The 41,954-nt window shown below is 68.3% G+C and carries 37 protein-coding genes and 1 pseudogene (1 of these 38 only partly in view); 25 read left to right on the forward strand and 13 right to left on the reverse strand.

Going from position 1 to position 41,954, the window contains the following annotated elements; translation table 11 throughout:
• Together GL279_RS11755 and GL279_RS11760 are read right to left on the reverse strand one after the other, a co-directional pair.
• A protein-coding gene (locus GL279_RS11755) for an alpha-ketoacid dehydrogenase subunit beta (RefSeq protein ID WP_155064834.1) crosses the window boundary here: on the reverse strand, positions 1-570 show its 5' portion. It extends 447 nt beyond the left edge of the window; the window shows 570 of its 1,017 coding nt (coding positions 1-570); it begins with the start codon at positions 568-570; its stop codon lies beyond the left edge, outside the window.
• Between the two features lies 1 nt (position 571).
• Positions 572-1,828 carry a 3-methyl-2-oxobutanoate dehydrogenase (2-methylpropanoyl-transferring) subunit alpha gene (locus tag GL279_RS11760; protein ID WP_155064835.1) on the reverse strand — a complete coding sequence of 419 codons (1,257 nt, stop codon included), beginning with the start codon at positions 1,826-1,828 and terminating at the stop codon, positions 572-574.
• 242 nt (positions 1,829-2,070) lie between these two features.
• Here GL279_RS11760 and GL279_RS11765 point away from each other — a divergent pair, with 242 nt between their 5' ends.
• Entirely contained in the window at positions 2,071-2,553 is a 483-nt protein-coding gene (locus GL279_RS11765) for an Lrp/AsnC family transcriptional regulator (RefSeq protein ID WP_155064836.1), read from the forward strand.
• Here the strand turns inward: GL279_RS11765 and GL279_RS11770 are convergent.
• On the reverse strand, positions 2,550-3,431 hold the full coding sequence (locus tag GL279_RS11770) for a LysR family transcriptional regulator (RefSeq protein WP_343039791.1): 882 nt from the start codon (positions 3,429-3,431) through the stop codon (positions 2,550-2,552). The genes GL279_RS11765 and GL279_RS11770 overlap by 4 nt on opposite strands.
• A 94-nt stretch (positions 3,432-3,525) precedes the next feature.
• On the opposite strand from GL279_RS11770, the gene GL279_RS11775 reads away from it, so the two are divergent.
• On the forward strand, positions 3,526-3,972 hold the full coding sequence (locus tag GL279_RS11775; RefSeq protein WP_155064837.1) for a PACE efflux transporter: 447 nt from the start codon (positions 3,526-3,528) through the stop codon (positions 3,970-3,972).
• Positions 3,973-4,071: 99 nt separating this feature from the next.
• On the opposite strand, the gene GL279_RS11780 is transcribed toward GL279_RS11775, so the two are convergent.
• Positions 4,072-4,983 carry a nucleoside hydrolase gene (locus GL279_RS11780; protein ID WP_155064838.1) on the reverse strand — a complete coding sequence of 304 codons (912 nt, stop codon included), beginning with the start codon at positions 4,981-4,983 and terminating at the stop codon, positions 4,072-4,074.
• 161 nt (positions 4,984-5,144) lie between these two features.
• On the opposite strand from GL279_RS11780, the gene GL279_RS11785 reads away from it, so the two are divergent.
• From GL279_RS11785 to GL279_RS11855, 15 genes are all read left to right on the forward strand, one after another.
• Positions 5,145-6,119 carry an ROK family protein gene (locus GL279_RS11785; RefSeq protein WP_155064839.1) on the forward strand — a complete coding sequence of 325 codons (975 nt, stop codon included), beginning with the start codon at positions 5,145-5,147 and terminating at the stop codon, positions 6,117-6,119.
• Positions 6,116-7,321, forward strand: coding sequence for a class II D-tagatose-bisphosphate aldolase non-catalytic subunit (locus GL279_RS11790; protein WP_155064840.1), 1,206 nt, complete (start codon positions 6,116-6,118; stop codon positions 7,319-7,321). The genes GL279_RS11785 and GL279_RS11790 overlap by 4 nt, the downstream gene beginning before the upstream one ends.
• On the forward strand, positions 7,315-8,418 hold the full coding sequence (locus GL279_RS11795) for an N-acetylglucosamine-6-phosphate deacetylase (RefSeq protein WP_155064841.1): 1,104 nt from the start codon (positions 7,315-7,317) through the stop codon (positions 8,416-8,418). Before GL279_RS11790 ends, GL279_RS11795 begins: the two co-directional genes overlap by 7 nt.
• Positions 8,415-9,437, forward strand: coding sequence for a CobW family GTP-binding protein (locus GL279_RS11800; RefSeq protein WP_155064842.1), 1,023 nt, complete (start codon positions 8,415-8,417; stop codon positions 9,435-9,437). Before GL279_RS11795 ends, GL279_RS11800 begins: the two co-directional genes overlap by 4 nt.
• 86 nt (positions 9,438-9,523) lie before the next feature.
• Positions 9,524-10,507, forward strand: a complete 984-nt coding sequence (locus GL279_RS11805) for an AAA family ATPase (RefSeq protein ID WP_155064843.1) — start codon at positions 9,524-9,526, stop codon at positions 10,505-10,507.
• Positions 10,501-11,382, forward strand: coding sequence for a DUF58 domain-containing protein (locus GL279_RS11810; protein ID WP_343039792.1), 882 nt, complete (start codon positions 10,501-10,503; stop codon positions 11,380-11,382). Before GL279_RS11805 ends, GL279_RS11810 begins: the two co-directional genes overlap by 7 nt.
• Entirely contained in the window at positions 11,369-11,698 is a 330-nt protein-coding gene (locus tag GL279_RS11815) for a hypothetical protein (protein WP_155064844.1), read from the forward strand. Before GL279_RS11810 ends, GL279_RS11815 begins: the two co-directional genes overlap by 14 nt.
• Before the next feature lie 13 nt (positions 11,699-11,711).
• Positions 11,712-12,638: a VWA domain-containing protein gene (locus GL279_RS11820; RefSeq protein ID WP_155064845.1), complete on the forward strand. Its 927-nt coding sequence runs from the start codon at positions 11,712-11,714 to the stop codon at positions 12,636-12,638.
• The gene (locus GL279_RS11825) at positions 12,635-13,501 is read left to right on the forward strand and encodes a vWA domain-containing protein (RefSeq protein ID WP_155064846.1); all 867 of its coding nucleotides are present in this window, start codon (positions 12,635-12,637) and stop codon (positions 13,499-13,501) included. Before GL279_RS11820 ends, GL279_RS11825 begins: the two co-directional genes overlap by 4 nt.
• On the forward strand, positions 13,501-14,127 hold the full coding sequence (locus GL279_RS11830; RefSeq protein ID WP_155064847.1) for a hypothetical protein: 627 nt from the start codon (positions 13,501-13,503) through the stop codon (positions 14,125-14,127). The genes GL279_RS11825 and GL279_RS11830 overlap by 1 nt, the downstream gene beginning before the upstream one ends.
• The gene (locus GL279_RS11835) at positions 14,121-15,284 is read left to right on the forward strand and encodes a BatD family protein (RefSeq protein WP_155064848.1); all 1,164 of its coding nucleotides are present in this window, start codon (positions 14,121-14,123) and stop codon (positions 15,282-15,284) included. The genes GL279_RS11830 and GL279_RS11835 overlap by 7 nt, the downstream gene beginning before the upstream one ends.
• 138 nt (positions 15,285-15,422) lie before the next feature.
• Positions 15,423-16,475 carry a quinolinate synthase NadA gene (gene nadA, locus GL279_RS11840; RefSeq protein ID WP_155064849.1) on the forward strand — a complete coding sequence of 351 codons (1,053 nt, stop codon included), beginning with the start codon at positions 15,423-15,425 and terminating at the stop codon, positions 16,473-16,475.
• Complete coding sequence (locus tag GL279_RS11845) at positions 16,472-18,034, forward strand: L-aspartate oxidase (RefSeq protein WP_155064850.1); 1,563 nt, start codon at positions 16,472-16,474, stop codon at positions 18,032-18,034. The genes nadA and GL279_RS11845 overlap by 4 nt, the downstream gene beginning before the upstream one ends.
• 23 nt (positions 18,035-18,057) lie before the next feature.
• Positions 18,058-18,909 (forward strand): carboxylating nicotinate-nucleotide diphosphorylase, encoded by an 852-nt coding sequence (gene nadC, locus GL279_RS11850; RefSeq protein ID WP_155064870.1) that lies wholly within the window; start codon positions 18,058-18,060, stop codon positions 18,907-18,909.
• A gap of 56 nt (positions 18,910-18,965) precedes the next feature.
• A complete protein-coding gene (locus GL279_RS11855) occupies positions 18,966-20,249 on the forward strand; it encodes a lytic murein transglycosylase (RefSeq protein WP_155064851.1) in 1,284 nt (427 codons plus the stop codon).
• Positions 20,250-20,294: 45 nt separating this feature from the next.
• On the opposite strand, the gene GL279_RS11860 is transcribed toward GL279_RS11855, so the two are convergent.
• From GL279_RS11860 to GL279_RS11870, 3 genes are all read right to left on the reverse strand, one after another.
• On the reverse strand, positions 20,295-20,681 hold the full coding sequence (locus GL279_RS11860; RefSeq protein ID WP_155064852.1) for an acyl-CoA thioesterase: 387 nt from the start codon (positions 20,679-20,681) through the stop codon (positions 20,295-20,297).
• 105 nt (positions 20,682-20,786) lie between these two features.
• Positions 20,787-22,175: an L-cystine transporter gene (locus GL279_RS11865; protein WP_155064853.1), complete on the reverse strand. Its 1,389-nt coding sequence runs from the start codon at positions 22,173-22,175 to the stop codon at positions 20,787-20,789.
• A gap of 250 nt (positions 22,176-22,425) precedes the next feature.
• A complete protein-coding gene (locus GL279_RS11870) occupies positions 22,426-23,730 on the reverse strand; it encodes an MFS transporter (protein ID WP_155064854.1) in 1,305 nt (434 codons plus the stop codon).
• A gap of 203 nt (positions 23,731-23,933) precedes the next feature.
• Between GL279_RS11870 and cyoA the strand changes: the two genes are divergently transcribed.
• From cyoA to GL279_RS11895, 5 genes are read left to right on the forward strand one after another with little or no spacing between them, the layout of a single operon-like run.
• Entirely contained in the window at positions 23,934-25,142 is a 1,209-nt protein-coding gene (gene cyoA, locus GL279_RS11875) for a ubiquinol oxidase subunit II (RefSeq protein WP_211371303.1), read from the forward strand.
• A 13-nt stretch (positions 25,143-25,155) separates the two neighbouring features.
• Positions 25,156-27,165 (forward strand): cytochrome o ubiquinol oxidase subunit I, encoded by a 2,010-nt coding sequence (gene cyoB / locus GL279_RS11880; RefSeq protein ID WP_155064856.1) that lies wholly within the window; start codon positions 25,156-25,158, stop codon positions 27,163-27,165.
• A 4-nt stretch (positions 27,166-27,169) separates the two neighbouring features.
• Positions 27,170-27,790 (forward strand): cytochrome o ubiquinol oxidase subunit III, encoded by a 621-nt coding sequence (gene cyoC / locus GL279_RS11885; RefSeq protein ID WP_155064857.1) that lies wholly within the window; start codon positions 27,170-27,172, stop codon positions 27,788-27,790.
• Between the two features lies 1 nt (position 27,791).
• Positions 27,792-28,187 (forward strand): cytochrome o ubiquinol oxidase subunit IV, encoded by a 396-nt coding sequence (gene cyoD / locus GL279_RS11890; RefSeq protein WP_155064858.1) that lies wholly within the window; start codon positions 27,792-27,794, stop codon positions 28,185-28,187.
• Positions 28,184-28,912 (forward strand): SURF1 family protein, encoded by a 729-nt coding sequence (locus GL279_RS11895; RefSeq protein ID WP_343039793.1) that lies wholly within the window; start codon positions 28,184-28,186, stop codon positions 28,910-28,912. The genes cyoD and GL279_RS11895 overlap by 4 nt, the downstream gene beginning before the upstream one ends.
• Here GL279_RS11895 and GL279_RS11900 read toward each other — a convergent pair.
• From GL279_RS11900 to otsB, 3 genes are read right to left on the reverse strand one after another with little or no spacing between them, the layout of a single operon-like run.
• A complete protein-coding gene (locus GL279_RS11900) occupies positions 28,909-30,276 on the reverse strand; it encodes an alpha,alpha-trehalose-phosphate synthase (UDP-forming) (RefSeq protein WP_155064859.1) in 1,368 nt (455 codons plus the stop codon). The genes GL279_RS11895 and GL279_RS11900 overlap by 4 nt on opposite strands.
• Positions 30,273-32,072, reverse strand: a complete 1,800-nt coding sequence (locus GL279_RS11905; RefSeq protein ID WP_155064860.1) for a glycoside hydrolase family 15 protein — start codon at positions 32,070-32,072, stop codon at positions 30,273-30,275. Before GL279_RS11905 ends, GL279_RS11900 begins: the two co-directional genes overlap by 4 nt.
• On the reverse strand, positions 32,069-32,803 hold the full coding sequence (otsB, locus tag GL279_RS11910; RefSeq protein ID WP_155064861.1) for a trehalose-phosphatase: 735 nt from the start codon (positions 32,801-32,803) through the stop codon (positions 32,069-32,071). The genes GL279_RS11905 and otsB overlap by 4 nt, the downstream gene beginning before the upstream one ends.
• 210 nt (positions 32,804-33,013) lie before the next feature.
• Between otsB and ada the strand changes: the two genes are divergently transcribed.
• From ada to GL279_RS11925, 3 genes are all read left to right on the forward strand, one after another.
• Positions 33,014-34,087 (forward strand): bifunctional DNA-binding transcriptional regulator/O6-methylguanine-DNA methyltransferase Ada, encoded by a 1,074-nt coding sequence (ada, locus tag GL279_RS11915; protein ID WP_155064862.1) that lies wholly within the window; start codon positions 33,014-33,016, stop codon positions 34,085-34,087.
• A gap of 137 nt (positions 34,088-34,224) precedes the next feature.
• A complete protein-coding gene (locus GL279_RS11920) occupies positions 34,225-36,105 on the forward strand; it encodes a bifunctional sugar phosphate isomerase/epimerase/4-hydroxyphenylpyruvate dioxygenase family protein (RefSeq protein ID WP_155064863.1) in 1,881 nt (626 codons plus the stop codon).
• A gap of 238 nt (positions 36,106-36,343) precedes the next feature.
• On the forward strand, positions 36,344-38,152 hold the full coding sequence (locus tag GL279_RS11925) for an ABC transporter ATP-binding protein/permease (RefSeq protein ID WP_155064864.1): 1,809 nt from the start codon (positions 36,344-36,346) through the stop codon (positions 38,150-38,152).
• On the opposite strand, the gene GL279_RS11930 is transcribed toward GL279_RS11925, so the two are convergent.
• The 3 genes and pseudogenes from GL279_RS11930 to GL279_RS11940 form a co-directional block, all read right to left on the reverse strand.
• Positions 38,070-39,359: a glucoamylase family protein gene (locus tag GL279_RS11930; RefSeq protein WP_155064865.1), complete on the reverse strand. Its 1,290-nt coding sequence runs from the start codon at positions 39,357-39,359 to the stop codon at positions 38,070-38,072. The genes GL279_RS11925 and GL279_RS11930 overlap by 83 nt on opposite strands.
• Complete coding sequence (locus tag GL279_RS11935) at positions 39,356-41,725, reverse strand: glycoside hydrolase family 3 N-terminal domain-containing protein (RefSeq protein WP_170293959.1); 2,370 nt, start codon at positions 41,723-41,725, stop codon at positions 39,356-39,358. The genes GL279_RS11930 and GL279_RS11935 overlap by 4 nt, the downstream gene beginning before the upstream one ends.
• A 107-nt stretch (positions 41,726-41,832) precedes the next feature.
• Positions 41,833-41,954: pseudogene (locus GL279_RS11940) on the reverse strand (IS5/IS1182 family transposase); the annotation flags it as partial.

Below are 41,954 nucleotides of genomic sequence, written 5' to 3' on the forward strand. Positions count from 1 at the left end.
CGCGACCGGCCGGTCGTGATGGCCGTCGAAGGGGCCGTTATAAAGCCGCTTCGGCTCCAGAAAGATCACCGGATCGGGGTCGGCGATGGCCGACAGCAGCAAGCCCTTGGCGTCCTGCGGGTTCGAGGGCACCACGGTCTTCAGCCCGGTGACATGGGTGAACAGCGCCTCGGGCGACTGGCTGTGGGTCTGGCCGCCAAAGATGCCACCGCCGGTGGGCATGCGGATCACCATCGGGCAGGTGAACTGCCCGGCCGAGCGATAGCGCAGCCGCGCCGCCTCGGACACGATCTGGTCATAGGCGGGATAGACGTAATCGGCGAACTGGATTTCCACCACCGGCTTCAACCCGTAAGCCGCCATGCCGATGCCGGCACCGACGATGCCGGATTCGTTGATCGGCGTGTCGAAACAGCGGGTCTTGCCGTATTTCGCCTGCAGGCCGGCGGTGCAGCGGAACACGCCACCGAAATAGCCCACATCCTCGCCAAAGACGACCACGCCGGGGTCTTGTCCCATGGCCACGTCCAGCGCGTCGCGGATCGCCTCGATCATCGTCATGCGTGCCATGTCAGAACCCCGCCTCGTGACGTTGCTTCAGCAGATGCGGCGGCATTTCGGCATAGACATCGCGGAACATGTCGGCGTGGCTGGGGTGCTGGCCGTGATGCAGGGTGCCGATGGCCTCGGCGCGCTTTTGCTCGGCGGTGATGGTGGCAAGGATCTCGGCCTCGGTCTGGGCGTGGCGTTCGTCCGACCAGACGCCAAGCGCGATCAGGTGGTTTTTCAGCCGCAGGATCGGATCGCCGAGCGGCCAGGCGTTGCTTTCCTCGGCCGGGCGATAGGCCGAAGGGTCGTCCGAGGTGGAATGGCCGCCGGCGCGATAGGTGACATATTCGATCATCGTCGGGCCAAGGTTGCGCCGGGCGCGTTCCGCCGCCCACCGTGCCACCGCCATCACCGCCAGATAGTCGTTGCCATCCACCCGCAGCGAGGGGATGCCAAAGCCCAGCCCCCGCGCCGCGAACGTCCCCGAGCCGCCGCGCGCAATGCCCTGAAAGGTCGAGATGGCCCATTGGTTGTTCACCACGTTCAGCACCACCGGCGCCTTGTAGGTCGAGGCAAAGACCAGCGCGGCGTGAAAATCGCTTTCCGCCGTCGAGCCGTCGCCGATCCAGGCTGCCGCGATCCTGCGGTCGCCCGAAATGGCCGAGGCCATGGCCCAGCCCACCGCCTGAATATATTGCGTGGCCAGATTGCCCGAGATGGTAAAGAAACCATGCTCTTTCGAGGAATACATCACCGGCAGCTGGCGGCCGCGCATCGGGTCCTCGGCGTTGCCGAAGACCTGATTCATCATCAGGCTGACCGGATAACCCGCCGCGATCAGCAGCCCCGCCTGACGATAGGTCGGAAAGTTCATGTCGCCCGGCGCCAGTGCGCGCTGAAAGCCGCAGGAAATCGCCTCTTCGCCCAGATGCTGCATATAGAAGCTGGTCTTTTGCTGGCGCTGTGCGTTCAGCATCCGCGCGTCGTAGATGCGCAGGGTCATCATGTGGCGCAGGCCGGTCAGCAGATCCTCGGGCGTCTGGTCCAGCGCCTCGGCCCAGGGGCCCACGGCCTCGCCCTCGCGGTTCAGGACGCGGATGATGGTGAAGGCCAGATCGCGGATCGCCTCGGGATCGGCATCGACCTCGGGGCGGCGCACGGTGCCGGCGCGCGGGATCACCACATGCGAGAAATCGGGCTGACCGCCGGGCCGCACCTCTGGTTCTGGCACGGTCAGGCTAAGGGGTGGCAGCGGGGCGTCGGGATCGGTCGCGGGCATGGCGGCTCCGTCTGGATGACTGGGGGCGGCGGATGGGTCCGGTCTGTGCGCCATCATCCCACCCCCGGCGCCTTGCGTCCAAGCATTCCTTGCCCGGCCGTGCCGGCCGCGACTTCGGTGGTCATGCGCTCCTCCCCTGGCATCCCCAAGGATCAGGCTAGATCCGCCTGCCGAGGACAGGTGTTGCAATCTGGGCGGTTCGGGGGCTGGAAAGCAAAACGCTTGTCCGCCATACTGACCCAATGGCAGACAAGCGTCACGAAATTCCCGTACTCGACGAAACGGACCGCCGCATCTTGCGGGTGATCCAATCCGCCGACGACCTTTCCATCCGCGAGATCGCCGACCGCGCCGGCATCAGCCATACGCCTTGCTGGCGGCGGATGCAGGCGATGGAGGCGGCAGGGGTGATCGCGGGCCGCCGCCACCGTCTGGACCGGCAGGCGATGGGGTTGCAGGTGCGGGCATGGTGCATGGTCACGCTGAAGATTCACGACAGCGCCACGCTGCCCGATTTCGAACGCGCCGTGGCCCGCATCCCCGAGGTGATCGGCTGCGCCCTGCTGACCGGGCAAGAGGATTACATGCTGGAAATCGTCACCGTCGACCTGCGCAGCTTCGAGGCGCTGCTCAAGGACCGGCTGCTGCCACTGCCGGGCGTGCAGCACCTGTCCAGCCGCATCGCCCTGCGCGATATTCTGGCGGATCGGCCGCTGCCGGCCTAGTCGATCTTCTGGGCCGCCAGCCTTTCGCGCAGCCAGCGCGCGGCGGGGCCGCAGGGGCGCTGCTTGTGCCAGACCATCTCCAGCGCGACGGGGTGATTGCCGCGATCAAAGCTCAGCTTCGGCATCGCCAGTTCAGGCGCCACCGGCGATTCGCGCATGATGTGATTGGGGATCAGCGCCCAGCCCAGACCCTGCCGCAGCATCTGCAGGATCACCCAATGGCTTTCGACCCACCAGACCTCGGCGGCCACGCGCAGCCGCTGCTTTTCCGGCCCCTCGGTGCGACCCGAGACCATGATCTGGCGAAAGCGCTTCAGATCCTCCCAGCCGACCGGACCTTCGGCCAGCGGATGATCGCGGCCGCAGACCAGCCGCAACGGCACCCAGCCCAGCGTCAGAAAGCCCAGTTCGGGCGGCAGCTGTTCCTGCCGCCACATCACGCCTAGATCGGCCTTGCCATCCAGCACCAAGCGGCTGGTGTCCTCCATGGTGGGAAACAGCAATTCCAGCTCGACATGCGGGAAATCGCGGGCGAAATCGGCGAACAGCTCGCCCACCGCCGGCTCGGGGTAAAGCTCGTCAAAGGCCACGGCCAGCCGGTGCTCGACATGGCTTTCCAGCCCCGCCGCGACCCCGATCAGATGCTGGCGCCGGTCAAGGATCAGCCGCGCCTCGGGCAAGAGCCGCACCCCCGCCACCGTCAACACCGGGTTGCGCCCCGAGCGGTCGAAGAGCTCCAACCCCAGATCGATCTCCAGATTGGCGATCTGGGTGCTGATCGCCGACTGCGCCTTGCCAAGCGCCCGCCCCGCCGCAGAAAACGAGCCATGCTCGGCCGCCGCAGCAAAGGCCGCCAGCTGTTCGATCGAAACACTCACCTATCTCATTTCCAGATGGCAGCCAACTTTCCTTTCGCAGGATGCCAGATAGAACCCCCCTCGCACAACCACATGAACCGATGACGAGCCTGATATGACCACCCGCAGCCTGCCCGACCGCCTTCGCCACGCCCTCAGCTTCGAGTTGATTGGGCTTGCGATTTTCACCCCGCTTGCTGCACTGGTCTTTGACCAGCCGGCCCAGCACATGGGTGTGGTGGGGCTGGTCGCCGCGACCGTGGCGACGCTGTGGAATCTGGTGTTCAACATGGGCTTCGACCGGGCCATGGTTGCGCTGACCGGCAGTGCGGTCAAGTCGATCCGGGTGCGGATCCTGCACACGCTGCTGTTCGAGGCCGGTCTGGTGCTGGCTCTGGTGCCGATGCTGGCATGGTATCTGGGCATCGGGCTCTGGCAGGCACTGGCGATGGATCTGGCGATCGTGGTCTTTTACCTCGTCTATACCTTCTTCTTCAATCTGGCCTATGACCGGATCTTCCCGCTGCCCCAACCTAGGCGGCAACCAATCCCCGCCGCCTGAGGACCCAGCGCCCGGCTTCTTTCGTGCCCAAATATCCCCGCCGGAGGCCCCGGCCGCGCCAATCGCACTGCCGCCTGCCACCGGCGCGCGGCCATTGCCTCAGGCGCCGTGCCGGGCCAGCGTGTCCATGAACAGGCCCTTGATCGCCGCCGCATCGCAATCCAGCGCCGCCCGGCTCTGTGCCGCGCCCGCCCGGCGCACGGTGCGGCCCGATTGCGCCGCCGAGGTGATGGCGGCCAGCCCGGTCTCTTCGCAGGTGAACAGATCGGGCCTGATGCAGGCGATCACCGCCATCGGGTCATGCAGCGCGCAGCCCGGCTGGCCCAGCGAGGCATAAAAATCCAGATAAAGCCCGGCCATGTCGCGCAACAGCCCGCCGTCCTGTGGCGCGGCGCCGGCCAGCGCCTCGAAATCGCCTGCGACCATCTGGGCGCGCATGGTCACATCCAGCCCGATCATCGTCACATCCGCACCCGAGCGCAGCACGATGTCCATGGCATCGGGGTCGTGATAGGCATTGGCCTCGGCATGGGCCGAGATATTGCCCGGCGCGTCCAAAGCCCCGCCCATCAGCACGATCCGGCGGATATTGCCGGCGAATTCCGGGTCCAGCCGGATCGCCTGCGCGACATTGGTGATCGGCCCGACCGGGCATAGCGTGATCTCGCCCGGCATCTCGCGCGCCAGCCGGGTCATGAAGCGCGCCGCATCCTCGGTGATGGCGCGGCCCTGCGGCGCGGGGGCAGGGCGGTGGCCAAAGCCCTCGGCGCCATGGATATGTGCTGGCGGCACAAACGGCGGCAGGACCAGCGGCCGGCCCGCGCCTTGCGCCACCGGGATCTGCAGCCCGCAATGCTCGACCAGCGCCAGCGCGTTGCGGGTGGCGGTCTCGACAGAGACATTGCCAAAGACGGTGGTCAGGCCGATCAGCTCGATCCCGGGGTGGCGGGCGGCGAACAGGATGGCCATGGCATCGTCAATGCCGGGGTCGGTGTCGATCAGCAGCTTCATCGCGGGCGGTCCTTGCGGTTTTCGGCGCAGGCTAGCGGTGGCGGCGGGCGGGCGCAATCTGGCCCGCTCTCTCGCGCCGAAGGACGCAATCTGACACTCGCGCCGGGGCCGCGCCCATGCGATAAGCCATGGCAAAGCGATCAGGATCAGGGGCTTTCCTTATGCCAGCCACGCCAAGCGGCGCCATCGACCTGGGCGGAACCAAGATCGAAGCCCGGCTTTTCGATGCGGCGATGCAGACGCTGGAGCTGCGCCGGGTGCCGACGCCGACCGGGGATTTCGACAGCTTTCTGGCGGCGCTGGTTGGCCAGATCCGCTGGCTGGAAGGGCGGGCCGGCGATCCCGCCCTGCCGGTGGCGCTGTCGGTCGCGGGCGTGGTCGCGCCGGACACCGGCCTGTGCACAGCGGCCAATATCCCGATCACCGGCCGGCCGCTGGGCCAGGCGCTGCAGGCGGCGCTGGGGCGGGCGCTGCCGCTGATCAACGATTGCATGGCCTTTGCCTATTCCGAGGCGCATGGCGGCGCGGGCGATGACGCGGGCGATGACGCGGGCGAGGGCGCGGGCGAGGGCGCGGTGCTGGGGCTGGTCCTGGGCACCGGGGTCGGCGCCGGGCTGGTCATCGGCGGCCGCATCCCGCCGCGCCACGCCGGGCTTGCGGTCGAGATCGGCCATGTCGGCATCCCCGCGCGGGCGCTGGCACGCCATGGGCTGCCGCTCTGGCGCTGCGGCTGCGGGCGCGAGGGCTGTTTTGAAAATTACGTCTCGGGCACCGGCCTGCGCCGCATCGCCGCCTGGGCGGGCATCGAGGATGCCGACCCCGCCCGGCTTGCCGCGCGCATCCCGCGCGATCCGCTTGCGGCGCGGGTCATGGCGATCTGGACCGACCTTGCCGGCGAGATGCTGGATACGCTGCAACTGCTTCTGGACCCGCAGGTGATCGTGCTGGGCGGCGGGCTGTCGAACCTGCCCGACCTGCCGGCGCGGCTGCAGGGGGCGCTTGCGGCCTTGCGGCTGGGGCAGGCGCGGGCGCCGCTGATCCGGGTGGCGCGCCATGGCGACAGTTCCGGCGCGCGCGGCGCGGCGCTGATGGCGCGCGCGGGGCTGGCGGATTCCGGCCTGCGGGCGGCACGATGACCGATCTGCTGACCCCGATCGTGCGCGCCGTGCGCCAGCAGATCGGACAGGCGATCCCGGCGGTGGCCTCGGTGCTGCCCGATGTGATCGCCGCCGCGCTGCGGCAGGCGCGTGACCATGACATGCCGGCGCTGATCGAGGCGCCCGCCGATGAGGTCAACCGATTTGGCGGCAGCTCGGGCCTGACGCCGGACGGGTTCGCGGCGCTGGTGCGCGGCATCGCGGCGAGCCAGAACCTTGACCGGGTGCCGCTGATCCTTGGGGCGGCGGGTCTTGGCCCCCTGCCCACGGCGGGGCTGGGGCGCGAGGCCGCCCTGCTGCGCGCCGAACGCGAGGTGATGGATTTCGCGGCGGCGGGCTTTACCCGCCTGCAATTCCACGGCCCCGACGCCGAAAGCGTGGCGCGGCTGGTTGCCGCGGCCGAGGCCAGCGCCCCCGCGCCCGCCGCGCTGTGCCATGCCCTGCCGGCCGATTTCGTGCCCGATGGCGACGTGACCACGCCCGAGACGCTGGCCCGCGCGCTGGATCTGCACGAGGCGGCCTTTGCCGGCGCCGGCCTGGGGCCGGCGGTCTGGCGGCGCGTGCGCACGGTCGTGGTGCGGCTGGGCCTTGGCTATGGCCCGACCTATGTCGAGCGTTTCGACATGGAACAGCCCGACCTGCTGAGCGCGGTCTTGCAGGACCGCGACCGCATCGCACTGGAGGTGCGCGGCGCGGATTACCAGACGGCCAGCGCCTGTGCCGACCTGACGCGGCGCAATGTGGCGGTGCTGGGCCTGGGCCCGGCGCTGAGCTTTGCCTGGCGCGAGGCGCTTTATGCGCTGTCGCATGTGCATGGCTGGACCAGCGGCAGCGCGCATGTCTCGGAGCGGATGGAGGCGCTGATGCTGGCCGATCCCGCCGCATGGGGGGCCGATGATCCGGCCACCGCGCATCTGGCGACCGATGCGCAACAGCGCATGTTGCGCCATTTCGGCTTTCTCGACCGCATCCGGCATTACTGGCCCAGGGCGCGCCCCGAACTGGAGGCGATGGCCGATGACCTGCAGGCCAGCGGCATGCCCTATCCGCTGCTGCTGCAATACCTGCCGCCCGAGACGCTGGGCCGGGCCGCCCGGCTGGACCTGCCGCCGGCGCAGGCCATCCTGCAGGCGCAGGTCGAACAGGCGCTCGCCCCCTGCTATCCCGAGGAAATATGCTGATCTCTGCCGATCTTGTCTGGAGCCGCGGCGCGTTGCGGCCGGGGCTGGCCGTCGAAACCCGCGCCGGGCGGGTGGCGGCGCTACGACCGCTGGGCGCGGATACGCCCGACCTGCACCTGCCGCTGCTGATGCCGGGGCTGACCGATCTGCAGGTGAATGGCGGCGGCGGGGTGCTGTTCAACGCCGAGCCCTCGGTCGCGGGCATCACAGCCATCGCTGCCGCGCATCGCAGGCTTGGCACGGCGCGGATCCTGCCCACGGTCATCACCGACACCCCCGAGGTGATCGAGGCCGCCGCCGCGGCCGTGATCGCCGCCCGCGCCGAGGGGCTGGCCCAGATCGACGGCATCCATATCGAGGGGCCGCATATCGCGCCCGAGCGGCGCGGCACGCATGATGCGCGTTTCATCCGGCCGCTGGACACCCGCACGCTGGCGGTGCTGGCGCGGCTGCGCGCCGCCGATGTGCCGGTGCTACTGACGCTGGCGCCGGAATGCTGCGACCCGGCGCTGCTGGCGCAGGCGGTGGGTCTGGGCGTCGTGGTCTCGGCCGGGCACAGCCGCGCCGATGCCGGCCAGACCCGCGCGGCGCTTGCTGCGGGTGTGGGCATGTTCACCCATCTTTACAATGCCATGCCGCAGATGCAGTCGCGCGATCCCGGCATCATCGCGGCGGCGCTGCTGTCGGATGCGTGGTGCGGGCTGATCGCCGACGGCATCCATGTCGCGCCCGAGATGCTGGCTTTGGCCATGGCCGCCCGGCCGCGCCGCGACCGCTGCTTCCTCGTCTCGGATGCCATGCCGACGGTGGGCGGGCCGGATCGGTTCCGGCTTTATGGCATGGATATCGCGGTGCGTGACGGCGCGCTCGTCAACCCCGAGGGCGCACTGGCGGGCGCGCATGTCAGCCTGCTTGATTGCGTGCAGCGGCTGGTGGCGCTGACCGGCACCGCGCCGGGCCGCGCCATCGCCATGGCGGGCGATCTGCCGCGCCGGGCCATGCGCCTGCCACCCCTGCGGATTGCACGTGGCATGGCCGTGGCCGATCTGATCGCGCTTGACGCCGATCTGCGCCTGCTGCCGGATCCGGTGCCATGATCCCGGTCTATCTGCTGACCGGATTTCTGGGCGCGGGCAAGACGACCCTGGTCAACCGCATGGTCGCCGGGCGGCGCGACACCGCGCTGGTGGTGAACGAATTCGGCGCGGTCGCCGTCGATCACCACCTTGTCCTGCGCGGGCGCGAGATGCCGGTGGTGACCTCGACCGGCTGCATCTGCTGCACGCGTGGCAGCGATCTGCGCGCTTCGCTGGGCGAGCTGTTGCACGGCCGCCAGCAGGGCGCCTTGCCCGAATTTTCGCGCGTCATCGTCGAGACGACGGGGCTGGCCGATCCCGCCCCGATCATCAACAGCCTGATCCCCGGTGGCCTGCCGGCCATGGCGCTGCGCGACCATGCGGTGGCGCGCGCCTTTCAGCTGGCCCGCGTCATCACCGTGCTGGACGTGACCATGTCGCCCGACCTGCTGGCCGCGCATCCCGAGATGCTGCGCCAGCTGGCCTTTGCCGATGACATCGTGCTGACCCATGCCGGGCCGGATGCCGCAGCGGACTGGCCGGCGCGGCTGCGCGGGATCAACCCGGCGGCGCGGTTGCATGATGCGGGGGACCCGGGCTTTGATCCGCAGGCGCTGCTGGCGCCGGGCAGCTATTCTGGTCTTGGCCGCCCCGAGGCCATGGCCGGCTGGCTGGCCGAGGCCATGGCGCCCGAGGCGGGGGCCGAACGGCATGGCGGGTTGGGCTCGCTGGTGCTGACCGGCGGGCCGGCGCGCGATGCCAGCGGCTGGCAGGGCTGGCTGCAAGGGCTGGCGGCTCTGCCGGGGATGCTGCGGGCCAAGGGGTTTTTGGCCGTGCCGGGCGCGCCGGGGCCGCTGCTGGCGCATGTGGTCGGCCATCGCGCCTATCCGCTGCAGGCGCTGGCGGACTGGCCCGCGGGGGTGCTACCCGAAACCCGGCTGGTGGTCATCGGCACCGGGCTTGACGCGGGCGCGCTGCGCCGCCGCTTTCTTGCCGCGACCACCAGTGCGCCCGGGGCGCTGCCAGGGCTGGGCGGCTAGGGCCATGCAACCTTGGTCGCAAAAGCGGTCATAGCACTTGGCGGATGCCCGGCTTCGGGCAAATCTCCCGGTCAGGGAGAAGGAAAATGTCACATCTTGAAAAGGGCGACGCGGCGCAGGCCGCTGCGGTGGCCGAGCTTGTCAGCACCGTGGCGGCGGGGCTGGTCGGGCATCAGCGGCTGGCCGAGCGGCTGGTCATCGCGCTGTTGGCGGGCGGCCACGTCCTGCTGGAAGGTCCGCCGGGCATCGCCAAGACCCGCGCGGTCAAGCGGCTGGCGCAGGCGCTGGAATGCAGCCATGCGCGCATCCAGTGCACCCCGGACCTGCTGCCGTCGGATCTGACCGGCACGCAGGTGTTCCGGCCCGAAACCGGCGGCTTTGATTTCCTGCCCGGCCCGATCTTTCACGCGCTGGTGCTGGTCGATGAGATCAACCGCGCGCCGCCCAAGGTGCAATCGGCGCTGCTTGAGGCCATGGCCGAGGCGCAGGTGACCACCGCCGGCACCAGCCGCGCGCTTTCCGATCCTTTCATGGTCGTCGCCACCCAGAACCCGATCGAGCACGAGGGCACCTTCCCGCTGCCCGAGGCGCAGATGGACCGCTTCATGCTGCATCTCAGCCTTGACCTGCCCGATGCCGAGACCGAGCGTGGCATTCTGGATCTGGTCGAGGCCGAGGCGCTGGCCGCAGCCACCCCGCAGGCCGCCGGGGCGGCGCCCGCCGTGGGCGAGGCGCAGATCCGCGCCGCGCGTCAGGCGGTGGCACGGGTGCATCTGGCCCCGGCGCTCAAGGATTTCATCGTGCGGCTGGTCATGGCCACGCGCAGCGGCGGCGTGGTCGCGGGCGATGTCGAACATGCGGTGTCGCCGCGCGGCACGCTGGCGCTGGCGGCGGCGGTGCGGGCGCGGGCATGGCTGGCCGGGCGCGATCACGGCCTGCCCGAAGATGTCGAGGAACTGGCCGAGGATGCGCTGGCCCACCGCCTGATCCCGAACTGGCAGGCCATGGGCGAGGGGCGCGATGGCCGCGCCCTGATCGCCGAGGTGCTGCGGCAGGTGCGGCCGTGGTAGCGGCAAGTGCGGGGATGGGCGGCCTGCCGGCGGCGCTGGACGCGCCCGGCCTGCGCCTGACCCTGACCGAGCTGATGGCGCTGCGCCCGCCGCCGCGCAGCCCGCGCCAACGCCCCGCCAGCCGCCGGCCCGGCGCCATTGCCGCCCGTGTCGCGGGGCAAGGCATGGACCTGCGCGAAATCCGCGCCTTTGCCGAAGGCGACGACCTGCGCCGCGTCGATCCTTCGGCCACGGCGCGCACCGGGCAATTGCATGTGCGCAGCTTTCACGAGGACCGCGACGACAGCACGCTGCTGATCGCCGATTTCCGCGGACCGCTGCTGTGGGGGACGCAGGGCGCGCTGCGCTCGGTTCGGGCGGGGCGGTTGCTGGCGCGGCTGGGCTGGCGGGCGCTGGCGCGCGGCGGCTCGGTCGGGCTGATGCTTTTGGGGCGCGAGGCGCCGCTGGTGCTGGCGCCGGGCGGTGGCTCGGGGCAGATGCATTCGGTCTGCACCGCGCTGGCGCGGGGCCATGATCTGGCGCTTTTGGCGCAGGCGCGGGCGCAGGGCGCGGCCCATCCGGCCGATCTGGCCCCGGCGCTGCTGCGCGCCGCGCGGGTTGCGCCGATGGGCGCGCGGGTGCATCTGGCCACGGGGATCGAGGCGTTGACCGGCGCCGATGCCGCGCTGTCGCGGCTGGCGCAGGGGCGGCGGTTGCAGATCCATCTGCTGATGGACCGGGCCGAGGCCGATCCCGCGCCGGTGGCGCTGGCGGTCAGCGATGGCACGCACAGCCGCTTTGGCCGGCTGTCGCCGGTCGCGGTCCAGCCGCTGCTGGCGCATCTGCGCGGCCTTGGCGCCCATCCCGAACTGGTGGCCCCCGATGACGCAGGCTGAGCTGATCGCTGCGCTGGCCCCCAGCCGCCTGCCGGCCTCGGCACTGGATCCCGGTTGGCGCGAGGCGCTGGCGCTGTTCGGTCTGGGCCTGCTGGCGGGGCTGGTGCTGGCGCTGCTGCTGCGGCCCTTGCTGCGGCCTCGGGTGTCGCTGGTGCAGCGCATCCGCGCCACCCGTGGCCAGCCGGCGCAGGAACGGCTGCTGTCGATTGCCCGCATTCTGGGCCATCTGCCGCCCGCCCTGCGCGATGCCGCTTATGGCGCCGCCCCGCCGCCCGAGGATCCGCTGATCGAGCGGATCGCCCGGCGCGGGCGCTGATCGGGGAAACCGCATGAGCCTTGCCTTTCCACTGGCCCTGCTGCTGCTGCCGCTACCACTGCTGATGCGGCTTTTGCCGCCGGGCACGGCGCGGGGCGGGCTGCGCGTGCCGCCGCAGGTCTTTGCCGGCGCGGTCGAGGGTGCCGCCCTGCCGCGCGGCTTGGTGCCGGCGACGCTGGCATGGGGGCTTTTGGTGCTGGCGCTGGCCGGGCCGCAGATGGACCGGCAATCGGGGCTGATGCAGGCCTCGGGGCGCGATATCCTTTTGGCGCTGGACCTGTCGGGCAGCATGGAAAAGCGCGATTTCAGTCTGGACGGGCAGCCGATCTCGCGGCTGGAGGCGGTGAAATCCGTGGCCTCGCGCTTTGTCGCGGCGCGGCGCGGGGATCGCATCGGGCTGGTGGTGTTCGGCGACCGCGCCTATGTCGCGCAGCCGCCGACCTTTGACGTGGACGCGGTCGCCCGCGCCATCACCGAGGCGCAGATCGGCATTTCCGGCCGCGCCACCGCGATTTCGGATGGCTTGGGGCTGGCGATCCGGCGCTTTGCCAGCAGCGATGCGCCGACGCGGATCGTGGTGCTGCTGTCGGATGGCGTCGATACCAAGGGCAAGGTCGGCGCCGCCGATGCCGCAAGGCTGGCGGCGGAACATGGCATTCGCGTGCATACGATCGCGCTTGGCCCCGACGATCTGGAAACCCGGCCCAAGGCGCGCGACGCGGTCGATGCCGCCACCCTGAGGGCGGTGGCGCAGGCCTCGGGCGGGACCAGTTTCCGCGTGCGCGGCATGGCCGATCTGGAAGCCATGGCCGCGACGCTTGACCGGCTGGAGCCAAGCCCGGCCGAGCGTCCGCCGCTGCGCTTCTGGCAATCGCTGTGGGTCTGGCCCGCGGCGGCGGCGGGGCTGCTGATGCTGTGGCTGGGGTGGAGGCGCGCATGATCCTGTTGCGGCCATGGTGGCTGGCGGCGCTGCTGCCGGTCGTGGGGCTGGCGGTTCTGGTCTGGCGGCGCGGTCCCGAGGCGGGCGGCTGGCAGGCGGTGCTGTCGCCGGCGATGCTGGCGGGGTTGGCCGCGCTGGGTCAGCTGCAACCGGCGCCGCGTTGGCAGCGGCTGCTGCCTTGGGCCGGGGCGGGGGCCTTGGCGCTTGGCCTGTCGGGGCCGGCGCTGCCGCGCGGCGATGCGCCGGTTTTCGCGCAAGAGGACGCGGTGGTGATCGCGATGGACCTGTCGGCCTCGGTGGTGCGCGCGGGGCTGGAAGATGCCAAGGCCGGCGCGGCCCAGCTGATGGCGGCGCTGCCGGGCCGCCCGGTCGGGCTGGTGCTTTACGCGGGCGAGGCCTATGTCGCCGCCGCCCCCACCGCCGATCCGCGCGTGCTGGAAAGCCTGATCGCGGTTCTGGACGCCGACACCATGCCCGACAAGGCCAGCCGTCCCGCCGATGCGCTGGCGCAATCGGGCAAGCTGCTGGCCGGGCTGAAACGCGCCGATCTGGTGCTGGTTTCAGACGGGGGCGGCGTCGATGCCGCAGCCGAGGCCGAGGCGCAGCGGCTGGAGCGCGCGGGCGTGCGCATCCATGCGCTGAGCGTGGCGGGCGATCCGCCGGCCGATGCGGCGGCTCTGGCGCGCATCGCGGCGCAGGGCGTGGTGCCGGCGGCCGAGGCCGGGCGGGTCGCTGCGGCGCTGCGGCGCTCGTCGATGGGCGATGATCCGGCGCTGCGGGCGCTGCGCTATCGCGACCTTGGCCCGTGGATCGCGGCGCTGGCGCTGCTGCCACTGCTGATCCGGTTTCGGAGGCAGGCGTGATGCGCCCCGGCACCCGTTTGACCTGTGCGCTGGCGCTGGCCGGGGCGGCACTGTTGCTGGCCGGGCCGCAGGCGCTGGGGCGGGTGGCGCTGTGGGCGGGGCTGCCGGGGCTGGCCGCGCCCCTGCTGCCCGATCCGGCCGAGCGGGGGGTCGCGCTCTATCGGGCTGGCCGCTATGCCGAGGCGGACGCCGCGCTGGCCGCCTCGGGGCGGGGGCAGACCTATGATCGCGGGCTGAGCCTTGCCGCGACCGGGCAATATGCGCTGTCCAGCGCCTATTTCGACGCGGTGCTGTTTGCCCGGCCCAGCGATGCCGAGGCGCGCCACAACCGGCAGCTGGTCAATCAGATGATCCCGCCCGAGCGCGGCGACAGCGTCGTGCCCGGCCGCATCGCCGGTGCGGGCGGGCTGCCTCCGGGCGGGGCGGCGACGGCCAGCACAACCTCGGGTGAGCTGATGATCCATTGGAAACGCGATGTCGAGGCGCGCGGTCTGGCCGCCAGCGACGCCTGGCTGGAAACCCTGGCCGATGATCCGGGCGAGTTCCTGCGCCTGCGGCTGAAGGCGGAACACGACCGCCGCGCCGGACTGGGCCTGATCCGCCCGGCCGAGGGCGAGCCATGGTGATGCGCTGGCTGGTCCTGTTCCTGCTGATGGCGCTGCCGGTGCGGGCCGACAGCCTGCGCCTGATCCTGCCCGACAGCGGCCCGATCGTGGGCGAGATGATCGCGCTGACCATCCGCGGCGAATATGACGGCGTCATCAACCGCGAGACGCTCAGCTTTCCCGACAGCGCCGCCTATGACTGGATCCAGCTTGAACCCGACAGCTGGCGCGACGAGCGCGTGAACGGCGTCCAGCGCCGGGTGTTCGAGCGCCGTCTGGCGCTGTTCGCGCTGCGTCCGGGCAGCCTGACCATCGGGCCGCTGACGCATCGGCTGACCAAGACGCAGGGCGGCGTCTGGGTCGAGGCGCCGGTGACCGCGCCCGCCGCCACCATCACCGTCGCGCCCTATCCGGCGCCGGGCCGGCCGCTGGCCGCGCGCAATCTGAAGGTCACCGACGATCTGTCGGGCGATCCCTCGCGCATTGGCGACAACCAGACCATCCAGCGCCGCATCACCATCACCGCCGAGGGCACCATGGGCCATCTGCTGCCGCCCCGGCCCGACCTGCGCGAGAAATGGCTGATCAGCTTTACCGCCCCCGAAAAGCGCGAAACCCGGCTGACCGCCAATGGCCCGGTCGGCTATGTCGAATGGCAATGGAGCCTGCGCCCGATCACCGGCGAACAGGGCACGCTGCCGCCGATCCGGGTCTCATGGTTCGATCTGGCCAAGCGCGAGCTGCGTGGCGCCATCACCCAGCCCATCGTCTTTGGCTATGGCCGCGTGGGCGGCGTCCCCGAAGGCGCCGCGGGGCTTTCGCAGGGGCTGCGGCTGATGGCGGTCGGGGGGCTGGCGCTGGGGCTTCTGGCCGGGCTGGGGCTGATGCTGCCGGGGCAGGCGCTGGCCGGGCGGGGCGCGCTGCTGCGGGGCTGGCGCTGGCTTTGGCCGAACCCGCATCGCCGGGCGCTGCGCATGGCTGCCGCCTCGGGCGATCTGACGCGGCTGCGGCAGGTGGCGGCGCTTTATGCCGGGCATGAGCGGGCCTTGGGCCGCAGCGTCGATCCGGCGCCGCTGGCCCGCCTTGACCGGGCGCTGTTTGCCGCCGATGCGCCGCCGGTCGATCCGGCGCAGATCGCCGCGGCGCTGCTGTCGCGACGGGCGGCCCGGCGTGGCTGACTGCCATACCAATTCCCTGCATTTGCGGCAAATTGCGGCAATGGCGCCAAAGCTGTTGCTCTGACGTTACGTCACCGATAAGAGCGCGGGTCAGGCAGGGCGCCGCTGGCGCCCGACCCGGGACCGGAGGGGGGAACCATGCTGGATCTGACCGATATTCGCGCCGAGTTGCGCACGCATTACGACCTTGCGCCGTCGATGGAGCTGGCCGAGGCGATGTCGGACATCCACGCCCGCATGGGCCGGGTGATGCCGATGATCGACTGGGCCATCCACGCCCCCTATGTCCGCGCGATCAACGAGTTGAAGAAACAGCGCAATGCCGTCATCCTGGCGCATAACTACATGACGCCGCAGATCTATCACGGCATTTCCGACGTGGTGGGCGACAGCCTGCATCTGGCGATCAAGGCCACCGAGGTCGAGGCCGAGGTGATCGTGCAATGCGGCGTGCATTTCATGGCCGAGACCTCGAAGATCCTCAATCCGGCCAAGACCGTGCTGATGCCGGATATGGAGGCCGGCTGCTCGCTGGCTGAAAGCATCACCGCCGAAGGCATCGCCGAAATGCGCGCGCGCTATCCGGGCGCGCCGGTGGTCAGCTATGTCAACACCACCGCCGAGGTGAAGGCCGCCTCGGACATCTGCTGCACCAGCGCCAATGCCGCGCAGATCGTTGCTGCGATGGACGGCGACACGGTCATCATGACGCCGGACAAATGGCTGGCGCAGAACGTCGCGAAACAGGTCCCGCACAAACGCGTGGTCTGGTGGGACGGCGCCTGTATCGTGCATGAACAGTTCACCGCACAGGACTTGCGCGATTTCCGCGACTGGAACCCGGGGCTGAAGATCATCGCCCATCCCGAATGTCCGCCCGATGTCGTGGCCGAGGCCGATTATGCCGGCTCGACCGCGAATATTCAGGATTGGGTGACGGCCCAACAGCCCAGGCAGGTGATGCTGGTCACCGAATGCTCGATGGCCTCGAATATCTCGGACGCCAACCCGGATGTCGAGTTTCTGGGCCCCTGCAACATGTGCCCCTATATGCAAAAGATCACGCTGGAAAAGGTGCTGTGGTCGCTGCATTCGATGAGTGGCGTGGTCGAGGTGGACCCGGCCGTGGCCGAACCCGCCCGCCGCGCGGTGCAGCGCATGATCGACCTGTCGCGGCGTCTGGCGGGATGAGGCCGGTTGCCACCACCCTGACCACCGAACGCGTGGTCATCATCGGCGCTGGACTGGCGGCGCTGACGGCGGCGCGGCTGCTGGCGCCGCGCCCGGTGCTGCTGATCTCGCCCGAGCCCTTGGGTCAGGGGGCAAGCTCGGCCTGGGCGCAGGGCGGGGTGGCGGCGGCCATGGACCCTTCCGACAGCCCCGAGGCCCATGCTGCCGATACGCTGCGCGCCGGCGCCGGTCTGGTCGAGCCCGAGGTGGCGCGGTTGGTGACCGGGGCGGCGCCCGCCCAGATTCTGGCGCTGACCGAAATCGGCGCGCCTTTCGACCGCCGGCCGGATGGCGGCTATGTGCTGTCGCGCGAGGCGGCGCATGGCGCGGCGCGGGTGGTGCGGGTCAAGGGCGATCAGGCCGGGGCCGAGATCACCCGCGCGCTGGTCGCGGCGGTGCGGGCCACGCCCTCGGCGCAGGTGGTCGAGGGCTGGCTGGCCAGCGCGCTGCTGGTCGAGGACGGGCGGGTCTGCGGGCTTGGCCTGATGCGCTCTTCGGGGTCGCAAGAGCTGTTGCTGCGCGCGCCGGCGGTGCTGCTGGCGGCGGGCGGTTCGGGCGGGCTTTATGCGGTGACGACCAATCCGCCGCGCATCTCGGGGCAGGCCATCGGGCTGGCGGCGCGGGCGGGCGCGGTGATCGCGGATGCCGAATTCGTGCAGTTCCACCCGACCGCCATGGATGTGGGCGAGGATCCCGCACCACTGGCGACCGAGGCCCTGCGCGGCGAGGGCGCGCATCTGCTGAACCGGCTGGGCGAGCGTTTCATGCTGCCGCTGCACCCCGAGGCCGAGCTGGCGCCGCGCGACGTGGTGGCGCGGGCGGTCTATCTGCAATCGCAGGCCGGGCTGCGGCCGATGCTGGACACGCGGGCCTGTCTGGGCGCGCGCATCCTTGACGAATTTCCGGCGGTGGCGGGGGCATGCGCCCGGGCGGGGATCGACCCCACCCGGTCGCAGATCCCGGTGGCCGCCGCCGCGCATTACCACATGGGCGGGGTCGAGACCGACCGCGACGGCCACAGCAGCCTGCCGGGGCTGTGGGCCTGTGGCGAGGCGGCCTCGACGGGCCTGCATGGCGCGAACCGGCTGGCCTCGAACGGGCTCTTGGAGGCGCTGGCCTTTGCCGGGCGCTGCGCCGCCTCGATCACGGCCGAGACGCCTGCGGGCGATGCCGCGCCGGTCGTGCTGCCCGAACTGCCGCCGGCACCGCTGCCCGATCCGGCGCTGGTGCTGCGGCTGCGCCAGGCGATGACGGCGGGGGCGGGTGTGGTCCGCGATGCCGCCGGCCTGACCGCCTGCCTGCGCGAGATCGCCGCCATCGAGGCCGCCGCGCCCGGCCATCCGGTGCTGCGCAACATGACCGCGACCGCGACGCTGATCGCGGCGGCGGCGTTGGACCGGCGCGAAAGCCGGGGGGCGCATTGCCGCAGCGATTACCCGCAGACCGAGGCGCCGCGCCGCTCGCACCTGACCCTGGCCCAGGCGCTTGCGCTGCGGCCCAGCCTTGAGGAAACCCGCTGATGAACGCCCCGACGACCGCTGCAATGACGGCGCAGCCGCCCTTTCCCGATCTGATCCTTGAACCTCTGGTGCGCGCGGCACTGGTCGAGGATCTGGGCACCTATGGCGATCTGACCACCCGCACCGTGATCCCTGCGGGCACGCATTACGCCGCCCGCATCGTCGCGCGCGAGGCGGGCGTCGCCTCGGGGATGCAACTGGCGCGCATCGCCTTTCGGCTTGTTGATCCTGATTTGAGCTTTCGCCTGCAAGTTCCTGATGGCGCTGCATTCCAGTCCGGAGACGTGCTGGCCGAAATCACGGGCGAGGCGGCCTCGATCCTGACGGCGGAACGGGTGGCGCTGAACTTTGCCGGCCGGCTTTGCGGCATCGCCACCCAGACCGCCGCCCATGTCGCCGAGACGCGCGGCACGCGCGCGCGCATCACCTGCACCCGCAAGACCACCCCCGGCCTGCGCATCGTCGAAAAACAGGCGGTGCTGCATGGCGGCGGCTTCAACCACCGTTTCAGCCTGTCGGACGCCATCCTGATCAAGGACAACCATATCGCGGCGGCGGGCGGCATCGCCCCGGTGCTGGCGGCGGTCAAGGCGCGCGCTTCGCATATGGTGCGGGTCGAGATCGAGGTGGATCGGCTGGACCAGCTGGCCGAGGTGCTGGCCCATGGTGGCGCCGATGTCGTGCTGCTGGACAATATGGACAGCGAGACGCTGCGCGCGGCGGTGGCGATGAACGCCGGGCGGCTGGTGCTGGAGGCTTCGGGCAATATGCGGCTGGCGCGCATTGCCGAGGTGGCGGCGACGGGGGTGGATTACATCTCGGTCGGCGGGCTGACGCATTCCTCGCGCACGCTGGATCTGGGGCTCGACTTCTAGGGGTTCCGGCGACGGCCCACTCGCGCTAGGCTTCCCAAAAACGTGAGGAAGCAGTGATGGGCATTTCATTCAGGCAATCGGTCAGCCTTGCGGCGATGGCGCTGGTTCTGGCCTCGTGCGGGGTAGGCAATTACGGGCCGCGTCCGGGCGGCGTCGCGCCGGCCAGCCAAGAGATCAAATGGGGCCGCAACCAGAACCCGCCGCCGGCCAAGGTCGCCGGGTTGCAAAGCTGGCTGGCCGGGTTCCGCAGCCAGGGCCGCGCCGCCGGCATCAGCGATCAGACCATGGATCTGGCCTTCCGCGACGTGGTCTATAACCCCGAGGTGGTCAAGCGCAGCCAGAACCAGGCCGAGTTCAAGAAATCGCTGTGGGAATATCTGGAGAATGCCGTTTCGGAAAAACGCCAGAACAATGGCCGCGCGGCGCTGGCGCAATATGGCGGCGTGCTGAGCCGGGTCGAGGCCGCTTACGGCGTCGACAAAGAGGTGGTCACCGCCGTCTGGGGCATGGAATCCACCTATGGCGAGCGGCGCGGCGACCTGCCCTTGGTCGAGGCGCTGTCCACCCTGTCCTATGAGGGCTATCGCGGTGACTTCTTCCGCAGCCAGCTGATTGCGGCGCTGAAGATCCTGCAATCGGGCGATATCGACCCCGGCCATATGACCGGCAGCTGGGCCGGTGCCATGGGCCATACCCAGTTCATCCCGACGACCTATCTGGCCTATGCGGTCGATTTCACCGGCGACGGCCGGCGCGACATCTGGTCGAACGACCCCAGCGACTCGCTGGCTTCGACGGCGAATTATCTGGCGAAATCGGGCTGGCAGCGCGGGCTGCCGGCGGCGGTCGAGGTGACCTTGCCCGCAGGCTTTGACATGGGTCTGGCCGGCAAGGGCAAAAAGCGCAGCGTTGCCGAATGGCAGTCGCTGGGCGTGCGTCAGGCCAATGCCCGGCCGCTGCCGCCCGCCGGCACCACGACCGAGCTGATCACCCCCGGCGGGCGCACCGGCGCGGCCTTCCTGATCACCCGCAACTTCCATGCCATCCTGCGCTACAACAATGCCGACAGCTATGCGCTGGCGGTGTCGCATCTGTCGGACCGGCTGAAGGGCTATCCGGGGCTGGCCAACCCCTGGCCCTCGGACCATCCGGGGCTGCGACTGGAAAGCCGCAAGCAGATTCAGGAACTGCTGACCCGGCGCGGCTTTGACACGCAGGGGGTGGATGGCAACATGGGCTCGAATACCGCCAATGCGATCCGCGCCTATCAGCAATCGCGCGGCCTGCCGGTCACCGGCGAGCCTTCGGCCGATCTGCTGGCGCAGCTGCGTCAGGGCTGAGCCAGCCGGGGGCGGCGCGGGCCGCCCCAACCGCCGGGCCGGGGCTCAGGGCTGTTCGACCGGGCGGGCGGCACCATATTCGTCCAGCGCGACAAAGGTGAATGTCGCCTCGGTCACCCGCTGGCTGTCGTCGCTTTCGCGCTGGCGGCGCCATGCCTCGACATGGATCTGCATCGAACTGCGGCCGATGCGCACGATGCGGGCGTAAAGCGAGACCTCGTCGCCGACCTTGACCGGGCGGTGAAACTTCATGCCCTCGACAGCGATGGTGGCGCTGCGGCCGCGCGCGGTCAGCGCCGCGACAGAGCCTGCGGCAAGGTCCATCTGGCTCATCAGCCAGCCGCCAAAGATGTCGCCGGCCGGGTTGGTGTCGGCGGGCATGGCGATGGTGCGGATGGTCGGGCTGCCGGGCGGCTGGTCGTCCTGGGGCATTGGCTTCCTCGTGAGGGGGCTGATGCCTTTGCCTAGCCGACGGGCCGCGCGGCGGTAAAGCGCAATCCGGGCAGGGCGCGTGCCCCGCCCGGATCGGATCAGAAATCAGGCGCCCTGCAGTTCGGCGTCATCGTCGCTGTGCAGCCGGCTGCGGTCGGTCTGGCCAAGGATCTGCGAGGTCAGCGTGCCGGCGGTCATGGCGCCGTTCACGTTCAGCGCGGTGCGGCCCATGTCGATCAGCGGCTCGACCGAGATCAGCAGCGCCACCAGCGTCACCGGCAGGCCCATCGCCGGCAGCACGATCAGCGCAGCCATGGTCGCGCCACCGCCAACCCCGGCCACCCCGGCCGAGCTGAGCGTGACGATGGCGACCAGCGTCGCGATCCAGGTCGGGTCCAGCGGGTTGATGCCCACGGTCGGCGCGACCATCACCGCCAGCATGGCCGGGTAAAGCCCGGCGCAACCGTTCTGGCCGATGGTGGCACCAAAGCTTGCGGCAAAGCTGGCGATCGTCTGCGGCACGCCAAGGCGGCGGGTCTGGGTCTCGACGCTCAGCGGGATCGTCGCGGCGCTGGAGCGGCTGGAAAAGGCAAAGCTGAGCGCGGGCAGCGCCTTGCGGAAATAGGCCAGCGGATTGACCCCGGTCAGGGTCAGCAGCAGCGCATGCACGCCGAACATGATGGCGAGCCCGATATAGGATGCGATGACGAATTTCCCGAGGTTCAGGATATCGCCCGCATTCGAGGTCGCTGCCATCTTGGTCATCAGCGCCATCACGCCGAACGGAGTCAGCGACATGATCAGCCGCACCAGCTGCGCCACCCATGCCTGCATCAGGTCGATGAAGCGCACCAGCGCCGCGCCCTTTTCGGCATCGCGCCGCACCAGCCGGATCGCGGCCACGCCAAGGAAGGCGGCAAAGATCACCACCGAGATGATCGAGGTCGGATTGGCGCCGGTCAGATCGGCAAAGGGGTTCTTGGGAATGAACGACAGAATCAGTTGCGGCACCGTCAGGTCGGCGACCTTGGGCGCATAGCTGGTTTCCAGCGCGCTGAGCCGGGCGGTTTCGGCCGCGCCCTGCACCAGACCTGCGGCAGTCAGATGGAAGCTTAGCGACATGAGCACGCCGACCAGCGCCGCGATGGCGGTGGTGGCCAGCAATGTGCCCAGCACGAGAATCGAAATCTTGCCCAGGGACGAGGCGTCATGCAGCTTTGCCACCGCATTCAGGATGGCGACAAAGACCAGCGGCATGACGATCATCTGCAAAAGCTGCACATAGCCGTTGCCGACGATGTTGATCCAGCTGATCGAGGTCTGCAGCGCCGGGCTGTCGGTGCCTTGGGTCAGCTGCAGCCCGATGCCGAACAGCGTGCCGAGAATCAGGCCGATGAAGACCCGCGCCGACAGGGACAGGTTGCCGCCTTGCAGCCGGGCCAGCCCGATAAGCAGCAGGGCGAAAATGATGAGGTTGATCAGGACAGGAGCCATGATGCGTCTCCGGTAGGATAAATGGGCCCTGAGAGTAATCGCCGGGCCTTGCCGGGATAAGGGTGCCATGAAAAGAAGCACAGGCGCGCATGGTTTGATCGCCGGGCCGATAAATTGTTCCGCCGGGCGTGGCGATCATGGAACGCGGTGGCGGCTTTTGGCGCGGCGGCAGGGCGCGTGTGCTGCCCTTGGAAACGGCAAACGCCCGGGACGGGCCCGGGCGTTGCAGGATGGATCGGCCGGGATGCGGTCAGTTCGACCGGAACTCCAGCTTGCGGGCAAAGCGCAGCGCGAGGATCGTGCAGACCGCGCCCGACAGCAGGTAAAGGCCGGCGGCCCAGAGCCCAAGCCATGCCGACAGCGCCAGCGCCGCCAGCGGCGCAAAGCCCGCACCGAACAGCCATGCCAGATCCGAAACCACGGCAGAGCCGGTATAGCGGCGGCTGGCATCGAAGAGCGAGGCGACCGCGCCCGAGCTTTGGCCAAAGCTGAGGCCAAGGATGATCGCACCGGCGGTCATGTAGACCGCTTCGCCGAACTTGCTGCCGTTCAGCAAAAGCGGCGCGACCACGGCAAAGATCGCGATCAGGATGGCGCCCCGATACAGCAGCCGGCGGCTGCCGATACGGTCCGAGATGATGCCCGAAGCGACAATGGCCAGGAAACCCCAGGCGGCGGCAATGGCCTCGATCACCAGAAAGCTGGAGGTGCTTTCATTGGTGTAAAGATAGACCCAGGACAGCGGGAACACCGTGACCATGTGGAACAGCGCAAAGCTGGCCAGCGGCACGAAGGCGCCGACCAGCAGGGTGCGGCCATCCTCGCGGAAAGCGGCGCGGAAGCTCGTCGGTTGCAGCTGGCGCGATTCGAAGGCCTCGGAATATTCCGGCGTCACCACGATGCGCAGCCGCGCAAACAGCGCCACGACGTTGATGGCAAAGGCCACAAAGAACGGATAGCGCCAGCCCCATTCCAGGAAATCGGCCTGCGACATGTTCGAGAGCAGATAGGCAAACAGCAGGCTGGCGACGCCCAGACCCACCATCGCGCCCAGCTGCGGCACCATGGCATAAAAACCGCGTTTGCCCTTGGGGGCGTTCATGTTCAGCAGCGACGGCAACCCGTCCCATGCGCCGCCCAAGGCAAAGCCCTGACCGAATCGCAGGAAGCACAGCACAAAGATCGAGGCGCCGCCGATCTGGGCATAGGACGGGATCAGACCCATGCCCACGGTCGAGGTGCCAAGGATCAAGAGCGCCAGCGTCAGCTTGGCGCCCTTGCCATAGCGGCGGTCGATGACGGTGAAAAAGGCGGTGCCCAGGGGCCGCGCCAGAAAGGCCAGCGCAAAGACCGCGAATGACCACAGCGTCGCAGTCAGCGGATCTGCAAAGGAAAAATAGCGCGACGGGAAGATGATCACCGAGGCGATGGCAAAGACGAAGAAGTCGAAGAACTCCGACGACCGGCCAATGATCACGCCCACCGCGATGTCGGAGGGCGAGACGTGATGATCGCTCGCCTCATCGGGGAGCGAGGAGGAGGAAGTTGCACTCATGTCTAGCGGACCTCTTGCGGGCACCCGACGGCTGAGGGGGCGTTGTGATGATAGAAGGCCGAGACCTTGGTCTGGTCAACCATGAGATTCAAGGTGGGCAGGGTGTGGCAAATTGTCCTATGTCTGGGACGGGACCCAGCCTTTAGGGGGTGGGCTCTTACCGATTCCTCCTCATGCCCCCGACAGGTGAGGTTACGGCTCTCATGCGTATTCCATTCCCTCTGGCGCGTCTTACCGCGCTTGCCCCTATTTTCCTGGCTCTTGGCGCCTGCAAGATGGAGGTGCTCAAGCCCTCCGGCTATATCGCCGAGCGGCAAAAGGACCTGCTTCTGGCCTCGACCGGGCTGATGATGCTGATCATCATTCCGGTCATGGTGCTGATCGTCTGGTTCTCGTGGCGCTACCGCGCCTCGAACCGTCAGGCGACCTATGCGCCCGACTGGGATCACTCGACCAAGTTCGAGCTGGTGATCTGGGCGGCGCCGCTGCTGATCATCATCTGCCTTGGCGCGCTGACCTGGGTCGGCACGCATCTGCTGGACCCGTTCCGCCCGCTGGACCGCCTGTCGGCCAGCGAGCCCGCCCCCGACCAGAAGCCGTTGCAGGTCGAGGTCGTGGCGCTGGACTGGAAATGGCTGTTCATCTATCCCGAACAGGGCGTCGCCACGGTCAATGACCTTGCCGTGCCGGTCAACCGCGAGATCGAGTTCACGCTGACCTCGTCGACGGTGATGAATGCCTTCTACATCCCGGCCATGGCGGGCATGATCTATGCCATGCCGGCGATGGAGACCAAGCTGCACGGCGTCTTCAACGAGACGGGCGATTATCAGGGTCTGGCCTCGCATTATTCGGGGCATGGCTTCTCGGGGATGCGGTTCAAGACGCATGCGCTGGATGAGGCCGCCTTCGACGCCTGGCTCGACGAGACCCGCGCCGCCGGCGGCACGCTGGACCGCGCGAAATACCTCGAGCTGGAAAAACCCAGCGAGAACGTCAAGCCGATGAGCTTTGCCCAGGTCGATCCCGAACTGTTCGACCGCGCCGTCAATATGTGCGTCGAGCAGGGCAAGATGTGCATGGCCGAGATGGCCGCGCTGGACAAACAGGGTGGCACCGGCCTTGCCGGCACCATGAACACCGGCGCGCTGACCCGCGACGCCTCGATCCGCCGCGGCTCTGGCATTGCCGTGCTGGGCTCGGCGCCCTTCCAGGTGAACAGCTTCTGCACCCCCGAGGATTCGGAAAAGATGTTTGCCGAGATGCGCAGCACCCAGCCCGTGACCCGCAACGACCCGGCGCCCATGCGCGGCCTGGCGCTGCCCCGCCCCGACAATCGCCTTGGCATTATCGACATGCCTCGGATCATCCAGGACGCGCGGCGAGACAACGCCGTCGAACCCAAGCTCTGACCCGGAGTCCCAGATGGCCATTCCTACAAATGTCGAGACTACCTTCCTTCTGGGGCGCCTGAACTGGGACGCCATTCCGAAGGAGCCCATCGTCATGGCGACCTTTGCCGTCGTCGCCATCGGCGGCATCGCGCTGGTCGCCGCCCTGACCAAGTTCAAGCTCTGGGGCTATCTCTGGAACGAGTGGTTCACCTCGGTGGACCACAAGAAGATCGGGATCATGTATATGATCCTGGGCATGATCATGTTCGTGCGCGGCTTTGCCGATGCGGTGATGATGCGCATCCAGCAGGTCTGGGCCTTCAACGGGTCCGAGGGCTACCTGAATTCGCATCACTACGACCAGATCTTCACGGCGCATGGCGTCATCATGATCTTTTTCGTGGCGATGCCCTTCGTCACCGGCCTGATGAACTATATCGTGCCGTTGCAGATCGGCGCGCGCGACGTGTCCTTTCCGTTCCTGAACAACTTTTCGTTCTGGATGACGGTGGGCGGCGCGGTCATCGTGATGGCCTCGCTGTTCGTCGGTGAATTCGCGCAGACCGGCTGGCTGGCCTTCCCGCCGCTGTCGGGCATTCAGGCCAGTCCTTGGGTCGGCGTCGATTACTACATCTGGGGCCTTCAGGTCGCCGGGGTAGGGACAACGCTGTCGGGCATCAACCTGATGGTCACCATCCTGAAGATGCGCGCCCCGGGCATGACCATGATGCGGATGCCGGTGTTCACCTGGACCTCGTTCTGCACCAACATCCTGATCGTGGCGACCTTCCCGGTGCTGACCATGACGCTGATCCTGCTGACGCTGGATCGCTACATCGGCACCAACTTCTTTACCGCCGAAAACGGCGGCAGCCCGATGATGTATATCAACCTGATCTGGATCTGGGGCCACCCCGAGGTCTATATTCTGGTGCTGCCGCTCTTTGGCGTCTACTCGGAGGTCACCGCGACCTTCTCGGGCAAGCGTCTGTTCGGCTATACCTCGATGGTCTATGCGACCGTCTGTATCACCATCCTGTCCTATCTGGTCTGGCTGCACCACTTCTTCACCATGGGCGCGGGTGCATCCGTGAACTCGTTCTTCGGCATCACGACGATGATCATCTCGATCCCGACGGGCGCCAAGATCTTCAACTGGCTGTTCACCATGTATCGCGGCCGCGTCCGGTTCGAGCTGCCGATGATGTGGACCGTGGCCTTCATGCTGACCTTTGTCATCGGCGGCATGACCGGCGTTCTGCTGGCCGTTCCGCCGGCGGATTTCGTGCTGCACAACTCGCTGTTCCTGATTGCGCACTTCCATAACGTGATCATCGGCGGCGTGGTGTTCGGCGTCTTCGCGGCGATCAACTACTGGTGGCCCAAGGCCTTCGGCTTCAAGCTGAACAGGTTCTGGGGCAAGGTCTCGTTCTGGTGCTGGGTGATCGGCTTCTGGGTGGCCTTCACGCCGCTTTACGTGCTGGGCCTGATGGGTGTGACCCGCCGGGTGCGCGTCTTTGACGATCCCAGCCTGCAGATCTGGTTCATCATCGCCGGCATCGGCGCCTTCCTGATCGCCTGCGGTATCGGCTCGATGTTCCTGCAATTCGGCATCTCGATCTGGAAACGCAACGATCCGGCCTATCGCGACGTGACGGGCGATCCGTGGAACGGCCGCACGCTGGAATGGTCGACCTCGTCGCCGCCGCCGTCCTACAACTTTGCCTTCACGCCCGTCGTGCATGGCCTGGATGCCTGGACGGACATGAAAGCGGCCGGGGCCCAGCGTCCGCGCGCGCCCTATATCCCGATCCACATGCCGCGCTATACCGGCTCGGGTGTGATCCTGGCGGGCCTGTCCACGATCCTTGGCATGGCGATGATCTGGTATATCTGGTGGCTTGCCGCCGTCAGCTTTGCCGGTCTGGTCGGCTTTGCGATCTACCACACCTTCAACTACAACCGCGACTTCTACGTCCCGGTGAACGAGGTCGAAAGCGTCGAGAACGCCCGCGACCGCGCACTGGCGCAGGGAGCCTGAGCCGATGAGCACCGTAACCGAGATCAAAACGGCGTCCGAATACTGGGAAACCGAGCCGCACCACCACCCGGAGGGCGCCTCGACCAGTATCGGCTTCTGGGTCTATCTGATGAGCGACTGCCTGATGTTCGCAGTGCTCTTTGCGACCTTCGGCGTGTTGCGCGGCAATCTTGCGGCCGGTCCCGGCCCCAAGGACCTGTTCGACCTGTCGCTGGTGGCGGTCAACACCACCATGCTGCTGCTGTCGTCGATCACCTATGGCTTTGCCATGTTGCGCATGGGGGCGGGCGACAAGTCCGGCACCCTGCGCTGGCTGGCGATCACGCTGTTCTTTGGCCTGTGCTTCCTCGGCATCGAGCTTTACGAGTTCCACCATATGATCGCCGAGGGCGCAGGTCCCTGGCGCTCGGCCTTCCTGTCGTCCTTCTTTGCGCTGGTCGGCACGCATGGTCTGCACGTCACCTTCGGTTCGATCTGGCTGGTGACGCTGATGGTGCAGGTGTCGAAATTCGGCCTGACCTCGGCCAACCAGCGCCGGCTGACCTGTCTCAGCCTGTTCTGGCACTTCCTCGACCTGATCTGGATCGGGGTGTTTACCGTCGTCTATCTGCTGGGGGTGATCTGAGATGGCGCATTCGCACAACGCTCATGACGGCCATCACCACGGCCACGGTCATGGCCATGACGACCACGCGCATGGCAGCTTCAAAAGCTACATGACCGGCTTTGTCCTGGCGGTCATCCTGACCGTCATCCCCTTTGGCATCGTGATGGGCGGCGGCTTTGACAGCCGGGCGCTGACCATCGCGGTGGTGGTGCTTTGCGCGGTGGCGCAGGTGCTGGTGCACATGATCTATTTCCTGCACATGACCAGCAGCGCCGAAGAGGGCTGGACCATGCTGTCCACCGTGTTCACCGTCGTCATCGTCGTGATCATGCTGGCCGGTTCGCTGTGGGTCATGTTCCACATGAACACCAATATGATGCCGCAGATGAGCCACGAATTGCAGGTCATGCCGTGACAGCGGGCGCGACGCATCGTTCGCGCCTTGCCCTGATGCTGATGACGCTCGCCGCACTGGCGGGCGTCATTCTGTTTTCGGGCCTGGGCATCTGGCAGGTGCAGCGCCTGCACTGTAAGACCGATCTGATCGCCCGGGTCGAGGCGCGTCTGGCCGCAGCGCCGGTCGCGGCCCCCGGTCCGGCCGATTGGGCCGGGGTGGATGCGCAGGCCGACGAATACCGCCGGGTCGAGGTTGCGGGCCGCTATGACTTCGGCGCCGAGCTTCTGGCCAAGGCGGTGACGGGGCAGGGCTCGGGCTATTGGGTGATGACACCGCTGGTCACCGATGCCGGCTGGCGGGTCTGGGTGAACCGCGGTTTCGTCCCCGACGACCGCCGTGAGGCCGGTGCGCGCAGCCAGCCCGCGGGCGAGGTGCGGGTGACGGGCCTGTTGCGGATCAGCCAGCCCGGCGGCGGCTTTCTGCGTGCCAACGACCCCGCCGCCGGGCGCTGGTTTTCCCGCGACGTGGCGGCGATGTCGGCGGCGCAGCGGATCGAGGCCGCGCCCTATTTCATCGACGCCGATGCGCAGCCCGGCCCCGACCTGCTGCCTGTCGGCGGGCTGACCGTGGTCAGTTTCCGCAACAGCCATCTCAGCTATGCGCTGACCTGGTTTGCCATGGCGATCGGTCTGGCGGGGGGGGCGTGGTATGCGCTGTTCCGCCGCCCCGCAGACGCGGATTAGCCCGGCAGGCGCTGCCCCGCCGCAAGGTCGCGCAGGAATTCGCGCGCCCAGACCGAGACCGGGCGCGCCGTCAGCTGCGCCATCATCCGGCCATGGCGGTCGCGGCGTTCCTCGATCGGCATGGTCAGCGCGCGCGCCAGCGCGTTCGAGACATCGTCCACGTCATGCGGGTTCACGATCAGCGCGTCGCGCAGCTCATGCGCGGCGCCGGCGAATTGCGACAGCACCAGCACGCCGGGATCGGCCGGGTCCTGCGCCGCGACATATTCCTTGGCCACAAGGTTCATGCCGTCGCGCAGCGGTGTGACCAGCCCCACCCGCGACAGCCGGTAAAGCCCGGCCAGCAGGCTGTGGCTGAAGGCGCGGTTGATATAGCGCACCGGCACCCAGTCCAGCGTGCCATAGCTGGCATTCAGGCGCCCGGCGCGTTCGGCGACCTCTTGCTGGATGCGGTCATAGCCCTCGATGCCGCTGCGCGAGGCCGGGGTGATCTGCAAAAAACTCACCCGGTTGTGCAGGCCGGAATGCTGCTCAAGCAGATTCTCGATGGCGCGCAGCCGTTCGGGCAGTCCCTTGGAATAATCCAGCCGGTCCACGCCGATCACCAGATCGCGCGGGCCAAAGCGGCGGTGCAGCTCGCGGATGCGCGGCAGTTCCTGCGCCCGCCGCGCACGGGCAACAAAGGTCGCGGTGTCGATCGAGATCGGATAGGCGCCGATGCGGGTGCCGCGCGGCTGGGCGATGCGTTCCAGACGCGGGCGGGCGGCATCCAGCGCCGCGCGCAGATGGCGCGCATCGGCCGAGGTCTGCACCCCGACCACGTCATAGGCCAGGATCCCGGCCAGAAAGCCGTCGGATTTGGGCAGGGCGCGGAACAGGTCCGGCGCGGGCCATGGGATGTGGTGATAATAGCCGATGCGGTTTTCCACCCCCAGACGCCGCAGCGCCGCCGCCAGCGGGATCAGGTGATAGTCATGCACCCAGATCAGATCATCGGGGCGCAGGATCGCGGCCAGGGCCCGGGCAAAGCGGTCGTTCACCGCAAGGTAACGTTCCAGCGCCGGGCGGCTGTATTCCATCAGATCGACCCGGTAATGGCACAGCGGCCACAGCACCGAATTCGACATGCCCTCGTAATAGCCCGCGACCTCCTCGGGGCTGAGATCCAGCGCCGCATAGGTCACATTGTCCAGTTCCTGCATGTGCAACTGCTCGGAAGGTGCGGCGCAGGTCTTGCCCGACCAGCCCAGCCACAGCCCGCCGTGATCGTGCAGCGCCGCCTCAAGCGCCACGGCCAACCCGCCCGCAGCCACCCCCTTGCCAAGCGCCGGCAGCCGGTTCGAGACGACGACCAGCCGGCTCATACCACCTCCTCCCATGTGCGCGACAGTTTGGCGGCGGCATTGATCAGCCCGACCATGGAATAGGTCTGCGGGAAATTGCCCCACAGCCGCCGGGTCTCGACATGCACGCCCTCGGAGAGCAGGCCCAAAGGCGTGCGCTGCGCCAGCACCTCGACAAAGATCTCGCGCGCCTCGTCCTTGCGGCCCAGCCGGGCCAGCGCCTCGATCAGCCAGAAGGTGCAGGCGGTGAAGGCGGTTTCGGGTGTGCCGAAATCGTCGGGCGCCTTGTAGCGAAACAGGTGATGGCCCTGACGCAGCTCGGCCTCGATGGCGGCGACGGTGGCGCGATAGCGCGGCGCGGCGCCGGTGGTATAGCCCACCTCGGTCATCAGCAGCAGGCTTGCGTCCAGATCGCTGCCGCCAAAGGCCATGACATAGCTTTGGCGCTCGGCACTCCAGCCATAGGCCTCGATCGCCTCGCGGATGCGGGCGGCATGGGCGCACCAATAGCGGGCGCGGCGCCCCAGCCCCAGATGGCGGGCGATGCGCGCCAGCCGGTCGCAGGCGCCCCAGCACATCAGCGCCGAATGGGTGTGGATGCTTTCGCGGGTGCGGAATTCCCACAGCCCGGCATCGGGCGTGTTCCAGCGCGCCACCGCCTGTTCGCCCAGCGATTCCAGCCGGTGGAACAGATCCTCGCCGCCCAGACGCGGCAGGCGGGTGTCGAAAAAGCACTGGCTGACCGCAAGGATGACCGAGCCATAGCCATCATTCTGGACCTGCGTATAGGCGGCATTGCCGCGCCGGACAGGGCCGTTTGCCGCATAGCCCGCCAGCGCCGGGCAGGTTTCCTCGGTCACGCGGCGTTCATGCCCCAGCCCGAACAGCGGCTGCATGTAACCATCGGGCGCGGCGGTGGCGAGGTTCAGCACGTAATTAAGGTAATCCTCCATCGTGCGGGTGACGCCCAGCGAATTCAGTGCCTTGACGGTAAAGAAGCTGTCGCGCAGCCAGCAAAAGCGGTAATCCCAGTTGCGGCCCGTGCCCTGATATTCCGGGATCGAGGTGGTCAGCGCCGCGACGATGCCGCCGGTTTCCTCGTATTCGCAGAGTTTCAGCGTGATCGCGGCGCGGATCACCGCCTCTTGGTAATCGGGCGGGATCGACAGGGCGCGCACCCAGTCGGTCCAGTAATCCTCGGTCCGCTCCAGAAAGCGTAGGGCGATGGCTTCGGAGGCGTCGCTCAGCGGCTCGTCGGGGCCCAGCAGGAACACCTGCGGCTGGTCCAGCAGGAACGGGGTTTCCGACAGGACGAATTCGACCGGCGCGGTGGTGGTCAGCCGCAGGCTGTCATCGCCCAGCTCATAGCGCAGGTGGTTCGAGCCGCGCCGCGCCTTGGCCGCGCGCGCCCCGTAATCGTGGCGGGGCCGCAGCCGCACGGTGATGCGCGGCATGCCCTGCACCGGCTGGACAATGCGCACCAGCGTGCGGCCGCGAAACATCCGGCCCCGGTCGCGAAAGCGCGGCAGAAAGTCGATGATGCGCAGGCTGTTGCCCTGTGCGTCGGTCTGCAGGGTTTCAAGGATCGCGGTATTGCGGCGGTAATGCTGGGTGCTGGTGGCCAGTGCGTCGCAGCGGATCGACCAGATGCCCTCGTCGGGGCCGGCGACGGGATCCAGAAGGCCGCAGAACAGCGGATCGCCGTCAAAGCGCGGCAGGCACATCCAGCGGATGTCGCCCTGACGGTCGATCAGGGCGGCGGTGGCGGCATTGCCGATCAGGCCAAGGTCAAGGCTGGGCTCCAGCGCCCCGGTCATGCCAGCCCCCTTTCCAGCCATTCGGCCAGAGCGCGCGGACCGGACAGGCGGTGATCGGCGGGCAGGTCGCGTTCGCCCATGGCGACGGCCAGCCCGCCCAGCTCGCGCGCGGCGGCCAGCATCGGCATGTCGTTCAGATCGTCGCCAAAGGCCACCGGCAGCCGCCCGGCAAAGGGCGGTTCCGCCATGAAGCGGCGCAGCGCGCTGCCCTTGTCGCCGCCGCTCTGGCGCAGCTCGGCCACGAATTTGCCGTGCTGGATCACCCAGTCCGGGCCCAGCTCGGTCAAGGCGCGCTCGGCGGCGGCGATCATCGCCTGTTCATGCTGCGGCGCGCGGCGCCAATGCAGGGCAAAGCCCGCGTCCTTTTCCTCAAGCAGCGTGCCCGGAAAGGCCGCGACCAGCGCCGAAAGCCCCGGCAGCAGCGGCGAAAACTGCGCGCGGCGGGCCGGGTCATGGGCCAGCACCTCGCCGGGAAATTCGGCGCCATGCAGCCCGGCCACCGGGATGGCGGGATCGATGTGCGACAGGATCTCGGCCCGGTGCCGGCCGGTCAGGATCGCCACCGCGCCGCCGGTGCGCCGCAGCAGCCGCATGAGGTCCAGCCCCAGCCGCGCATCCAGCGCCACATCGGCGGGGTCGTCGGTGAATTCGGCCAAAGTGCCGTCGAAATCAAAGAAAAAGGCGTGACGGTCCAGATCGAGGGCGTCGAATACGGGGGCGTTGTCCTTCAAGGTCTTGTCCTTTCCTGCAGCGCGGTCGCCGGGGCCGGGACCGCCTCATCACCGGGCCAACCATCGCCAGCCGCAAGGGTTCCGCCCCGCGGCCCGGCAAATGCACCCCCCGACCGGGCCGCGCCCGCGAATTTGGCAGCAAAGGACGAGAAGCGGGCGGATCTTCCCGGCATTAGACTGTGCCTCAACCCCAGCAAAAGGTGCTATGACATGCGGATGATGGAACAGGATCGGGATGGCGTGGATTCGCGTTGGCTGGCGGTCGAGCGCCGTGATGCTACAGCCGACGGGCGCTTTGTCTATGCGGTGCGCAGCACCGGGGTCTATTGTCGGCCGTCCTGCGCCTCGCGCCGGGCGCTCAGGGTGAATGTCAGCTTTTACCCCGATGCGGCGGCGGCCGAGGCGGCGGGCTATCGCCCCTGCCGGCGCTGCCATCCGCAGGCGCAATCCCCGGCCGAGGCGGGGGCGGCGCTGATCGACGCGGCCTGCCAGATGATCGACGCCGCCGAAGAACCGCTGTCGACCGCCGCGCTGGCGGGTCGGATCGGGCTCAGCGTCTGGCATTTCCACCGCCAGTTCAAGGCCCGCACCGGCATGACGCCGCAGGCCTATGCCCGCGCCCGCCGGGCCGAGCGGCTGCGCCGGTCGCTGGCCCCCGCCGCCAGCGTGACCGAGGCGATCCATGCCACCGGCTTTGGCTCGTCGGGGCGGTTCTATGCCGAGGCCGGGGCGATGCTGGGCATGACGCCCGGCGCATGGCGCAAGGGCGGCGCGGGCGAGACGATCCGCTTTGCGTTGGGGCAATGCGCGCTGGGGGCGATTCTGGTCGCAAGCAGCGCCAGCGGCATCTGCGCCATCTCGCTGGGCGATTCGCCCGAGGCGCTGCTGCGCGAATTGCAGGACCGCTTTTCGCAGGCCGAGCTGATCGGGGGCGATGCCGGGTTCGAGGCGCTGGTGGCCCGCGTCGTGGCCATGGTCGAGGCGCCGGGACAGACGCAGGGCCCCGAGCTGGCGTTGGACATTCGCGGCACCGCATTCCAGCAAAAGGTCTGGCAGGCGCTGCGCCGCATCGCGCCGGGCCAGACCGTCAGCTATGCTGAGCTTGCGGCCCGCATCGGCGCGCCGGGTGCGCATCGGGCCGTGGCCGGGGCCTGCGCCGCCAATACGCTGGCGGTGGCGATCCCCTGTCACCGGGTGGTGCGCAGCGATGGCGGCCTGTCGGGCTATCGCTGGGGCATCGAGCGCAAGCGCGCGCTGCTGGAGCGTGAGCGGCGGGACGATTAACACCTTGTTATGCTGTCGAACGAATGGGTATTTGCAGTTAATCGCGTGGTGGTGGATCCTGCGCCGATGATCGCTGGCTCCGCGCGCCGGAATCGCCGATCATGGCTGCGCCAGCCGGTGACAGAAAAGGACAGGTCATGAAGACTTCGATTGCCACGGTATCGCTCTCCGGCACCTTGCCCGAAAAGCTGGCGGCCATTGCCGCGGCGGGCTTTGACGGGATCGAGATTTTCGAACAGGATTTCATCGCTTCGGATTTCAGCCCGGCCGAGGTCGGCCGCATGGTCCGCGATCAGGGGCTGGAGATCACCCTGTTCCAGCCCTTCCGCGATTTCGAGGGCCTGCCCGAACCCTATCGCGCCCGCGCATTTGCCCGGGCCGAGCGCAAGTTCGATCTGATGAACCAGCTGGGCACCGATCTGGTGCTGTTCTGTTCCTCGTGCCACCCGGCTGCGATGGGCGGCATCGACCGCATGGCGGCCGATTTCAACGAATTGGGTGATCTGGCGGCCAAACACGGCGTCCGCGTCGGCTATGAGGCGCTGTGCTGGGGCCGGTTCGTCAACGACCACCGCGACGCATGGGAGGTGGTGCGCCGCGCCGATCACCCGAACATCGGCCTGATCCTCGACAGTTTCCACACGCTGGCGCGCAAGATCGATCCCGACAGCATCCGCTCGGTCCCGGCCGACAAGATCTTTTTCGTGCAGATGGCCGATGCGCCGGCGATCGACATGGATCTGCTGTATTGGTCGCGCCACTTCCGCAACATGCCGGGCGAGGGCGATCTGGATGTGACCGGATTTACCCGCGCGGTGATGGCCACCGGCTATGACGGCTGGCTGAGCCTTGAAATCTTCAACGACCAGTTCCGCTCGGGCCTGCCGCGGCTGGTGGCGCTGGACGGGCACCGCAGCCTGATCGGCGTGCGCGACCGGGCGCGGCGCGCCGAACCGGCGCTGCCCAGCGACCTGCCCGATTTTCCCGCCCCCGATCAGGTCGATCAGGTCCAGTTCATGGAATTCGCTACCAGCCCCGAAGAGGCCGAGACGCTGAACGCCCTGCTGGGCGCCAGCGGGTTTCAGGTCGCGGGCCGGCATGTCTCGAAGCCGGTGACCCTGTGGCGGCAGGGCAATGCCAATCTGCTGGTCAATACCGACGAACACGGCTTTGCCCGCACCGCTTATGTCGCGCATGGCACCACCGTGTCGGAAATCGCGCTGAACGTGCCCGATGCGCAGGCCGCCTATGACCGGGCCACGGCGCTGCTGGCACGGCCGCATGAACAGCAGATCGGCACGGGCGAGTTGTCGATCCCGGCCATTCGCGGCGTCTCGGGCAGCGTCATGCGCTTTCTTGACAGCCGCACCGACCTTGCCCGCATCTGGGAGGTGGATTTCCAGATCGATCAGGCCGAATGCCCCGGTGCCGGCATCACCGGCATCGATCATATCGGCCAGACCATGCCCTATGACGAGATGCTGAGTTCGGCCCTGTTCTATACCGAGATCTTCCGCGTGCAGCGTTCGCCCATGGTCGATGTCATCGACCCCGATGGGCTGGTGCGCAGTCAGGCGATCCGGTCGGGCGGCATGCGCATCACGCTGAACGGCGCCGAGGCGCGGCGCACGCTGGCGGGGCGCTTTATCGAGGAAAGCCTTGGCTCGTCGGTGCAGCATATCGCCTTTTCGGCGCCCGATCTGTTTGCCACCGCCAGCGCGCTGGAACGCTGCGGCTTTCCGGTGCTGCGCATCGGCGCGAACTATTACGACGATGTGGCGGCGCGCTTTGGTCTGGACGGCGCATTGGTCGAACGGCTGCGCCGCGCCAATATCATGTATGACGAGGATGCCGGCGGGCAGTTCTTTCAGCTTTATTCGATGCCGCGCGCGGACGGGTTCTTTTTCGAGATCGTGCAGCGTCAGGGCAATTATCAGGGTTACGGCGCGCCGAACGCGCCCTTCCGCATCGCGGCGCAAAAGCGCACCGCCCGGCCGGCGGGGATGCCGCGCCACTGACAGCGCGCGGCAAAGCCACGCATTTTTCTGCCGGCGGTCGGCAATCCTGCCACAGGGCGCTGGCAGGATCGGCCTGCCGGCGTCCGGTCGCGGGCGGGATTTGTGCGCCAGGGCCGCGCGGATGCAGGAAAACGGGGTGAAAGGCCGAAAAAGCGTGTAGATTGGTCTGCAGTTCAACCTTGCATGACGGGCGGCAAAGCCCGCACAAAAAGACAAGGATGGAGGCGCGGACAGGCAGATGACAGAGGCCGAGGCAGCCGCGGGCGCAGCCCCGCGCGACATGGATGCACCGACGCTGCGCGCCCAGCTTGCCGCCATGGGCGAGGCGTTCTGGACCTCGCGCCAGCGCAACGGGCTGTTCGCGCTGGCGCTGTGCATCGTGGCGGTGATCGGCGCGACCGCATGGTTCCAGATCCGGCTGAACGCCTGGAACCAGCCGTTCTATGACGCGCTGACCCGGCGTGACCTGCCGGCCTTTGTCCAGCAGCTCTGGGTCTTTGCCCAGCTGGCGCTGGTGCTTCTGGCGCTGAACGTGACGCAGGCATGGCTGCGCGAGATGTCCAAGCTGTTGCTGCGCAAGGGGCTGGTCCATGACCTGCTGAGCGAATGGATGCTGCCGCAGCGGGCGTTCCGGCTGTCGAATGCCGGCAGCATCGGCGAAAACCCCGACCAGCGCATCGCCGCCGACGCCCAGCAGCTGACCGAGCTGACCACCAACCTTGGCATGGGGCTGTTGCAGGCCTCGCTGCTGCTGGCCTCGTTCATCGGCGTGCTTTGGGAACTGTCCAGCGGCATGTTCGTGCGCATTGGCGATATGGTGATCGCGCCGCCGGGCTTCATGGTCTGGTGCGCGCTGCTTTATGCCGCCATCGCCTCGTTGGCCAGCTGGCTGGTCGGGCGGCCGCTGATCCGGCTGGACAGCGAACGCTATGCCCGCGAGGCGCAGCTTCGCTTTGCCCTTGTGCGCGTCAACGAGGATCTTGAAGGGATCGCGCTTTTCGGCGGCGAGGCGGCCGAGCGCACTCGGCTGCGGCGCAGCTTTTCCTCGGTGCTGACGGTGATGCGGCAGCTGGTCGGCGCCAATACCCGGCTGACCTGGGTCACGGCGGGCTATGGCTGGTTCACGCTGGTCGCGCCGATCCTTGTCGCCGCACCCAGCTATTTCGCTGGCCGGATGAGCTTTGGCGAGCTGATGATGATCGTCGGTGCCTTCAATCAGGTGCAATCCTCGCTGCGCTGGTTCGTAGACAATTTCTCGTCCATCGCCGATTGGCAGGCGACGCTGCTGCGGGTCGCGGCATTCCGTGAGGCGCTGCGCGACATGGACCGCCGGGTGCGGCATGCGGCGCATCTGGAACTGTCCGAATCCCGCGACGACACCATCCGGCTGAGCGACGTGGCCATTGCCTCCAGCGCGGGGACCGTGCGGCTGATGCCGGCGCAGGTGCAGCTGGCGCCGGGCGAGCGGGTCTTGGTCCTGGCCCGGCACGGCGCCGGCAAGACGCTGTTCTTTCGCGCCATTTCGGGGCTCTGGCCCTGGGGCTCGGGCCGGATCGAGCGGCCGAACGGCGGGCGGGTGATGTTTCTGCCGCAACGCGCCTATGTGCCGCCGGGCAGCCTGCGCGCCAGCGTCAGCTATCCCAGCCCGGCCTCGGCCTTCAAGGATGCCGAGATCCGCGCCGCGATGCAGGCGGTGGGTCTGGACCGGCTGGTGCCGGCGCTGGACCGTCAGGAACGCTGGGACCGGCAATTGGCCGAGAACGAAAAGCAGCTGTTGTGCTTTGCCCGTCTGCTGCTGCATCGGCCCCGCTGGGCGGTGATCGACGATGTGCCCGACCGGCTGGACCCGGAATCGCGGCGCCGGGTGCTGCAGCTTCTGGACGGGCCCCTGGCGGGCATGGGGGTGGTGCTGATCGGATCGACCCTGCCCGAAGGGGGCAATTTCGGCTGCCGGCTGGAACTGGTCATGCAAGCGGCGGCGGCGGATCCTGCGGGCGATGAAAGCCCAGCCGATCCAGGCCCGCCCGCACCTCGGGCGCCGACATGAACAGCCGCCATAATAGCCCGCTGCGGTAATTCTCGATCATCACGACGATCGGGCCTTGGTCGATGGCAAGGTGGCTTTGCGCCACCCAACCCGTGTCGGGGTTGAAGGCGTCATAGAACCCCAGCGGCCCCCACAGCCGGGTGTCGGCCGCGTAATGGCGCAGGGCCGCCAGCGCCAGATCGGGCGCATAGGGCATGGCCGACAGCGCGGCGGTGATGGCGATGGTGCCGCGGTCATTGGCGGGCGAAAAGGCGTCATAGCCCGCCTCGCAATCGCAGGCGCTCAGCCCCCAGGCCGGACCATAGCCGCGAAACCCGTGCGGATTGGCCTGACAATGCGCGTGGTTGATCAGCGTCTGCGCCCGGTTCTGCATCCAGTAATCGGCGCTGGCATCGGTCAGCCCGCGCGGATCCAGCCCCAGAAAGGAATAATGGCTGAAGAACAGCGGCCCGCCCAGATCCGGCCCAAGGGGCAGGGTGATGCCGTAATAGCTGCGCCCGTTCGGAAAGGTCGGGCTGTTCTTCCAGCCGATGCGATAGGCGTCGGGAGGCAGCGGATGGCGCGGTGCGCCCGCGCCCAGCACGAAGGCGATCAGCGCCTCGTGCCAGCCGCGCAATTGCAGGGCCTGTTTCCACGGCTCGGGGCCGGGGCGCCAATGCCACATCAGCTGGTCGGGGCGCGGGCAATAGCCGGCCCAGTCGACGCCCTGCCACAGCCGGTCGATGCTGGCCGCAAGTGCGGGCGTCTCTGCCACGACATATTGCCGGGCGGTCAGCAGGCCCATCATCAGAAAGGCGGTCTCGACGATGTCGCCGCCGGTGTCATTGGCCGAGAATGCAATGGTTTCGGCAGTGGCACCATCCATCCAATGCGCGAAGGCGCCGCGATAGCGCGGTGCCGAGCCCAGAAAATCGCAGATCCGCGTCAGCCGCGCGATCAGGTCCGGCCGGGCGATCCAGCCGCGTTCGGTTCCGGCGATCATCGCCATGATGCCAAAGCCGGTGCCGCCGGTGGTCACGGTGCGCGCGGTGTCATAGCTGGCCGCACCGCCCGAACGTTCCCGCGCCATGCCGCTGACCGGATGGCCGAAATCCCAGAAATAGCGCAGGGTCTGGCGCTGCACCGCATCCAGCAGCGCGGCTTCGGGCAGGTTCGGGTTGGGCGGCGCGCTGTCGGGCGGGGTGAGGCCTTGCAGATGCGGGCTCATGCCTCGGCCGCCTTGTCCCAGATCACCTCGACCGCCTGCAGATTGGCGCTGTCCGGTCCCAGGAAAAAGACAAAGCGCCCTGGTTCCCAGTCCAGCACCGCCCCGGCCAGCGTTTCGCCCTGCCAGAATGCCAGCGCCTCGGTCCCGACCTGAAAGCGGACCTCGCGGCTTTCGCCCGGGGCCAGCGTCACCCGCTGAAAGCCGCGCAGCTCGCGCGTCGGGCGCGAGATGCTGGCGACCGGGTCGTTCAGGTAAAGCTGCACCAGCTCCTCGCCCGCGCGGGGGCCGGTATTGGTCACGGTGATGGTCAGATCCAGCTGCGCCTCGCCCTGCTGGCGGCTGGCCGAGGCCTGGGGCGCGCCATAGGCAAAGCTGGTGTAGCCCAGACCAAAGCCCGCCGGGTAAAGCGGCGTATGCGGCGCCTCAAGGATGCAGGCGGTGGTGAACTTGCGAAATACATGCCCGCCCGCGGCATCGCGCGCCCCGTCGCAATCCAGACTGACGCCCAGACCTTGGATCGGCCGCCCGGTCGGCAGGCTTTCGGTGCACAGCGGCAATTGCCCGACATGGCGCGGCAGGGCAAAGGCCAGCCGGGCCACGGGGTCGCGCCGGCCAAAGACGATCTCGGCCAGCGCATGGCCGCCCTCGGCCCCCGGATGGCCGGTAAAGATCAGCGCCGGCACCCGCGCCGCCTCATGCGTCAGGGCCAGCGGGCGGCCAGCCATGGCGATCAGCACCAGCGGCTTGCCGGCGGCCTGCGCGTAATCGCTGATCGCGTCGAACAGCGGCCGCTGGTCCAGCGGGATCTGCACATCCAGCCGGGTCGAGGATTCGCCGGAATGTTCCTTGGCCTCGCCCAGACACAGGATCAGGGCATCGGCCTGCGCCGCCACTGCCAGCGCCTGATCCAGCATCTGCACCGGCGTGTCGGGGCCGATCACCACCGAGGGGCGGGCGGTGTTGTGCATGTTCAGCCGGCAGGCCAGATCCGGGTCGTCGGTGATATTGCAGCCCTTGGCATGCAGCACCCGGATGCCGGGGATGGCCTGCACCCCTTCCAGCAGGGTGACGTTCTGGGCGGGATCGACGTCGATGGCCCAGGTGCCCTGCATGTCGATTCGGTCATCGGCCAAGGGGCCGATCAGTGCCACCGTGCCCTGTGGGGCCAAGGGCAACACGCCCTCGTTCTTCAGCAGCACGCAAGAGCGCGCCGCCGCCTCGCGCACCAGCGCGATGTGGTCGGGGCTGCGGGTGACGGCGGCCAGCCGCGCTGGCTCCAGCCCCAGATAGGGGTCATGGAACAGGCCAAGACGGTATTTCGCCTCCAACACCTCGCGGCAGCGCTGGGTCACGTCGTCTGCAGTGATCGGGCCCAGTCGCCATGCGCCATAGGGTCGGGAAAAAGCATCGGGGTCAGCCGCGCCCTCGGCCACCAGCCCGGGCAGGTGGCGCAGGAACGCCTCGCTGACCAGATCAAGGTTCACCCCGGCCTTGAAGGCCAGATAGGCGGCCTCGCGGCTGTCGGCGGCGATGCCATGGTTGATCAGCTCGGGGTCGATGGCGGTGAAATCGGTGACGATCAGCCCGCGAAAGCCCAGCTTGCGCCGCAGCACCTCTTGCAGCAAAACGACATGAGCTGTCACGGGTATGCTGTTGATCGTATTGAATGAAACCATGACGGCGCCAGCGCCGGCGGCAATGCCCGCCCGGAACGGCTCGATGATGCGCCACAGGGTCGGTGCCCCGGCCTCGACCGCCGCGTAATCGCGACCGGCCTGCGCCAGCCCATAGCCGCAGAAATGTTTCAGCGTCGCCATCATCCGGTCGGGGCGGGCCATGTCGCCATCCTCGCCCTGATAGGCGCGGGTGATGGTTTCGGCGATGCGCGCGCCCAGCCATGGGAATTCGCCATTCCCCTCGGCGATGCGGCCCCAGCGGGCGTCGAAACAGATGTCCAGCATCGGCGCCCAGTTGATATTGACGCCATCGGCCCGCGCCTCGGTCGCGGTCATCCGCGCGATGCGGTGGATCAGCGCCAGATCCCACGAGCAGGCCAGCGCCAGTGGAATCGGCCCGCCGGTGCGGTAACGCTGGATGCAATCCTTGCCGATCAGCAGCGGGATCGGATGCGGCGCTTCCTCCATGGCGATCCGCTGCAATTCGCGCCGTTCGGCCTGTCCCGACCCGGCCGAGACCCCGGCCAGCTGCCCGCGCCGGATCATCGCCGGGGCGTCCACGGTTTTGCCCACGCCGGTCATGTCCAGCCCCACGGCATGAGGATAGTTCAACTGGCCGATTTTCTGCTGCAGCGTCATGCGCCCCAACAGCGCATCCAGGAACGCGTCCATGCCAGCGTGCTGCGCCATCCCGTCCCCCGCCGGCCATGCCGGACCGCAACCCCTTGCCGCCATTGCTACAAGGCTTTGCGCGAAAGGCAATGGCATTGCCGGGTCGTGATGAATGCAAGGTTAGGTCATGTTGACAAATGGCGGAGCCAGAGCCTGATGCAGGCGACGTCTACGAAGCCGAGGAAACTGTCTGCGGTTTTGTCGTAGCGGGTTGCCAGCCGGCGGCTGTTTTTCAGTTTGCTGAAGC

This window comes from Paracoccus limosus (genome assembly GCF_009711185.1).
GTDB classification, from domain to species: Bacteria; Pseudomonadota; Alphaproteobacteria; order Rhodobacterales; family Rhodobacteraceae; genus Paracoccus; species Paracoccus limosus.

Excerpts from the sequence above, each read along its gene's own strand:
- GL279_RS11865 (WP_155064853.1), bottom strand. The coding sequence starts at position 22,175 with ATGGCTCCTGTCCTGATCAACCTCATCATTTTCGCCCTGCTGCTTATC.
- GL279_RS11795 (WP_155064841.1), top strand. The coding sequence starts at position 7,315 with ATGCTGATCTCTGCCGATCTTGTCTGGAGCCGCGGCGCGTTGCGGCCG.
- nadA (WP_155064849.1), top strand. The coding sequence starts at position 15,423 with ATGCTGGATCTGACCGATATTCGCGCCGAGTTGCGCACGCATTACGAC.
- GL279_RS11900 (WP_155064859.1), bottom strand. The coding sequence starts at position 30,276 with ATGAGCCGGCTGGTCGTCGTCTCGAACCGGCTGCCGGCGCTTGGCAAG.
- GL279_RS11870 (WP_155064854.1), bottom strand. The coding sequence starts at position 23,730 with ATGAGTGCAACTTCCTCCTCCTCGCTCCCCGATGAGGCGAGCGATCAT.
- GL279_RS11905 (WP_155064860.1), bottom strand. The coding sequence starts at position 32,072 with ATGACCGGGGCGCTGGAGCCCAGCCTTGACCTTGGCCTGATCGGCAAT.
- GL279_RS11790 (WP_155064840.1), top strand. The coding sequence starts at position 6,116 with ATGACCGATCTGCTGACCCCGATCGTGCGCGCCGTGCGCCAGCAGATC.
- GL279_RS11925 (WP_155064864.1), top strand. The coding sequence starts at position 36,344 with ATGACAGAGGCCGAGGCAGCCGCGGGCGCAGCCCCGCGCGACATGGAT.
- GL279_RS11805 (WP_155064843.1), top strand. The coding sequence starts at position 9,524 with ATGTCACATCTTGAAAAGGGCGACGCGGCGCAGGCCGCTGCGGTGGCC.
- GL279_RS11825 (WP_155064846.1), top strand. The coding sequence starts at position 12,635 with ATGATCCTGTTGCGGCCATGGTGGCTGGCGGCGCTGCTGCCGGTCGTG.
- GL279_RS11830 (WP_155064847.1), top strand. The coding sequence starts at position 13,501 with ATGCGCCCCGGCACCCGTTTGACCTGTGCGCTGGCGCTGGCCGGGGCG.
- GL279_RS11760 (WP_155064835.1), bottom strand. The coding sequence starts at position 1,828 with ATGCCCGCGACCGATCCCGACGCCCCGCTGCCACCCCTTAGCCTGACC.
- ada (WP_155064862.1), top strand. The coding sequence starts at position 33,014 with ATGCGGATGATGGAACAGGATCGGGATGGCGTGGATTCGCGTTGGCTG.
- cyoD (WP_155064858.1), top strand. The coding sequence starts at position 27,792 with ATGGCGCATTCGCACAACGCTCATGACGGCCATCACCACGGCCACGGT.
- nadC (WP_155064870.1), top strand. The coding sequence starts at position 18,058 with ATGACGGCGCAGCCGCCCTTTCCCGATCTGATCCTTGAACCTCTGGTG.
- cyoC (WP_155064857.1), top strand. The coding sequence starts at position 27,170 with ATGAGCACCGTAACCGAGATCAAAACGGCGTCCGAATACTGGGAAACC.
- GL279_RS11820 (WP_155064845.1), top strand. The coding sequence starts at position 11,712 with ATGAGCCTTGCCTTTCCACTGGCCCTGCTGCTGCTGCCGCTACCACTG.
- GL279_RS11815 (WP_155064844.1), top strand. The coding sequence starts at position 11,369 with ATGACGCAGGCTGAGCTGATCGCTGCGCTGGCCCCCAGCCGCCTGCCG.
- cyoA (WP_211371303.1), top strand. The coding sequence starts at position 23,934 with ATGCGTATTCCATTCCCTCTGGCGCGTCTTACCGCGCTTGCCCCTATT.
- GL279_RS11920 (WP_155064863.1), top strand. The coding sequence starts at position 34,225 with ATGAAGACTTCGATTGCCACGGTATCGCTCTCCGGCACCTTGCCCGAA.
- cyoB (WP_155064856.1), top strand. The coding sequence starts at position 25,156 with ATGGCCATTCCTACAAATGTCGAGACTACCTTCCTTCTGGGGCGCCTG.
- GL279_RS11855 (WP_155064851.1), top strand. The coding sequence starts at position 18,966 with ATGGGCATTTCATTCAGGCAATCGGTCAGCCTTGCGGCGATGGCGCTG.
- GL279_RS11845 (WP_155064850.1), top strand. The coding sequence starts at position 16,472 with ATGAGGCCGGTTGCCACCACCCTGACCACCGAACGCGTGGTCATCATC.
- GL279_RS11775 (WP_155064837.1), top strand. The coding sequence starts at position 3,526 with ATGACCACCCGCAGCCTGCCCGACCGCCTTCGCCACGCCCTCAGCTTC.
- GL279_RS11780 (WP_155064838.1), bottom strand. The coding sequence starts at position 4,983 with ATGAAGCTGCTGATCGACACCGACCCCGGCATTGACGATGCCATGGCC.
- GL279_RS11800 (WP_155064842.1), top strand. The coding sequence starts at position 8,415 with ATGATCCCGGTCTATCTGCTGACCGGATTTCTGGGCGCGGGCAAGACG.
- GL279_RS11935 (WP_170293959.1), bottom strand. The coding sequence starts at position 41,725 with ATGGCGCAGCACGCTGGCATGGACGCGTTCCTGGATGCGCTGTTGGGG.
- GL279_RS11930 (WP_155064865.1), bottom strand. The coding sequence starts at position 39,359 with ATGAGCCCGCATCTGCAAGGCCTCACCCCGCCCGACAGCGCGCCGCCC.
- GL279_RS11860 (WP_155064852.1), bottom strand. The coding sequence starts at position 20,681 with ATGCCCCAGGACGACCAGCCGCCCGGCAGCCCGACCATCCGCACCATC.
- GL279_RS11765 (WP_155064836.1), top strand. The coding sequence starts at position 2,071 with ATGGCAGACAAGCGTCACGAAATTCCCGTACTCGACGAAACGGACCGC.
- GL279_RS11835 (WP_155064848.1), top strand. The coding sequence starts at position 14,121 with ATGGTGATGCGCTGGCTGGTCCTGTTCCTGCTGATGGCGCTGCCGGTG.
- GL279_RS11785 (WP_155064839.1), top strand. The coding sequence starts at position 5,145 with ATGCCAGCCACGCCAAGCGGCGCCATCGACCTGGGCGGAACCAAGATC.